This window comes from Streptomyces sp. SAS_270 (genome assembly GCF_052543295.1).
Window position 1 is genome coordinate 1 of sequence record NZ_JBMNDS010000054.1, and the last position, 57,671, is coordinate 57,671.

The following is a 57,671-nucleotide window of genomic DNA, read 5'->3' on the forward strand; positions in this document are numbered from 1 at the left end:
CGTTGACCTCGGCACTCAACGGACCCAGAACCTGAATCCTCACACCATCCCCCAAACAGTCGTCGAGCCCTCGCACGTTCCCTTCCATGGCCAAAAACCCGCGCCACACCACACGCTAGCCCCGCCCACCCCCCACCAACGCCTCCCTCAACCCACCCTCAAGCAGACCTCCAACTGCCCACCCCAGAGCCCTTGATCCGCTGATTGGCTCGTGGCGGTGAGGCTGCTGACCGCCCCCGCTTCGGGATGGCAGCGGGGGCGGCTGACGGTGGTCCTGGATTCACGTCGCTGGCTGAAATCGGGCCGGTTTCGCGGTCTGAACGACTCCGGTGCGACGAGTCGGGCCGTTCGGGCAGGCCACCGCCCCGCCAAGAGTTGGCACCCCCCGGCCCCCGGGGTGACGATAGTGAGAGGCCCTCGACTCGACCGGTCGCGAACCGCACGCGCCGACGAGCTCGCAAGCTCTGGCCACAGCGTGACAACACACGTGACGCAGAGCGTAGTTGCGTCACTCGCTTTCCGGGATTCGATTGCCGGATCTCCGCACAGCGAGCAGTGTTTCGGGTGGAGGTTCACCGCATCCTCATCTGGGGGCGTTATGACCATCTCCGATGAACAGCTGGCGCGGGCGAAGAACATCAGGATCGAGCAGGTGCCGCTGCTGCGCAGAAGCCGTGGCGCGACAAACGGGACTCTCCTGGGACTGTCGGACGCGGCGATACGTCGGGCCCTGCGTCGTCTGAACTACCCTGATCTGCCCAACGCGCGACGGCAGTTCAGGCTCGAACAGGACCGCGGTGACGACGGCACCGTCCCGGCACACGCCCAGGGAGTCGCCCTCGACCGGTTGCGCTCGCGGATGGACGACAGCGTGGCCCCCGCTGCACAGACCGCGGGTGTGCCCACCGGTCTGACCAGCGAGAATCTCGCGGGCGGCCCGACGCCGACGGCCGGGATGCAGCTCACCCAGTGGGAGTGGCTCGGCCCCGGCAACATTGGCGGCCGTACTCGCGGCATCGCGATCCACCCTGAGGAGCCCCTGAAGATGTGGGCCGCAAGCTCCGGCGGCGGAGTGTGGCACACCCAGGACGGCGGAGGGCAGTGGGCACCCGTCGACGACTTCCTCGGCAACCTGGCGTGCTCCTGCCTGACCATGGACCCGACGGACCCGACGACCATCTACGCAGGCACCGGCGAGGGTTTCTCCAACTCCGACGCGCTGCGTGGCAACGGCGTGTTCCAGACCACCGACGGCGTCAACTGGGCACCGATCACCACGACACAGACCACGGACTTCCGCGCCGTGACCCGGATCGCGCTCTCTCCCAACGGCGAGGTGGTCCTCGCGGCCACCGCTACCGGCCTTTTCCGCTGCGCCGACGCAGAGCGCAAGACGTGGACACAGGTCCTGGACGTCCCGCTCGGCGTCGTCCTTTTCGACCCCACCGACGGCAGCCGCGCCGTCGCGGGAGCGCTGGGCGCCGGCGCGGCCTTCGCCAGCACCGACGGCGGACAGACCTGGCAGTCGGCGACGCACGGCCCGTGGTCGGGCCGGGTGGAGCTCGCCTACGCGGCCAAGGACCCCCGCATCGTCTACGCCTCGGTCCAGATGACCAGCGGCCGTATCTGGCGCTCGACGGACGGCGGCCTGACCTACCAGTCGCGCAAGACCCTCGACCTCAGCGGCCACGTGGCCGACTATCTGGGCGACCAGGGCTGGTACGGCAACGCGGTGTGGGCCGGCGACCCGACGAACGAGAAACTCGTCGTGCTCGGCGGCGTCGATCTGTGGCGCAGCACGGACGGCGGTGACCACATCACCGAGATCAGCACCTGGTGGGACGGGCAGTCGGTGCACGCCGACCACCACGCCATCGTCTCGCACCCTTCCTACGACGGGACCACCAACCGGACGGTCTTCTTCGGCAACGACGGCGGAGTGTTCAAGGCGGACGACTTGGCGCAGACCGGTACTGAGCCGGAGGCACCGTTCGTCCATGGCTGGACCGAGCTGGACAACAACTACGGCGTCACCCAGTTCTACTCCGGAGCCGGCAACCGGCTCAGCGGAAAGATCATCGGGGGTGCCCAGGACAACGGCACCATCTGCTTCGACCCCGCGCAGGGCACCGACGGCTGGCAGCAGATCTTCGGCGGTGACGGTGGCTGGTGCGCGGCTGACCCGGACGATCCCGAGGTGTTCTACGGCGAGTACGTCTTCCTGAACATCCACCGCAACATCGACGGCGGCACCAGCGACGACACCGGTGGCGACCGCTACATCAGCGGCCAGTTCTGGAACGACGACATCAGGGACTGGGACTGGAAGCCGGTACCCTTCCTCATTCCGGACGCGAAGAACAACAAGGCGCTCTTCATCGCCCCGTTCACGCTGGATCCCAACAACTCCGACCGGCTGCTCGCCGGCGGCCTGTCGCTATGGCGGACGAACAACGCCAACGAGACCAACACGCCCACGTCCGGGCCTGCTTGGCGGTCCGTCAAACCCAGCGCCGGTGCGAACATCAGCGCGCTGACGGTGGCACACGGCAACTCGGACCTGATCTGGGTAGGGCACGTCAACGGCATGCTGTTCCGCACCGCCAACGGCACGGCGGCGACTCCGACTTGGGAGCGTGTCGGGGTGACCGGGCCCAGTCCGTTGCGGCCGAGTCGCTACTGCACCTCCATCACCGTCGATCCGGCGGCCCCGGACACCGTCTTCGTAGCCTTCGGCGGGTTCGAGGCGGACAACCTCTGGGTGACCCATGACGGCGGCGCCCGGTGGACGCAGCTCGCGCAGACGCTGCCGGACGTGCCGATCCGGGCGGTCGCCATCCATCCTCGCCGTACCGAATTGCTCTACTGCGGTACGGAGGTCGGGCTCTTCGCCAGTGACGACGGCGGGGTGACCTGGTCGGCGACCAACGAAGGCCCGACCAACTGCTCTGTCGACCAGCTGTTCTGGATGGACGAGACGCTGATCAGCGCCACGCACGGCCGCGGCATGTTCCGAATCGACCTGTCGACGGTCTGAACCCATCCTCGACTCGGCACTCATCGAAGGTGACGGCGATGACACGAAACATGCGTTTGCGGGGTCGGATCGAGGCAGTGGCCGCCGCTGTGTGCGGGCTGCTCTTCCTGGTGACTCTCATCTGGCCCGACTGGATCGAGGAAGTCTTCGGAGTCGACCCCGACCAGCACAGTGGCGCCCTGGAGTGGGCGATCGTCGCCGTGGCACTGCTCGCCACGGTGACGTTCTCCCTGCTCGCACGCGGCGAATACCGCAGGGCCCGGACCCTGTCCACGGGATGAGCCCGGTGGGCCGATGAGGCGGTGTCACGCCGTGGGCGAGAGGTCGCATCACTCGACGGCGGTCCCCTCGAGCTCGATCATCTGGCCGGGGATGGCCAGCCGTGTTACCCCGAGCATCGTGGTGGTCGGTGCCACCCCGGCGGCGCCCAACCGCGACGCCAGCACGCCATAGTGCGGGAACAGCAGATCGACGTCGGTGGTGTAGACGTTGAGCCGGACGAGGTTGGCGAGGGACATGCCGGCCGCACCGAGCACGGCCTCCAGGTTGTCGAGGCTCAGCGCCAACTGTGCGGCCATGTCACCTTCGTGCTGTGGCTTGCCGTCGGCGCTCATCGCGGTCTGACCGGAGCAGTACAGGGTCCGGGTGTGCCCGGAGACGATCTCACCCTGGTTGAAGCCCATCTCCACCGACCACGTCGCCGGGTTGACTGCCGTTCGTTCCACTGCCACATCAGCTCCATTGGATTCATCGGGAGTGCGTACGCGCATCGGCGCGACAACCGCCATCGTGTTGACGTCGGTGCTCACGAGCCTTCCAACAAATCACGACACCCTTGGTCATGTATTCGATAGGGTTTTCGCATGCGCGCCGATCGGTTGGTCTCGCTGGTGCTGCTGCTGCGTCAGCGTGGTCGGCTGACTGCCGAAACGCTGGCCCGCGAGCTGGAGGTATCCACCCGTACCGTGCTGCGCGACATCGAGGCGCTGTCCGCAGCCGGCGTCCCGGTCTATGCCGAACGCGGCCGGCACGGCGGGTTCGCGTTGTTGCCCGGTTTTAGGACCGAGCTCACCGGACTGAACCATGACGAGGCCCTTGCCTTGCTGACCGCCGGATCGGGGCACGGCGAGCGGGTGTTCGGCCTCGGCTCGGCGCTCGCTTCGGCCATGCGCAAGGTGGTTGACGCGCTGCCGGAAAGCAATCGGGCCACGGCGAGCGACGCCGCCCAGCGTTTTCTCGTCGAACCGGAGACCGACCTGCTTTCACGCCGGCCCCCGCCTGAGGAGGTGCCCGGCACGGCAATGATCGAGATCCGGCGCGCGGTGCTGGCCGGGCACAAACTCCGTATCCATTACTCGGCCACGGACCAGACACCACAGTGGCGCACGGTGGACCCGATCGGCCTGGTCACCGTACGCGACCGGGGCTACCTGCTGGCCACGAGATCTGGCGCGGACCGCACCTATCGGCTGTCACGTGTGGTGGCCGCCGAGGAACTCCCCGAGCCGGCACAGCGACCGAACCGAGTCGATCTGGACCTGCTGTGGCGGGAACGCTGCGCGCAGTTTCTCTCCAGCGACCATATCTCCGTGCTGATACGGGTGAACCCGGAGCGCCGCGAAGACCTGCTGAGCACCGCAGTGGCCGTCCGCGCCGCAGCACCCGACGCAGACGGCCGACTGCGGCTGGAGGTGACGTTCCAGGACTTACGACACGCCGAGTGGGCGCTGTGGCAACTCGGCACAGACGCTGAGGCTTTGGCCCCGGGGTCGTTGCGCACCTCACTGCGCAATCGCGCCGTCGCGATTGCCACCCTCTACGAAGACTCACCCTGAGAGTTGGCCAGGGCGCGCAACGAGGGCGCCATCGACCAGCACCTCGGCAATGGATCGCGCGCACCCGGCGGTGTGCGTGCTGTTGACCGCGGTGCCGCGTGCCGCCGCGCCGTCGAAGAGCAGCGCCAGTTGCTCGCCGAGGACTTCCGGATCGGCGGCCCCGCCGTCCCGCGCGATGTCCGCAAGCCGACTGGCGAACTCCCTCTTGTACGCCGTGGGCAGTTGATGGGCGGGGTGCCCCGGGTCGGGCACTTCGTCGCTGACGTTCAGGAACGGACACCCTCGGAACGGATCGATGGTTTCCGGGCGCGCCCAGTCGAAGACGGCGAGGAGCCGGTCCCGCGGGCTCGGTGTCGGATCGTCAGGCGACTGAGGGACAGGCAGCAGATCGTCCATCAGTGACTTCAGGTACGCCCCGATGAGCTCGTCCTTGGTGGGAGAGTCGCCATGCGGTGCGGACCATCCTGGATGTCGGAGTTCGGCCGGAACGCTTCGCGGCGATGTCCGGGCCCCTTGGCAGTCGGAGGTCACGGGACCGATCCGAGTGCCAAGGGGCCCGGCGCCGTTCGCTACATGTTGATCATGTGGCCCGCGAGGCCGTGGACCGCTTCCTTGACCGCTTCTCCCAGGGTGGGGTGGGCGTGGACGTTGCGGGCGACCTCGTGGACGGTGAGGTCCCACTGCTGGGCCAGTGTCAGCTCCGGCAGCAGTTCGGTGACGTCGGGGCCGATGAGGTGCCCGCCGATCAGCTCTCCGTGCGTGGCATCGCTGATCAGCTTCACGAAACCGGTCGCATCGCCCAGGCCGTGGGCCTTGGCGTTGGCGGTGAACGGGAACTTGGCGACCTGGACGTCGAATCCCTTCTCCCTCGCCTGCTCCTCGGTGTAGCCGAAGCTGGCGATCTGGGGCTGGCAGAAGGTGGACCGCGGGATCATCACATAGTCCAGCTCCATGGTCTCCGCGCCCGCGAGCGTCTCGGCGGCGATGACGCCCATCGCCTCGGCGGCATGCGCGAGCATCAGCTTCGCGGTGACGTCACCGATGGCGTAGATGTGCGGGACGGAGGTACGGCAGCGGCCGTCGACGTCGATCGCGCCGCGCTCGGTGACCTTGACGCCCGTGTTCTCCAGGCCGTAGCCGGTCACGTTCGGCGCGAAGCCGATGGCCTGCAGGACCTTGTCGGCCTCCAGGACCTGCTGGGCGCCGTCCTTGCCGGTGACCGTGACGCGGACCTGCGCGCCCGACTCGTCGATCGACTCGACGCGGGTGGAGGTGAGCACATCGATGCCCGACTTCCGGTACTGCTTGGCCAGTTCGGCGGAGACCTCGGCGTCCTCCAGCGGGGCGACCCGGTCCAGGAACTCGACGATCGTGACCTTCACACCGTAGTTGTGCAGGACGTACGCGAACTCGATGCCGATCGCGCCGGCGCCCGCGATGACGATGGACTGCGGAAGATCCTCGGCGAGGATCTGCTCCTCGAACGTCACCACCCGGGAGGTGCGGCGGGTGCCGGGCAGCAGCTTGGGAGTCGCGCCGGTGGCGATGATGCACTGGTCGAAGCCGATGGCCCGGGTGTTGCCGTCGTAGTCGGCCACCTGGATCGTGTGCGGGTCGAGGAACGTGCCGCGACCGCTGATTTCCGTGATCTTGTTCTTCTTCATCAGGTAGTGGACGCCCTTGACCCGGCCGTCCGCGACCTTGCGACTGCGGCGGAACGCCTCGCCGTAGTCGAAGGAGACCTCGCCGTCGACCTTGATGCCGAAGGTCTTCGCCTCGCGCGTGAAGATGTGTGCCAGTTCGGCATTGCGCAGCAGGGCCTTGGTGGGGATACAGCCCACGTTCAGACAGACACCGCCCCAGTACTTCTCCTCGACCACCGCGACACGCTTGCCCAGCTGGGCGGCCCGGATGGCGGCAACATATCCGCCGGGGCCCGCGCCGAGTACGACGACGTCGAAGCGCTCACCCTGCTCGTCCATGGACGGTTCCTTTCCGCTGGGGCGACCGGTCCCCCCGCGAGGGGCGGCTCGCTCCCGATCGAACAACCTGTCATCAACTCAACAACGGTGGCTTGCGCTACCGCCCGCCGCAAGCGACCGCCCCAGGCGAGGGAGGCGACCGCACGGTCGACCGCCTCGGCGGCAGTCTCCCGGGGCCTCCGCTTCAGCGTCCCGATGGCGTGATCTATGCCCGTACGGCAGTCATCGACGGCGGGCCGACGCGGCGTCGACCTCGTGCACCCCGGCCTCCATGGCACCGAGCCTGAGGGTGTCGAGCCCGAAGGCCGCGACCGGGCCGTGCGCGCCGGGCTTGAGGACGGCATCCGGCGCCGCCGCGTGGACGGCGCCCCAGGCCAGGAGGGATCCCGTCATCTCGTACGGATCCGGACCGGTCAGGGCCGTCGTCGCCAGGGGCCTGCCGCCGCTGTCGCGGGCGACGGCGATCACCAGGGAACGGCCGTCGGGGTCCGGTTCGCGGTCCGATCCCGGGAGCCGCTCGGACCACCGCGCCAGCGCTGCCCGGACCTTCGCCGAACGCAGCAGCGGCGCCTGGAGCGTGGCGGCGATCTGTACCGGTCGCGTCCATCGACCGAACCAGCCCAGCCCCACCTCGACACTCTCCAACTGCGGGAAGATCTCCGGCAGTCCGAGATGCTCCGTACCCGGGACGGTCATGGCGACGCGCTTCACACCGCCGTAGTGGAAGGTACGCACTCGTTTGGCGGGGCGCTCGTCGACCACGCGGGCGGACATCCCGGGGCGCGGGCTGCGATAGGCGAACCCGTCCTCGGCCGCCGCGCCGACCAGCGTCTGTCGCGTGCCCCCCGTGGTAAGGGTGAAGGCGTCGCGCAGAGTGCTGCGGTAGCGCAGGTCGTCCCCGCGCCCGGGACGGGTGATGAAGTAGCCGGTCTCCACGTGGCGGGCCCGCTCGCCCGCCCGCGTCAGGGCGAGCGCTCCGGCGAGGTTGCCCGGCACGTAGTCGTAGCCGAACGCGGGCACGAGGGTCGCTCCCCGGTCCGCCGCGACGGAGTCCAGCTCCAGGAGGACGCGGCGGGCGAAGGTCCCCTCCCCCGTGGAGTCGAAGTAGTGCGCACCGGCTCGCGCGGCTGCCGTGACCGTGGCCATCCCGAGCTGCATGAACGGCCCGATCGTGGAGACGACCACGTCACTGGGCTCCAGGAGGCGCGCGAGTTCGGTTGTCGAGGTGACGTCGACCTCGGCCACGGCCAGGTCCACCTCGAAGCGCTCGGCCAGGGTCAGCATCCTGGCTCGGCTGCGCCCGACCAGGGTCGGCTTCTCACCTCTGGCCAGCAGCTCCCGGAGCACCCGTTGCCCGGTGTATCCGGTTGCGCCCAGCAACACGATCCTGCGCTTCTCCACGGCTCCGCCTGCCTTCCGGAGGACGTCGTCCCGACCGCCATCGACTGACCAAGAGTCATTCACTGACCTCAGGTCATCGAATATACGATGGTGGGCATGAGAGGGCCAAACCGACGGCAGATGTACGCGGAGCAGACCCGGGCAGACCTGGTGGCGGCCGCCCGCAAGCTGTTCGTCGACAATGGATTCGCCGACACGTCCGTCGAGGCCGTCACCGGGGCCGCGCTGGTGAGCAAGGGCACCTTCTACCACCACTTCCCGGACAAGAAGGCGATGTTCGCCGAGCTCTACACGGAGCTGCTTGAGCAGGTCGGGGCCCTGAGCGACGCGACGTCGGAAGCGGTCCGCGCCTCGCCGGACGGTTCCGCGATGACCGCCGTGTCCAACCTGACGCACGCCTTCCTGCGGCGGACCATCGACGACCCTCTGCACCGTGAGCTGATGGTCCAGGCGCCCTCGGTCCTGGGAGAGCGGTACCGGCAGATCAACGACGCCGTCGCCCAGCCGCCGATCGAACGACTGCTGACCGCTCTGGCCGAACGCGGCGATCTGAAGCCGGACGTACCCGTCGCCACCACCGCACGCCTACTGCTGGCCGGCCTGTGCGAGGGCAACCAGATCATCGCCGCCGCGACGGACCGGGAGTCCGCCCTGACCAGGACGTTCCGGGCGATCGCCTTGCTGATGTCCGGCCTGGCGGCCGAAGACGTCAGCGCCACGGTTGACCTGAACCAGAGCCTCCCGGACAGCGCCGACGCATAGCGGTCCTCCTCGGCGGCGTGATCCGCGCCTACCGTGCCGCCCCGACCTCGATGTCCCGGACCAGCTCGATGGCCCGGCCCAGGGTGGCGAGTCGGGCTTCGAGGGTGTCGCCGGCGGGGTAGAAGCGGACGGTGTCGACACCTGCGTCGCGCCACACGCGCAGTCGCTCGCGCACCATGTCCTCGGTCCCGATGAGCGTGGTCGCCAGCACCATCTCGTCGGTGACGAGGGCGGCCGCGCCGTCCCGGTCCCCGGCCTGCCAGCGGCTGCGGACGTCGGCCGCGACCTCGGCCCAGCCCTGGCGGCTGTAGGCGTTGTTGTAGAAGTTCGTGGTCGCGGATCCCATGCCGCCGAGGCTGAAGGCCAGCTCCTTCTTGCGTCCGGCCACCATCACGCGAAGCGTGCCCTCGTCATCCGCGAAGGCGACCTCGGCACCCTGGCAGATGTCGAGGTCCGAGCGGCTTCGACCGGCTGCGGTCAGTCCCTCGTCCAAGTGGTCGAAGTACGCCGCCTTGGCGCCCTCGGGCACGAAGCTGGTACCCAGCCAGCCGTCCGCGATCTCACCGGTCAGGTGCAGCATTTTCGGCGAGAGCGTCGCGAGGTAGACGGGGATGTCGTGCTCGGCTCGCATCGACAGACGCATGGGTTTCGCCTCGCCCGGCAGCGGGATCCGGAATTCGCGCCCGACGTAGGAGATCTTGTCGCCCGAGGCGGCCTGCCGCACGATCTCGACGGTCTCGCGCATCCGGGAAAGCGGCCGGTCGAAGGGCACGCCGTGCAGCCCTTCGACCACCTGCGGTCCCGAGGGGCCCAGTCCGAGGAGGAAGCGCCCCTGGGAGATCTGCGACAACGTGATCGCGGCGCGGGCGATGGCCATCGGGGTGCGGGTGCCGAGTTGGATGATGCCCGAACCGAGAAGCAGGCGTTCGGTCTTGGCGGCAAGGTAGCCCAACGGCGAGGGTGCCTCCGAGCCCCACGCCTCGGCCACCCAGCAGATGTCCAGACCGAGCTTCTCCGCTTCGGTGACGTAGTCGACGATCTCCCGCCAGTCGCCCCCGGACGCTTCGATCGTGGTGGAGGTACGCATCACAGGCCCGCCTTGTCCGAGGCCTGGGCGCTGCTCTCGGCCAGCTTCTTGATCTCTTCGATGGTGACGGCCATGTTGGCCTCGAACTCCCGCATGCGCACGAAGACGATCTTCTGCTCCTTCTCCGGCATGCGATCGATGGCGAAGGAGAGGCCCGAGCGGGCGGGACCCATCTGCATCCATTCCCGCAGCAGAGTGCCGCCGTTCTGCGGCTCCAGCGTGAACCGCCATAGCGCGGTGGGGTGTTGGGGATCCTCGACCGCCCAGGCGAGCACTCCGGGCGGCTCGTACTCGACGATGTGGGAGGTGGTGGTCCAGTCCCCCAGCGCCTCGTGCTTGCTCCGGCCGATGAATCGGGCTCCCAGCGCGGGGCCGCTCCGGCCGTCCAGCCATTGCACCGACTGCAGCTCGGAGCTGTTCCGCGGCATCAGCTCGATGTCGCACACCAGCGACCACACCCGTGTCGGCGGGGCGGCGATCCAGGTGTGGACCTCCGCTGTCGGCTTGTCCGCATAGCGCGCACCCGTCCACTCCATGACTCCGCGGCCTCCAGTCACCGAGAACTCTCAGGTAAGTAACTGACCAGCAAAGTTGCGTAGATAGACTTACTTGTCAAGGGGAGGCGCCCGCTCCGCGCCATGACACGTCAGCCCGCGAAACGCTCCCGCACATCCGGCCGCTCGGCCAGATGCGGCGGGTAGCCGGGCCCCATCCGGGGGTGAGTGTTGTCCGCCGTCATCGGATCCCCGCATGCCGCGCACACCACCTCGGCGTGCGTCTCCTGGCCGCACGCATCGTGATGCATGGACACCGGCGGGCCCGCCTCGCCGGCCAGCCAACGGTCCCCCCACCGGTTCATCACCAGCAGCACGCCGTAGAAATCGCGGCCCTTCTCGGTAAGCACGTAGTCGTAACGAACGGGCTCCGTCTGGTAGGGCCGCTTCTCCAGCAGCCCCTCCTCCACCAGACGGCGCAGCCGGTCCGCGAGCGTGTTGCGGGCGATCCCCAGCGAATCCTGGAAAGCGTCGAACCGCCCGATCCCGTAGAACGCCTCCCGCAGCACCAAGGGCGTCCACCAGTCCCCCAGCAGGTCCATGGTCCGGGCGATCGAGCAGGGCCACTGCGCAAAGGATGTCCGCCTCATGACAGCCAGCATAGGTTCGTCCGGTCAGGAGACCCAGCAGGTCAGCACGGCGCTGATGTGAACGACGTCTTGCGCTCTATCAATAACGAAGTTATGTTGCCGCCATGAAACGTGACTTGCTGGGCAGAAAACTGGTTGTCACCGGAGCAGCACGCGGCATCGGCGAGAAAGTGGCCCGCCTCGCCGCCGTCCGAGGGGCCCAAGTGACCGTGATCGGCCTGGAGCCCGATCGGTTGCGCGCCCTCGCTGACGACCTGGGCCCCACCGCGTCCTGGCGGGAGGCCGACGTACGCGACGGCGCCGCTCTACGGTCGGCGATCGACGAGGCAGCGGAGGTCATGGGCGGCATCGACCTCGTGGTCGCCAACGCCGGCGTGGTGGCGTACGGAACGGTGCGACAGACGGACGAGGCGTCGTTCGAGCGGGTCCTGGACATCAATCTGAACGGCGTCTTCCGCACCCTCAAGTACGCGACGCCGCACCTGGAGCGCAGCCGCGGCCATGTGCTGGTCGTGGCATCCGCGCTGTCCTTCATGCCGCTCGCCGCGATGGCCTCCTACGGCGCGAGCAAGGCCGCGGCTGAACTCCTCGCCCTCACCTACCGCCAGGAGGTGGCGCACCTCGGGGTCACGGTCGGCCTTGTGCACCCCTCCTGGATCGACACGGACCTCGTCCGCGGCGCCGAGGCGGACCTCCCGTCGTTCCAGAGCCTGCGCCAACGGCTGCCCTACCCGGGCAACGTCACCACGAGCGCCGACCGGGCGGCTGCCGCGATCGTCGACGGGCTCGTGCGCCGACGCAGCCGTGTGTACGTCCCGCGCGCGGTCGTCGTGGCCAACTGGGCGAAGGCGGCGCTGAACTCGCCGTTGGCGTGGCCCTGGGCGAGGCGCTTCGCGGCCCGGTCGGTTCCCTCCCTCGAACGGGAGGTCGCGGCGCTGGGGAGGCATGACCAGCTCACACCGGGCAGCGATGCCCGCGCTGCGGAGACCAAGCCGTCCTAGTCACGCTCGGGGCACCCTGAACACCCTGCCCTCAATCGAGCTTCAACACCTTCAACGACCTTCAACGAGCGAGTCGTAGAGGAGCGAGCCGGCCTGGTGCGAGGCCTCGGCACGTTCCCGCGAGTCGCCCAGGCCGACGGAGAAGTTCACGCCCAGCGGCAGCAGGACCTGCACCACCGCGTCCTCGAACTCGACGAAGTGATCGGCCAACTCAAGGGTGATGTAACCGTGGACCAGGCTCCACAACTGCGCGGCCACGACCTCGGGTTCCTGCCGCTCGACCCGGCCGGAGTCCACAAGCCGTTCGCACGCAGCGGTGACGTGAGCGTAGGCCTCCCGAAAAGCCGGCGAGCGCCCACTCAGGCGAAGGTCCGCATCCGACAGGGGCCGGTACGTCGCACGAGTGGACAGCCCGAACATCAGGTCGTAGAGGTGAGGGTTCTCGCGAGCCAGCCGACGACAGGACAAGGCCATGACAAAGAGATCCGCGATCGGGTCCTCCGTCACCGGCACCCGGACAAACGCTCTGCCGAGTTCCTTGAACCCATGGTCGACAACGGCGCCCATCAGTTCGGGGATCCCACCGAAGTGGCTGTAGACCACCATCGTCGACAGCCCGCTCGCGGAAGCCACCGCACGCGCCTTGACAGCCGACGGTCCCTGCTCGGCCAACAGACCGATGGCCGCCTGCACAAGCCGCTCCGGTGCGTCATCGAGCCTCGCCCGCCCTGCCATATCTCGCACGCCTCCACCATTGACACGCCTGAAATAACTTGGTTATCTGATTCTTCAGGGCAATAGTACACATCACACGCGACATGCCGACCCGTATACAGGCGCGCGCCCCTGGACACGTCATCACGCACTGTCCCAGACGCTGCCGCCGGTGCGGACACGGCCCGCTGGGACCGCCCGATCCCCCTCGCCGGGAACGCGTCCGCGAATGTCCCGACGCATTTTCACCCTCATGGACTCAGCACGGGAGCAGAATTCATGCCGTACAAAGACAAGGGCCAACTGGAGATCGAGGACCGGGGAGCCGTCCTGGTCGTCCGGGTCGACGGTGGCCCGCACCAGGTATTCGGCCTCGACATCGCCAATCAGCTGGACAGGCTGGTGAACCGGGTCGACCGCGATCCGGGCATCCGTGCCGTCGTCTTCACCGGCGCGCATCCGGAGCGGTTCGTCAGTCACGCCGCGGTCCAGTGGCTTCAGGAAGAGGGCGCCGCGAGCCCCACGGTCGGCCGGCGCGGTGCCGCCGCCGTCGTACGCATGGCGAAGCGCGTGGACCGCTCACGTCTCCTCCGGTCCGTGATGCGCAGGACCCCGATGCGGGGAGCCCTCCAACTGGAACGCCTGCACAGGACCTTCCTCCGGATGAACAGCAGCGGCGTCCTCTTCGTCGCCGCACTCAACGGTTCCGCCCTCGGCCTCGGCGCGGAGTTCGCCTGGGCGTGCGACCTGCGGGTCATGGCCGACACGGACTGTTTCATCGGCCAGCCGGAAATCCTCCTCGGCATCATCCCGGGCGGGGGCGGCACCCAGCGGCTGACCCGTCTGATCGGCACCCACCGCTCGTTGGCCGCGATTCTCGAGGGCAAGCCGTTCACGTCCGCGGAAGCTCTCGCCAACGGGGCGGTGGACAAGGTCGTTCCGCAGGACAAGGTCGTCGCGCAGGCGGTCGAACTCGCGGAGCACTTCGGCAAGCGGACGAAGGGCTCGGTCGCGGCCGCCAAGAGGTCGGTGTACTTCGGCGGATCGATGTCGCTGGAGGACGGCCTGCATGTCGAACGCGCCGAGTTCTTCACCAGGGTCATGTCGAAGGAAGGCCAGGAACTGATGCTCAACTACATGGCGACGACGGACGTCACCGGCGAACTCCCGCTCTACAAGCCGGGCACCTACGCGCAGGCACTCGCCTCGGGCAGTGTGTCCGGGCGCCCCTCGGCGAACGGACGGTGAGCCGACGATGACCACTCCGCACTCCTTCACCCGCCGCGACATCACATTCCCCTCCGGCGACAGCAGATGTGCCGGCTGGCTCTACCTCCCCACAGGCGTCACCTCCCCGCCCGTCGTCGTCCTCGGCCACGGCCTCGGCGCCACCCGCGAAATGCGCCTGGACGCCTTCGCGGAGCGTTTCGCACAGGCTGGAATCGCGGCCGTGGCCTTCACCTATCGGCACTTCGGCGACAGCGGCGGCCACCCCCGCCAGCTCCTGTCGATCAAGCGGCAACTCGCCGACTGGGATGCCGCCCTCGCCTACGTCAAGGCCCGCCCCGACGTCGACCGCTCCCGTGTCGCGGTCTGGGGCAGCTCCTTCGGCGGCGGCCACGCCATCACCGTCGCCTCACGCCATCCCGAACTGCGCGCGGCCGTGGCCCAGTGCCCGTTCACCGACGGTCTCGCCTCCGCACTCGCACTGGGCCCCCTCGCCTCGCTCAGGATCACTCCAGTGCTCGCCCGAGATCTGGCGACACGGATCCGCGGGAAGGCACCCGTGATGGTGCCCATCGCCGGCGCCCCCGGTTCGCCGGCCCTCATGAACGCCCCCGACGCCCTGCCCGGATACCAGGCGCTCCAGCCCACGGGGACGACGTTCCGCAACGAGGTGGCAGCAAGGGTCATCCCGACCATCGCCACCTACCGGCCGGGGCGTGCGGCCAAGAAGGTCGCCATGCCGATCCTCTTCTGCGTCAGCGACACCGACTCCGTCACCCCTCCCGCCCAGACCCTCCGGTATGCGCGCACCGCGCCCAAGGGAGAGATCAGAAGGTACGAAGCCGGCCACTTCGACTTCTACACCGGCGAGACCTTCGAGGAACTGGTGCGCGACCAGGTCGAGTTCCTCAGCCGTCAGCTGGCCCCGGCAACCGCCGCGTCGGCTCCGTGACCGGATCGCATCACACCGAGACAGGTACGCTCGCCATGAATTTCGCTTCTCTGCCCGACCGCCGCGCGGCTTACGACCCAGAGGGGGCCGCGGTCTCGGACGGCCGCCAAGCCCTCACCAACGCTCAGTTGCTGCGTTGCGTCCGAGCGGCGGCTTCTCACCTCCGGGACCTCGGGGTCGGTCCCGGTGACGTCGTGGCCCTCAAGCTGACGAATCGCGTCGAGTTCGTGCTCCTGCTGTTCGCCGCCTGGCGGCTGGGCGCCACCATCACGCCGGTCAACCCGAGCATGACCGACGTCGAGGTCACCCGCCAGATCGCCGACTCCAGCGCACGCCTGCTCGTGGTCGAGGACGGCGGCACCGGTGTCGGGGACGGTGTCGCCACACTCGCCGTCGGCGAACTGTACGAAGAGGAACCCGCGGATGAGGATCAGCCGCCGGGTGCGGACCCGTCCGCGCTGGCCCTCCTCATCTACACCAGCGGCACCACAGGGGTACCCAAGGGCGTGATGCTCGACCACGCCAACATCGACGCCATGGTGGAGATGGGGCGTCAGTCCCTCCAGGTCGGACCGGACGACCGGTGCCTGCTGATCCTGCCGCTCTTCCACGTCAACGGCATCGTGGTCAGCATCCTCACGCCGTTGCTCGCGATGGCGAGCGTCGTCATCGCCGACAGGTTCAATCCGAAGTCCTTCTTCGACGTCGTCGAGCGTGAGCGCCCGACATTCTTCAGCGCCGTCCCGACGATCTACAGCATGCTCGCGGCGCTCCCGGACGACGTCCGGCCCGACACCTCGTCCCTGCGCTTCGGAGTCTGCGGCGCGGCACCTGCCTCCGCCGAGTTGCTGACCCGGTTCGAGGCCCGGTACGGCTTTCCGCTCATCGAAGGTTACGGACTCTCCGAGGGGACCTGCGGCTCCACCATCAACCCCGTCGCCGGCCCTCGACGCGCCGGAACCGTGGGACTCCCCTTCCCCGGGCAGGAGATCCGGATCCTTGACGCCGACGGTACGGAGCTGGCCCAGGGCATGGACGGTGAGGTCGTGGTGAGGGGCCCCAACGTCATGCGTGGCTACCTCGGCCGCCCGGACGAAACGGCCAAGGTCATCGTCGACGGCTGGTTGCACACGGGCGACGTGGGCCATCTCGACGCCGAGGGCTATCTGAGCCTGGTCGGGCGCTCGAAGGACATGATCATCCGTGGCGGGGAGAACATCTACCCCAAGGAGATCGAAGACGTGCTCGCCGGCGACTCGTCGGTGCTCGAGGCCGCCGTGATCGGCGTAGCCGACGAGAAGTGGGGAGAGGTGGTCGTCGCCTACGTCCAGCCTCGACCGGGTTCGACCGTCGATCCGTCGGCGCTCAACGACCTCTGCACACGCAGCCTCACCGGCTACAAGCGCCCGACCGCGTTCTTCGTGGTGGAGGCGATCGCGAAGAACGCGGTCGGAAAGATCGACAAAGCTTCACTGCGGGCTGCCCACGCCGCCGCGGTCTCTGCCGGGTCCTGATGTACCCCGACGTCGTTGTGGGCCGTCGCGGTGGCGGCCCACAATCCCGTCAGAGGGGCGAGTTCCGTTGCGGGGCGGCCCGTGGCTGCGCAGACTTCACCGTGCGGTAATCGACGGGATCGCTCGTTGCCTGATCACGCGTCACCCGAACCGCAGTTCTTGACGATTGCTCAATGCAACAGCGCCGACGGAGCTACGCTTCTGTGTCGTGCAGGAGACGCGCCTCGACACTGCTCGGATCCGGGCTGCTCGCCGGGTGATCGACCCGATCTTTCTCGACACTCCGCTGTACCGCTGCGAGGCGATGGAGCCCGACCTCGGGTGCGCCGTGAGCATCAAGCTCGAAACGGCGAACCCTGTCCGCAGCTTCAAGGCCCGCGGCACCGAGGTAGTCGCCTGCCTGCTCGCCGACAAAGGTCCACGAGCCGTGGTGTGCGCCAGCGCGGGCAACCTCGGCCAAGCCCTCGCTTGGTCCGCTCGCGACCGGGGGCTCGACGTGACCGTCGTGGCATCCCGCTTTGCGACTGCGGCCAAGCTCGATCGCATCCGCGCGTTGGGCGCCAGGCTGGAACTGGTGGACGGCGACCACGAGATGGCACGCGAGCGGGCGGCAACCATCGCGCGGTACGACGGCATCCGACTGCTCGAAGACAGCCTGGACATCGAGACCTGCGAGGGTGCGGCGACCATCGGCCTGGAACTGGTGGACACCGCGCCGTCGTTCGACACCGTCCTGATTGCCCTCGGCGGCGGGGCACTGGCCACCGGCGTGGGTCATGTCATGAAGTCCTTGGCACCCGAAGTCGAGGTGATCTGCGTCCAGCCGCTGGGCGCACCGGCGCTGACACACTCGTGGCGCAGCCGTCGTGTCATCACCACCGACTCGACCGACACCATCGCTGACGGCGTCGCAGGCCGGCGTCCCATCCCGGCCGTCCTGGACGATCTCCTCCTGGTCGCCGACGACGCCGTCCTGGTCCAGGAGGCGTCGATCATCGCCGGTATGCGGATGCTCTTCGACCATGCCGGCCTCGTCGTCGAACCCTCGGCCGCGCTCGGCATCGCGGCGATCCTCGAAGACCGTGACCGCTTCGCCGGCCGACACGTAGTCACCATCGTGTGCGGCAGCAACGTCGACGTGGACGCCTATCACCGCTGGGTAAGTGCGTCCGGGTCCTGAGCCGGCTGCCGGGTCCTGGGGGCGTCCGCGTCTGCGTCGGGTCGTGTCGTGTCGTGTCGTGTCGTGCCATGTCGTGAGATTTGGAGGAGTGCGGGCGCACCGTCCGGCACGTGCCGTCCCCTTGATGAAGGGCTGACGCCCCCGGCAGCACTTCATACGATGATGGCGGCGCCCCCGCCTGGGGAGCGCCGCCATCATCATGTGACCGGGAAGGAGTTCGCGCCCATCGCCTGACGCCACCTCCCGAAGCTCACCCGGGGTGCTTCATGCGAAAGGCAGGGCCGGGGAGGCTCTCGATGTCCTCCGCCTTCACTGAATGACCCTGTTCGCAGCGCAACTGCACGTCGACATGCGCGCCGCATTCGCGGTGCCGCGACAGAACAGCGGGCCCCTCCGGGTCGGCACGGTATCGGTCGCCCCACTGCAGGAGTCCCATCACGGCCGGGACGAGATCCGCGCCCTTGGGCGTGATCACGTACTTCGGCCGACTCCGCGCGCCGGGCTCCTTGTAGGTCTCGGTGGCGAGAATCCCTTCCTCCACGAGCATGCGAAGCCGCGTCGCGAGGAGGTTGCGAGGGCAGCCGAGGACGCGCTCGAACTCACTGAAGCGGGACGAGCCGTACCAGACCTCGCGGAGGATCAGGATCGTCCACTTCTCGCCCACGATCTCAAGGGTCCGTGCGATCGAGCAGTTCGACACGTCCCGGTCGAGACGGGCGTCCATGCCGGTGTCCTGGAGAACTTCGGTCCACGCATCCATGCGGGTGATTCTAACCTCACCTGAGTTTACTTTTCCATACTCAGACAGTAGCGTCATGACCGCGGATCAAACCGGCCGCACGCGCGCTGCTTGCCTTGCGGGTTTCCCGCGTCATCTCCCCGGTCCATGCCGGCGTAGCGGTTGCATCGACCGCCAAAAACATACCGAGCACAGCACAGAGAAGGGTGGCTGACATGAAGGCATTCGTCGTCGAGAAGTACGGCAAGGACGGCGCGCGCGCCGCGGAGGTAGCCGAGCCCACCGTCGGGGACCGCGACGTCCTGGTCAAGGTGAGCGCCGCCAGCATCAACCCGCTGGACAAGATGGTCCGCAACGGGGAGTTCAAGCAACTCCTCAAGTACAAGCGCCCGTTCGTACTCGGCCACGATCTGGCCGGCGTCGTGACGCGGGTCGGCTCCGCCGTACGCGGCCTCGAAGTCGGCGACGAGGTCTACGCCCGCCCGCGCGACCTGCGGATCGGAGGCTTCGCCGAGTTCATCGCGATCGACCAGGACGATGTAGCGCCCAAGCCGTCCTCGCTCTCGCCGCAGGAGGCAGCCGCGGTGCCGCTGGTGGCCCTGGCCGCCTGGCAGATCCTTGTCGACCATGGCCGCGTGAAGCCGGGGCAGAAGGTGCTCGTCCACGCCGGCGCCGGTGGCCTCGGCTCGACGGTCATCCAGCTCGCCAAGCACCTCGGCGCCACCGTGGCGACAACCACGAACACCGATACCGAGAAGCTGGTCAGGAGCCTCGGCGCCGACGTCGTCGTCGACTACACCAAGGAGGACTTCTCGAAGGTGCTGTCCGGCTACGACCTGGTGCTGGACTCCCTGGGCGGGTCCAACCTCGAGAAATCGCTGACCGTACTGAAGCCCGGCGGCCTGGCCATCGGCGTCGCCGGCCCGCCGGACTCCGGTTTCGCCAAGCAGCTCGGCGCCCCCTCGTTCATGGGTCTCGTCATGAACACCCTCAGTCGCAAGGTCCGTAAGCAGGCCAAGGCCCTGGGCGTGCGCTACCAGTTCTTCTTCATGCAGGCCAACGGCTCGCAGCTGCGCAAGCTCGGCGCCCTTTACGACAGCGGGAAGCTCCGCCCCGTCATCGACCGGGTCTTCCCGTTCGACGAGACGCTCGACGCAATGGCGTACGTCGAGCAGGGACGCACCAAGGCCGGCAAGGTCGTTGTCTCGATGGTGCCCGACAGCAACTGAGATCAGGCCGGCCGCGGAGCTTGCGTCCGGCACGGCCACCGGAGGACGCGAGGACCGGCGGAGATCCCATGGCAGCCAGTCGCACGGAGGGCCGCGCCGTCGGCACCTCCGTCGCGTCCACGGGGGATCACGCCTCCGCGTTCAGCAGGTCCGCCAGGACCTCGGGCCTTTCCACGGCGATGAAGTGGCCCGCTCCCGGCACCTGCGTGAACTCGGCGGCGGGCAGGAGCTTCTTGTTGGCTTCGCGGTCCGAGGGCCGGGACCAGTCCTTCTCGCCGTAGACGAGGTGGACGGGGGCCTTGACCTCGGGGTAGCGCGAGCGGGCGGCGATGAGGCTGGGCAGGGCCTGGTACACGCCCCGGGCGACGGCCGGGTAGCCGGGTCGGCTGCCCACCCGGAGGAGCTCGTCCAGGTAGTCCTCCTGCAGTGCGCTCTTGTCGCCCAGGCCACCCTGCAGGACCCTGCGGAGGGCGGGCTTGGGCTCGACCCGGGCGACCACCGGGCCCACCCCCGGCGCGAGAACACCGCCGACCACCACACGGGCGAGGAGGCTGGAGCGGGCGATGCCGTCGCGGAAGTCGTAGGTGTTGACCGCGACGACGCGCCGTACCCGCTCCGGCAGATCGGCCGCGGTGGTCAGGGCGAGCACCGCCCCCATGGACTCCCCGACCAACGTGACGTCGTGCAGGTCGAGTTCGGTGAGGAGCCGCTCGACGCCCGCGCGCATCGCCGGCTCGTCGTAGGACGCACCGGGCACGATCTCGGAGTAGCCCATCCCCGGCAGGTCGAGGGCGTACACGGTGTACCGGTCCGAGATCAGCGGGATGAGGGAGCGGAAGTGCTCGGCCTGCGTGCGCACGGTGTGCAGCAGGACCACGGGAGCACCGGTACCCGCTCTGAGGTAGCGCAGTGTGCCTTCGTGGTTGTGACGTCCTGCGCGCGGGGCGATCGTGTGACTGGTGGCCCCGGGAATGTGAATCGCAGGACGGGTCTCGTGGTTGGGCATCTCGCCGACTCCTTGTTTGTGCACTACGGAAAGGTGACTCAGGTTCGGTCCGGTAGGGCGGACTATGCGCCGACGACGCCCGATCCGCCCGTTCACTCTGGTCTGCGCCTACTGCGCCGGCTGGGCGTACTGTCCTGCCAGATCGCCGGCCAGGCCGGCCTTGACCTGCCGAGAGATGTCGTCGGCGAGACCCTCGTACGCGCCCGTCTCGACCCCGTCGAGGGGACGAACACGCGTGCGCCATTGAGCGCGGTCATGATTGCCTCCACGGCGAGAAACCGATCGGTTTCCATCAACCGTAAACCGATCGGTTTCCATGCGCAAGCCCAAGAGGTGGACTACCCCGAACCATCGGCTGGCACGGCGAGAGGCGCTGGTCTTCGGTCCCAGCATGGCGAGGGCTGCGAGTAGCGCAGCCGGTCGCGCGTCGAGACGGTACCGGCAGCCGGCGCAGGCTTGGGTGTTACGGGCCACTCCTCCGTCGTAGACGATCCGTTCACTTGCGCTCGGGAAACCGATCTGTTTTCCTATGTGGAAACAGATCGGTTTCCGACTGGTGTCCAGCCTACGACCAGCAACTAAGGGGAAAAGTGAGTACCACCTTCGACCGCGAGGCGCCCGCCTCCGGGAAAACAGACTCGGGCCGCCGCGGCTCACATGCCATGCGCTGGTGGGTGCTTGTCGTCCTGGGCACGGCTCAGCTCATGGTCACGCTGGATGCGACCGTCGTGAACATCGCGCTGCCCGCGGCGCAACACGACCTCGGCTTCAGTGATGGCAGTCGGCAGTGGGTCATCACGGGCTATGCCCTGGCATTCGGCAGCCTGCTGCTGCTCGGCGGCCGACTCGGTGACCTGTTCGGCCGACGCACCACCTTCGTGACCGGCCTGGTCGGTTTCGCGGGCGCGTCCGTCGTCGGCGGAGCGGCCGGCAGCTTCGAAGTCCTCGTCGGGGCACGCGTGGCACAGGGCCTGTTCGCCGCGCTGCTGGCACCCGCGGCCCTCTCACTGCTCAGCGTGACCTTCACCCAGCCGTCCGAGAGGCCGAAGGCGTTCGGCATCTTCAGCGCGCTGGCCGGTGCGGGTGCCGCGGTCGGGCTGCTGCTCGGCGGCATGCTCACCGAATGGACGTCGTGGCGCTGGGTGATGTACGTGAACGTCATCTTCGCGGGCGTCGCGCTCCTCGGCGCGCTGCTGCTGCTGGCCAAGCCCGCGGTCACCGAACGGCCCCGCATCGACATCCCGGGCACCATCACGGTCAGCGCCGCGCTGTTCGCCATCGTCTACGGTTTCGCGCACGTCGAATCCACCAGCTGGACCAACCCCGTCACCCTCGGGTCCCTGGCGGGCGGCGTGGTGCTGCTCGCGGTGTTCGTGTGGCTGGAGACCCGGGTCGCGCATCCGCTGCTGCCGCTGCGACTCGTGCTGGACCGGACCCGCGGTGGCGCGTTCCTGGCGGTGTTCGTCCTGGGCATGGGAATGTTCTCGATCTTCCTGTTCCTGACCTACTACCTGGAGGCCAGCATCGGCTACTCGCCGATCGAGGCCGGTCTGGCGTTCCTGCCGATGGTCGTCGGCATCGTCGCTTCGTCGACCACGGCGCCGTCGCTGCTGCTGCCCAGGGTCGGCCCCAAGATCGTGATCACCGCCGGGTTCCTGGTCTCCGCATCCGGCATGGCCCTGCTGACCCAGCTCACCCTGGACAGCACCTACGTCGCCCACATCATGCCCGGCATGATCCTGCTGGGTCTCGGCATCGGTGCGGTGATGACCACCGCGTTCCAGGGTGCGACCTCAGGCGTGCACCACGAGGACACGGGCGTCGCCTCAGCACTGATCAACACCAGCCAGCAGGTCGGCGGCTCGATCAGCACGGCGCTGCTGACCACCGTCGCCTCCTCGGCCACAACCGACTACCTGACCTCCCACAAGCCCAGCGCGCTGACCATGGCGCAGGCCGGGGTCGAGGGCTACACGGCCACCCTGGCCTGGGGCGCCGGCATCTTCGTGATCGGCGCCGTACTCTCGGCGTTCCTGATCCCGAACCGGGCTCTGACGCCGTCGGAGGGCGAGCCTGTGATGGCCCACTGAGCCTGACTCCACCGAGACAGGGCGTATCCGAGATGGCGCCCGCTACCACCCACGCGATCCGTCTTCGGCAAGACCGGTCATCGCGGGTAGCGGGCGCCCCCGGCGTGGGCTGAACTTCCGAGACCGATGGGCACGCCGACCATCAGGGGCGCGGTCACCTGCGGCTGCTGTGACTGCGCCCGGTGTACGCCCGAGAAGACCGTCACCCCGGCGCAGCGGGAGCCGTATTCATACGCCCGCGCGGCCGGGGGTCGGCATCGAAGCGCCGAAGAGCCGAAGATCGCCCCGACGAACGCTGTAAACCGATCGGTTTTCAATTGGTCGGAATCGAGTTAGCCTCGCAGTATGAGAACCGAGACGAAGCCAAGTCCCCGAGAGCGGCTGCTGGAGGCAGCGGCCACGCTCACCTACCGAGACGGTGTCGGCATCGGCGTCGACGCGCTGTGCAAGGCAGCAGGAGTGTCGAAGCGCTCCATGTACCAGCTGTTCGACACCAAAGGCGAATTGCTGGCTGCGAGCCTGGAGGAGCGCGCCTCCGCCTTCGTAGCGACGCTCCTGCCCACGGCGGACGACAACCGTTCCCCCCGCGAACGCATCCTGCACGTCTTCGAACAGCTGGCATCACAGACGGAGGAGCCCGACTTCCAGGGCTGTCGATACCTGGCTGTGCAGATCGAACTCAAGGACCAGAACCACCCTGCGAGCCGGGTGGCCCACCAGGTCAAGGAGAACCTGACAACCTTCTTCCGCGCCGAGGCCGAACAGGGCGGCGCGAGCGACCCTGACCTGCTGGCCCGGCAGTTGATCCTGGTCTTCGACGGCGCCAGCGCCCGCGCGGGAATCAAAGCCGACACATCGACAGGACTCATCGCTCCCACTGTGGCCGTCCTGCTCGATGCGGCGGACATGCACTGACGCATCCCGGCCGGGTGTCAGGCGTAGATCCGAGTGTAGAGATCATGGATTTCGTCCGCGGTGGGCACGACTGGGTTGTTCCTGGTGGATCCGGACGCGAGCGCCTGCTCGGCCATGACGGGCGCCAGGCGGAACCAGTGTCGTTCTTGTCGATGCCGTGCGTCCGAGGAGTGGGCACCTCCCCGTCCGTGGCGGCCCCGAGCGCGCGGGCGCAGTCGGTGTACCGGCTCTTGGCGCCCGCGCACGGAACGCCGTCACCGCGGGGAAGCATCGCGTTCGACAAGCCGCGGGCGACGTGGAAGTGAGCGCCGATCGGGGCGGCTCACCCAGTGCACGAGCGGCTGGATACCACGGGGGCCTCTTTCTGTAGGAACGGCGGGCTGAGCAGCGCCCGCTGCCTGGACTGTGCGGTCCCGAGGTGCCCGACTCCGCCCCTCGGCCGTGCATCTACGCCACAGTTGCGTTGTCGTGAAGCCGAAGTGCCGGTCTGGGTGCGGAAGTTCGGGCACGCGTAAGCCATGGCGCGCGCGACCTGCTTCACGCGCAAAGGCAGTGTGGGTTTCGGCGCTTCAGAGCGGCACTGTCAGGTGACATGTCGCACACAGTTCACAGGCTGTTGACAGGTCATCACGGAGTCAGCGATTCTCCTGATCGCGACTGGCGCATCACCGGCCACAGCGGCCCGTGAGCATGCGCTCGCTTTTGCGAGGTCGAGTTGGGGCTTGGCTATCTGTGCCTGGTCCAGCTTCCTCGTTCGTTCGCCCGCCACCCGACACAGCACCCTGTACATCGAGTGGCGACCGTTGCGAGCAGCGCGTGCTGTGCCGCGCGCCTTGCTTCCGCTGGGGCCTCACCCTCTCTTCGGCCCTTGCTCATCATCGTTCTTCCGTCGTAGGCCGGACCCCCGCCCTGGCCGTCGGAACGCCGCGCGCTGCGCCGTCACCCACCCTCACCGCCTGGAGATTCCGTGCACCCTCACGTCCCCCCAAATCTTCCTGATCGCCCACTGGCATCGAGCCCCGCATGCGATGCCGCGCAACTGCGGGGCATCGCGGCCCTTCGCGAGAGCGTGCATCGCGCACAGCGCGCCTTCCTTGTCGTCAACGGGGTTCCGTTCATCATCGGCAGCGCGCTGTCCTGCTTCACCGACGTCCCGGCCGTGCAGGTGTCCGGGAAACTCACGCTGGGCATCGTGTGGGGCATCCTGCAATGCGCGCTCTTCGTGGCCACTGCCTGGTGGTTCGAGAACCGAAGTACCCGGTCGTCCGACTCCCTCGAACAGGCACTGCCGTCCAGTGCAGCGCACACCGGGATGTCCGTTGCTGCTTCCGTCAACCGGTCCGGGTGGTGAAGCGGTGACCCTGGACATCCTGAGCTCTGGTGCGTTCGACCCCATCGGGTCGGACGCCAGACGCCCCGTGATCATTGCCTTCCTCGCCTTCATCGGCGTGTCCCTGCTGTGGCTCTTCACGCTCGCCACAGCGGAGGAGGAAAACCCGGAGGGGCTGTATGTCGCCGACCGGTCCCTGTCTCCGCTGTTCAACGGATTCGCCATGGCCGGCGAGCAGATCTCGGTCGTCACGCTGCTGGCCGTCTCCGGTGGCATCGCCCTGTTCGGTTACGACGGGTTCACGTACGCACTCGACAGTCTGATCATGCTCGGTGTGCTGCTTCTCCTCGCGCAGAAGATACGCAACAGCGGTCGCTACACGCTCGGCGACCTCTTTTCGTTGCGGGCGTCAGGTTCGGGACCGCGCATCGCCGCGACCGCGGTGACACTGGCCATCACGATTCCGATCCTGGTGATCCAACTGCGGGCCGCCGGAGTCAGCGCGGCCCTTCTCATCGGAATACCCACCGATGGGGCCCAGGTGGTGTGCACGATATTGATGGGCTGCCTGGTCGCCTGCTTGGCCGCGGTCGCGGGGCTGAGAGGCAATAGTTTCATGCACGTCGCAAAGGTCCCGCTCACCTTGATGGCGCTTGGGGTGATCACGCTGCTGGCCCTCAGGAAATTCGACTGGAATCCCGGATCCCTGTTCTCGGCCGCGGTGAACAAGAGCTTGGCGCCGGACGACTACCTGAGGCCCGGATTCTGGCCGTACACAGCGAGCCTCGGGTCGCTCAACACCTTCGGTAATCACATTGTCTTCATCCTCGGTACCGCCGTGATGCCTCACCTGCTTCTGCGAATCGGCGCCTCACGGAGCGGGCGTACGGCGCGGCGATCCATGAGCATCGCCACGGGGCTGCATGGCGTCTTCGTCCTCCTTCTGATCACCACCGGCTTCGCTTCAGCTGCCGTGGTGGGTGCGGCGGGCATCGGCGCGGTCGACGACGCCGGGCAGTCGTCACCGATCCAGCTGGCCGCAGACGTACTCCGTGACGGCTCGACAGGACGCGTCGTGCTCATCACCGTCATAGCGTGCGCCGTCTTCCTCACCGTGCTCACCACCGTGACGAGCGTGACCTTCGCCGCCGCGGTCTCCCTCGCCCATGACGTGTTCGCGGGAGGCAGGCGCGGCCGCACCGACGCCGCAGAGGTGCGGGCACTTCGGGTGGCCGCCGTCATCGTGTGCGTGGTGGGCCTGTCGCTGGCCGCCGCCATCCATCGGTATCCGACTGAATTCCTGGTCGCTTTCTCGATAAGCGTTGCCGCTTCGTGCATCTTCCCCGCATTGATCTATTCGTTCTTCTGGTATCGGTTCAACGACAGAGGACTGCTGTGGTCCGTCTACGGCGGACTGCTGCTCTGCGCCGCGCTCACGCTCTTCTCGCCGATCGTTTCAGGAACCGAGTTCGCGCTGTGGCCGGAATCGAGTTTCAACTGGTATCCGTTCCAGACCCCAGGCCTGGTTTCTGTTCCCGCGGCATTCGTCCTTGGGTGGCTCGGCAGCATTACCTCGCCCAGAGAACCTGAGCTCGATTTTCGTCACGTGCAGTACAAAATCCTGACGGGCAAGGCTCGTGAGTGAACTGGCGGGACATTCGGCGCCGGCGCCGTCGGCGCAGGAGCGAGCTTCCAGCCGCCTGCCGCTCGCCTGCCGACCGGGTCACGACAGACTCCGGTCCGCATCCACGGCGTGAAGCCCATCTGAGTTTACTTTTCTATACTCAGCTACTAGCGTCATGCCCAGCACACCCACCCGGCCGCCCACGAAGCGACCGGCACCGGCTCGTGAAGGAGCGCCACCATGGGAGTAAGTCCAGAGGCCAAGCAGTTCGCGGAGTTCCTCGCGAGCGTGAGCGCGAAGTCGTCGGCTCCGGGTCTCGACCTCGCCGTCATCCGCGACATCGTCGACTCGAACCACAAGGCGTCGACGGAACCGGAAGGCGTCACCTACGCCGAGGTGGACGCGAACGGAGTCCCCGCGCTCTGGTGCATTCCCGAGGGGGCACGCCCCGACCAGGCGCTGCTCCACTTCCACTTCGGCGGGTCGGTCACCGCCTCGATGCACTCCGACCGCAAGGCGGCCGGTCACATCGCTAAGGCGGCCGGCGTCCGCTCCCTCGTCGTGGACTTCCGACTGGCGCCCGAACACCCCTACCCGGCCCAGCTCGACGACGCCGAGGCGGCCTACAGGTGGCTGCTCTCCCAGGGCTACGAGCCCCAGAACATCGGCAGCACCGGCCACTCGATCGGCGGCACCCTCGCAGTGCTGCTGCCTCTGCGTCTGCTCGCCAAGGGTGAGGCGACCCCCGGCGCGATCGTCAGCGTGTCGCCCTGGACCGACCTCACCATCCAGCACGCATCGGTCGACGCGAACGAGGACAACGACAAGATGCTCAGCAGGGCGACCCTCGAACTCTTCCGAGGTGCCTGGCTGCAGGACCCCGCGGTGGACTTCGCCGACCCGCAAGTCAGCATCGCCAACGCCGATCTGACGGGCCTGCCGCCCACGATCGTCTACTACGGCGAGTACGAGACCCTCGCCGACGACGGCGCCCAGCTCGGCCATCGGCTTGCCGAGTTCAAGATCACGTCCGAGGTCCACTCGGTACCGGAGGGCCAGCACTCGTTCATCCTGGGCGCGGGCCGGGTACCCGAGGTGGACGAAGCGATCGGGCAGATGGGTCAGTGGCTGCGCGCGCACCTCGGCGCCTGAACAGCAAGAACTCTCATTGACACAGGGCTTCGGCGAACACGGCCGCAGCCCTGGCCCACTGCTGCCGACCGGGCCGCCGAAGCCACCGCGAGGCCGGTGACCGGCGGCCGGCCGCAGGTGTTGTGCTGCACACCGAAGGCGACACGCGGTATACGTGTCCCACACCGCTCTGTACGCCGCCGCCGTAGCCCGGCCTCGATGCGGCGGAACCCGAAGCCACAAAGGAGTGCGCGATGGGAACGTACGAGGATGTCTTCCGCGCCAGCATCGAAGCCCCGGAGAGCTTCTGGTTGAAGGCGGCCGAAAGCATCGACTGGGATGTCACTCCGCGACGCGCCCTGGACTCCTCGGGCGCCCCCTTCTACCGCTGGTTTCCCGACGGACGCCTCAACGTCTGCTTCAACGCACTCGACCGTCACGTCGAAGCCGGCCGCGGCGAACAGCGCGCGCTCGTCTACGACTCGCCCGTGACCGGCACCCGTCGTACCTACACATACACGCAGCTGAGGGACGAGGTCGCGGCCTTCGCCGGCGCGCTGGCGGGGCTCGGCGTGGGACACGGCGACCGGGTGGTCATCTACATGCCGATGGTGCCCGAGGCCGCCGTCGCGATGCTGGCCTGTGCGCGCATCGGTGCCGTCCACTCGGTCGTCTTCGGGGGCTTCGCCCCACGCGAACTCGCCCTCCGCATCGACGACGCGGCCCCCAAGGTGATCGTCTCCGCCTCCTGCGGCATCGAGGGCAAGCGTGTCATCGCTTACAAACCGCTCCTCGACCGGGCGATCGAACTCGCGGCCCACAAGCCCGAGAGGAGCGTGATCCTGCAACGCGCGCAGCAGCCCGCCGAGTTGGGCCAGGACGATCTCGACTGGCATGACCTGGTCGCCGCGGCCCCGCCGGCCGACTGTGTTCCCGTGCCCGCCACCGACCCGCTCTACATCCTCTACACGTCCGGAACGACGGGAAAGCCCAAAGGAGTCGTCCGTGACTGCGGCGGCTACGCGGTCGCCCTGCGTTGGTCGATGGAAGCCGTCTACGACGTCGGCCCGGGCGAAACCATGTTCACCGGCTCCGACGTCGGTTGGGTCGTCGGGCACTCATACATCGTCTACGCGCCTCTGCTGGCCGGCGCCACGACCGTTCTGTACGAAGGAAAGCCGGTCGGCACCCCGGACGCTGGCCAGTTCTGGCGTGTCGCAGCCGAGCACCGGGTCAAGACCATGTTCACGGCTCCGACCGCTTTCCGGGCCATCCGCAAGGAGGACCCGAAGGGAACACTCACGGCCGACTACGACCTCACCGGCCTGCGTCACCTCTTCCTCGCCGGCGAGCGCCTCGACCCCGAGACCTATCACTGGGCGAAGAACCTCCTGGGCATCCCGGTGATCGACCACTGGTGGCAGACCGAGACCGGCTGGCCCATCGTCGCCAACCCGATGGGCATCGAGCCCGCGCCCCTCAAACCCGGATCCCCCACCCGCCCGCTGCCGGGCTGGGACGTCCGCGTCCTCGACGCTGCGGGCCGGCCGGTGCCTTCGGGCGTGGACGGCGCGATCGTCGTGCGGCTCCCGCTGCCGCCCGGCGCGCTCCCCACCCTCTGGAAAGACGACGAACGCTACATCGCCTCCTATCTCTCCGCCTACGACGGTTACTACCTCACGGGCGACAGCGGCCACATCGACGACGACGGCTACGTCTTCGTCATGGGCCGCACCGACGATGTCATCAACGTCGCCGGACACCGGCTGTCCACCGGCAGCATGGAAGAGGCCCTGGCCGCCCATCCCGATGTCGCCGAATGCGCCGTCATCGGCGTCGCCGACGCCATGAAGGGGCAGATCCCGCGCGGTTTCGTCGTCCTGAAGGCCGGTGTCGACCGCGAACCGGGCGAGGTCGAGGCCGAACTCGTCCAGCTGGTCCGGGAGCGCATCGGCGCCGTCGCGTCACTGAAGGATGTCTCGGTCGTGGCCGCCCTGCCCAAGACCCGCTCGGGAAAGATCCTGCGCAAGACAATGCGCGGCATCGCCGACGGCCACGACGAACCCATCCCCTCCACCGTGGACGACCCCGACGTCATCGAAGCCCTGCGCCCTGTTCTCCGCCGCACGCGGCACACCCCGTGATCGCACTGCCCGTCCGGAACCATCGATGGGCAGGCGTGACCACCGGACGCCCGCTCCGTACGGCCCGTCGAACAGGGTGCGAGTACATTTTGACTATGGGAACCGACGCCCATGTCTTCCTCAGCGATCTCGCCCGGAGCCTCACACCCCGAGCGGACCAGTTGGTAGAGGTGATGCTGCGGCACCTGCGCGACGAGCTCCCCGAGGTGTGGAACCACGACGACATCGCCGCCGTGGCACCCGTGGCGCTGGCCGAACATATCGCCGCCGGTCTCGACTTCCTCGAGCGCGACCGGGACATGGCCGAAGCCAGCACACCACCTGGCGCCATCGAGTTCGCCCGCCGACTCGCCGAGCACGGGGTGCCGATCAGCCAGCTCCTTCGCGTCTACCGGCTCGTCCACGCGGATCTGCTCCAGCAGCTCTACGCGGAAACGGCCCGCGTCGCCGATTCCCAGGAACTGATCAACGCCACGACGACCAAGCTGAGCGAGATGGCCTTCGCTTACGTCGATCGCACGGCGGAACAGAGCGTCGCGGCGTACCAGCGGGAACGAGACCGCCGGCTCCAGCGGCGGCTGATCACGATCAACGACGCCGGGACACGCATCGGGACCACTCTGAACATCACCCGCACCGCACAGGAACTGGCGGACGTCGGCGCCGACCATCTCGCTGACCTCGTCACCGTCGACATCCTGTCCTCTGCCCTGCAACACGACAGGACGTACCCAGTGGCCGGTTCCGCGACGCTCCACCGTGTCGCTCAGGCGCTCTCGGCCGGGTGCCCGGACCCGTCCGTCGACACAGGGCAGACGCACGCCTACCAGGAAGGGTCGGCGCCTGCTCGCGTACTGGCGACCGGAAAGCCCGTCCGGCTCCCCCTTTCCGCGGACAACGTCCCACCGTGGCTTGCCATATCAGCGGAACAGGCGCTCGCCCTGGGCGCGTTGGGCCTGCACTCCATGCTCCTGGTCCCGTTGTGGGCCCGCGGAAAGCCGCTGGGACTCGCGCAGTTCGTCCGCCGTCACACCGCGGACGCCTTCGACGACGACGAACTGCTGTTGGCCCAGGAGATCGCGTCCAGAGCTGCGGTGAACATCGACAACGCCCGTCGCTACACCCGGGAGCGTTCCACCGCACTCGCCCTCCAGCGCAGCCTGCTGCCGCAAACCGTGCCGGAGGAGTCCGTCGTCGAGACGGCTTCGCGCTATCTGCCCAGCGGATCGCGAGCGGGCGTGGGAGGCGACTGGTTCGACGTGATACCGCTCTCCGGAGCCCGCGTCGCACTCGTCGTGGGCGACGTGATCGGCCACGGTCTGCATGCCGCGGCCACCATGGGACAGCTGCGCACGGCCGTTCGCACTCTCGCGGACATCGACCTGACTCCCGACGAACTGCTGACCCACCTCGACGACGTCGTCATCCGCCTGCAACGCCAAGCAGAACCGGGCACGGACGAGATGAGCGCGACCTGCTTGTACGCGGTCTACGACCCTGTCTCCCGCACCTGCTCGCTGGCCAGCGCAGGACACCTTCCGCCGGCAGTGGTGACCTCCTCGACCGCAGACGACGAGGCCACCACGTCCCGCACGGTCGACTTCCCGAAGCTGCCGATCGGCCCGCCCCTTGGCCTTGGCGGACTGCCCTTCGAGACCGCCGAGTTCGAGCTGCCACCGGGCAGTCGACTCGTGCTGTACACCGACGGCCTCGTACAGAGCCGCTCGCGTGACATCGAGACCGCCCTCGGATTGCTGCGCGAGGTGCTCGCCCGAGCACCGGCGTCGCTCGAGGAGACCTGCGACGAACTGCTGGCCACGCTGCTTCCCAGCCACCCTGCAGATGACGTAGCTCTTCTTGTGGCACGAACCGGGGCTCTCGACGCCGGTCACGTCGCCACATGGGACATCCCCTGCGACCCTGCGGTCGTCTCCAAGGCCCGCGCCCACGTATCCGATCAGCTGGCCGCCTGGGGCCTGGAGGAGATGGCTTTCACCACCGAGCTGGTCGTCAGTGAACTGGTGACGAACGCCATCCGCTACGGCAAGGGCCCCATCCAACTGCGCATGATCCTTCAATCCGCTCTGACATGCGAGGTCTCCGACGCCAGCAGCACCGCCCCGCACCTGCGCCGTGCCCGGGCCTTCGACGAGGGCGGCCGCGGTCTGCTCCTGGTCGCCCAACTCACCGAAAACTGGGGCACACGGCACAACCGCGAGGGCAAGGTCATCTGGGCGGAGCAACTGATTCCCACCGCACTCACCGAAGCCGCACCAGCTCTGACGTGAAGTCCTGGGCGCGCCACGGCGTGGCCCACCGCCACGTTCGAGCTACTTGCGACAGCTCGCCACCAAGCCTGTGGACATCACCCGCAGCCGAGCCACCCCGGACGGGGGTGTCGCGGTCAGGAGAGTTCACGCTTGAGGATCTTGCCGGTGGACGTCAGGGGCAGTGCGTCGACGAACTGGACGATGCGCGGGTACTTGTACGCGGCGAGCCGCTCCTTCGCCCAGGCGGCGAGCTCTTCCTCGGTCGTGTCACTCCCGGCCGTCCTCACCACGACGGCCTTGATCTCCTCGCCGTGGGATTCGTGCGGTACGCCGATGACGGCGACGAGCGAGACCGCGGGGTGCTCGATGAGCACCTCTTCCAACTCGCGTGGGTAGACGTTGAATCCGCCGCGGATGATCATGTCCTTGGAGCGGTCGACGATGTAGTAGAAGCCGTCCTCGTCCCTGCGGGCGAGGTCGCCGGAGCGGAACCAGCCCTCCCTGATGGCCTCGGCCGTGGCTTCGGGCCGCTTGTAGTAGCCCTTCATGACGTTGTGTCCCTTGATCGCGATCTCCCCGATTTCGTCGGGGCCCCCTTTGACCTCGGACCAGTCGTCGTGGATGAGTTTCATCTCCACGCCCGGAACGGGCACCCCGATCGACCCGACCCGGGGTGCCTCGCCGAACCGGGAGAAGGATGCGATCGGGGAGGTCTCGGACAGTCCGTATCCCTCGAGGATCGTGACCCCGAAGCGGCTTTCGAACTGCTTGTGGATCTCGGCGGGCAGCGCTGAACCACCGGCCACCGCCACGCGCAGGCTCGCGGACAGTCGGGCGACGTCGACCGTGTCGTCGAGTGCCGCGAGAAGACCCCAGTACATCGTCGGGACCCCGGCGAAGAACGTCACCTCGTGGGCGAGCATGAGACGCAGGGCTGCCTGCGCTTCGAACCTCGGCTGCATCACGATCGTCCCGCCGAAGGCGAAGGCGCCGTTTTGGATGACGGTCTGGCCGAACGCATGGAACAGCGGCAGCACACACAGGTAGGTGTCGGGGCGCTCCGGATCGGAGGCGAACAGGTCGATGCCGGCGCGTGCGTTGTCGTACACGTTGCGGTGACGCAGTTCCGCGCCCTTGGGGTGGCCGGTCGTGCCGGATGTGTAGAGGACCACCGCGGTGTCGTCCTCGTCGCGTTCGACCGTCCGGAACGTCTCGGGCTGCTCGGCCACGACCGTGGTGTACGACTCCGGCGTCCCGCCGCCGGACCAGGGCGCGCCACCGCTCTCGATCAGGAAGAACTCGGTGCAGCCCGCGCCCGCCCGGAACCCCTCCCACGCGGCCTCTCCGATCGGCAGCTCCGGCGTGCCCTGGAAGGCGAAGTACGCCTTCGCGTCGGAGTCGGCGAGGTGGTAGGCGACCTCGCGGGCCTTCAGCAACACGTTCAGCGGTACGACCGCGGCCCCGGCCTTGAGGATGCCGAAGTAGATGCTGGAGAAGTGGGGCAGGTTGGGGCAGGACAGTGCGACTTTGTCCCCCGGCTGGATCCCGCGCGAGACGAGCAGGTTCGCGACGCGGTTGGCAGCGGCGTCGAGGTCGGCGTAGGAGATCTGGTCATCGCCGAAGACGATTGCGGTGCGCTCCGGGTAGCGGGACACGGAGTCCGTCAGCAGTCGTGACGCGTTGCGGCTGGGGTTGTGCATCGTCGTTTTCCTGCTTCTCGCGGCGGACGGTCGGGGCTGAGGGTCCGGGACTGGCGGTCGGAGTCAGGCGGTCCGGGACTGGACGAAGGCCGGAGGCGGCACGAAGCCGTCCACTTCCCGGCCCAGCAGGGCGGCGAACTCGATGGTGGTCAGATCGCCTCCGCTCGGGCCCATGGCCTGCAGGCCGATGGGCAGTCCGCTGCTGCTTCTGCGCACCGGGATGGTCGTCGCCGGCCCGCCGGAGACGTTGGCAACGGCGCTCCACTTGACCTGGTCCCAGTAGGGGCGGCGCACACCGTCGACCTCGAAGGGCCGACCGAACCAGTCGATCGGCTTGTTGTGGTGGGCGGGGGCGGCCGTCGGGGTGATCGGCATGAGCACGATGTCGTAGTCCTGGAAGAACGAAAACCACCGCTGCCGGATCTCGTTGCGCAGCATGTGGGCCTGCAGCCAGTGGTAGTGGGACTGGAAGGTTCCGAGCAGGGCGGGACCGGCGTCGCCGCGCGGATGCTGGACGAACCGGGCCAGCGTCGCGGCGCTGGAGGCAGGAGCGAGGCCGGTGCGGTCTCCCGCGCCGTAGAGCAGGGGCAGAAAGGCCTTACGGTGATTTGTCGCGATGTCGATGGGGAGACTCGCGGGCTGGACGGTGACCTTCGCACCGGCCGCGCTCAGCACGGCGACCACGTCGTCCATGGCTGTCGCGATGTCACTGTCGACCGGACACGCGGGATCCTCACTCCATACGGCGACCCGGAAGTCGGCGAGCCTGGTCGCGCGCGCCGGTGCGAGTGTGTAGCTGAAACCGCCGTCGTAGTCGGCTGTCCCGACCGTTCCCCGCAGGATCGGGACGAGGTCTCGGGCGTCGCGGACCTGCGCGCCGCCGCAACCCATGTCGGCGTCCGTCCACCGTCCCGGACCCGGGCCGTAGGGCACATGCCCGATGAGGGGTATCGACCGCCAGGTCGACTTGTGGCCGTACAGGCCGTTGAAATGAGACGGGATCCTGGTCGACCCGCCGATCTCCGAGCCGAAGTCGAACGACGTCAGGCCCGCGGCGGTCGCGACGGCACCGCCTCCCGCGGACCCGCCCGACGTGCGGGTCGTGTCCCACGGATTCGACGAAGGACCGAACACCGGGTTGTCGGCCTGAACGTCCTGGTTGCCCGGAGGCATGTTGCTCTTCCCCATGATCACGGTGCCGGCCGCACGCAGCCGCTTGACCGCCTCGGCGTCCTGGTCGGGCACGTAGTCCTTGAGATCCGTGCGCCCGCAGACGGTGCGCATCCCGGCCGTCTCGAAGCTGTCCTTCACCGTGATCGGTACGCCGTGCAGCGGACCGAGGTCCTGCCCCGCCGCCCGCGCGGCGTCCGCTTCCGCGGCCTCGCGGCGGGCCCGCTCGGGGTCGAGCGTCACCACCGCGTTCAACACGGGATTGTGGGTGGCGATTCGCTCGAGGTAGAGCTCGACGAGCTCCTCGCTCGAGATCTCGCCTGCCGCCAGCGCACGTGACTGATCCACGACGGATCGGAAGGGAACATCAGTCACGGCGTGCCTCATCTCTTCTGACAGCGACAGACCAGCCGCACAGTTATCTGCCGATCGTAATATTACGTGCGTCAGACCATAGATTAAGATGGGGCGCGAGGCAATGGATCCACGGAGTGAACGGAGGAAGCCAGTGGTGCGCTACACCAAGGAGCACAAGCAGGTGACGCGGCAACGGATCATCGAGAAGGCCGGTCATCGGTTCAAGCAGGACGGGCTGGACGGCTCCGGCATCTCCACTCTGATGTCGGACGCCGGGCTCACCAACGGAGCTTTCTACGCCCACTTCGAGTCCAAGGACGACCTCGTCGCCCATGTCGTCACCGACCAGCTGCGCACGCAGATCGCGAGTTACGGCACTCTGCGACCGGGCCGCCCGGGGCTCGAGGACCTTGTGCGCCAGTATCTGTCGCCCGAGCATCGGGACGATCCCGGCGATGGATGCCCCTCCGCCGCCCTGCTCGACGAGATCGGCCGCTGTGGGGACGGGACCAAGCAGGCCTACACCGACGGTGCGCGGGCCATCCTGGAAGAGATCGCCGCCCGTCTGTCACCCGGGGATCCGCAGTCCGCTCGCGGAACCGCCATCGGGCTCTACACGATGATGGTGGGAACGCTGCAGTTGTCCCGCGCGCTCTCCGAGCGCAAGTTCGCCGACGAGGTGCTTGAGCAGGGAATTGAGAACGGCCTCACGTTCATCCGCTGACGGGGCGGTCAATCCCGGGCCGGGGCTGCCCACCTCCGCCGCGCTCTGCTTCTGCACGCCGAGGCCGGAGCAGCGACGCCCCGGACGCCCCGGGGCGAGGTTCGCGGCTGTACACGCAGTTCGTGGGGGCTTCCGCGACCTCGCCCGAATCATCGCGGACTCCGATCTCGTCATCGAGCACCGTCGCGAACCCGGCCGGACCGAACTGCCGACGCGAAGGAAAGGAACACAACCGCCGACACCACATGGCGCTCCTCGTGCCGAGACGCCGTCGCCCTGCTGACGAGCTGGAAGATCCACCCTCTGCAGCCAGGAACAAGCAGGTCGGCCACTCCGAACAGGTGGCTCGAGCCGCTCACCCAAAGGGCAGTACGGTTCTGAGGCCAATACCCTGCCGTTCGAGGAACTCGAGAGCCGTCTCCACGAACTGCCGGTGGAACTGGAAGATGCCGCCGTGGCCGGCGTCGGGGTAGATCACCAGCTCACCGTTCGGCACTCGCCGCGCCAGGTCAACCGAGTTCGGGGTCGGAACCATCCTGTCGTCGTCGCCGTTGGCAACGAGCACCGGCTGGTGGATCACGGAGAGATCCTGGGGCCGCTCCAGCCCCCATCGGTGGATGACCTTGAGCTGGGCACCGTACGCCGCGAGGGAGATCGCCTTGTCCCGGTCCTGGGTGCGCTCCTTCAGGCTGGCCAAGAACTCCTTCCCGGCCCGACGCCCGTTGGCGGTGCGGGTGAAGAAGAGGAACTGCTTCGGGTCCTGGAGGGTGAGCAGCGCCCGGACGGTGTCGAGATGGGACAACCGGGTCACGTTCTTGATGCCTTCACCACCCGCAGGACCGGTGCCCGTGAGGATCAGCCTGCGGACGAGGTCCGGGACGGTCTCCGCGATCACCTGGGCGATCATGCCGCCCATCGAAAAGCCGTGGATGTCCACGTGCTCGAGCCCAAGCGCCCGGATGAAGGTGACGGCGTCCTTCGCCATCTCCTGAATGCTCTTCGGCGTCGAGCCGCTGGACGCGCCGACGCCCCGGTTGTCGAACGTGATCACCCGGCGCTTGGCGGCAATACCGTCGACGCCCCGGGGATCCCAGTTGTCGAGCACCGCGGCAAGGTGCGTGATGAAGACAACCGGCCTACCGGACCTGGGACCCAGCCCGCGGTAGGCGAAGGTCACTCCCCCGGCGGTGAGGGCGCGAGTCGGGGCGTTCTTGTACGGAGGCCGGTACGTCTCTCGCCACTGGGCCAGGGAGACGGCGTCGACGGCTCGACGTGCACAGCGGCCCGAAGCGGGCCTGACAGCCAGGCCCTTCCAGGAAGTCATGCAACGGCCCACAGCGCAGACTGCCGGCCAGCGCTCTCGATGGTGACGCCGGACAAACGCACAGGCGCCGCCTCACGGTCACGCAAGGCGGCGCCTGTGCGACACGCCACCGCCCCTCCATCGGCCAGGAGCGGCGGCGCGGTCGGCGAGTTCAGGAGGCGAGGAAGTCGGTCACCTGCTTGGTGAAGGCCTTGGCGTATTGGAAGAGGCGGGGATCATCACGTCGTCCAGGCCGTTGGCGTAGAGGACGGGCTGCTTGATCGCCTCCAGCTCCGCCTGCACCTCGCTGAAGGGGGCTGCCGGCAGAGCGCCCGCTGCGGTGAGCATGCCCTGCGCCGCCGTCTCGGAGACCGCGGGAGCGCCGTCGGCGAGCCGGGCCGAGACATGGGGCGGAGTGCCCGGAGCACGGGCCGCCTCCGTCTCGGGGCAGAACAGGAGCAGCATGCCTTCCAGATCGGCGTCGGGCTTGGCCATGACACCTATGACCTTCTCACTGAAGGGCCGAGCGTCGGGCGCCCAGCCGGCCATGCATCCCCACCGGCGGGTACACCCAGACAACCCCGAGTCGAGTCCACTTGCGGTCTTCCGACCAAGGACATACAATTATGACCGTAATTTAATACGGTTGGCCATCGACCCGCTTCGGGGCCTGCCCCCCCCCACGAATCGCTGCCGCCCCCGAGGGAAAGCCCGGTAGCGCACCACCCTCGTCCCCCGGCGGACGAGGTAAGGAGACGACCATGAGGGCCTTCACGGTAGAACGCTACGGAGACAAGGCCGGCCTGCGTGCCGGCGACGTCCCGGACCCGACGGTGGGCTCGCACGACGTCCTGGTCCACATCCAGGCCGCGAGCATCAATCCGCTCGACCGCATGATCAGGGACGGGGAGATGAAGACGATTCTGCCGTACCGCGTCCCGTTCATCCTGGGCAACGACCTCGCCGGCGTAGTGGTCAAGGTGGGGACGGCCGTCACACGTTTCGCTGTGGGCGACGAGGTTTTCGCGCGGCCCGACAAGGACCGGATCGGTACGTTCGCCGAACTCATCGCGGTCCACCAGGACGACATTGCGGTCAAGCCTGCCACGCTGACCATGGAGGAGTCGGCGTCCCTTCCCCTGGTCGCCCTGACTTCGTGGCAGGTGCTCGTCGAGCGCGCGGACATTCAGCCGGGCCAGAAGGTCCTCGTCCACGCGGGTTCCGGCGGTCTGGGCACCATCGCCATCCAACTGGCGAAGCAGCTGGGCGCGCACGTGGCGACCACCGCAAGCACGGCCAACGTCGACCTGGTGAAGCGCCTGGGCGCGGACGTCGTCGTCGACTACAAGAAGCAAGCTTTCGAGACGGTGCTGCACGACTACGACGTCGTCCTGGACTCACTCGGCGGCGAAACGCTTCTGAAGTCCCTGGACGTACTCAAGCCCGGCGGCAAGGTCATCAGTGTCGCGGGCCCGCCGGACGCTGCTTTCGCGAGGGAGCTGGGAGCGAATCCGGTCGTCCGACTGGTGATGTCCGCGCTGAGTTTCCGGATCCGCCGACGCGCCCGACGCCGCAACGTGACGTATTCGTTCCTCTTCATGAAGGCCAGCGGCGACCAGCTGCGCGAGCTCACCCATCTCATCGAGGCGGGCAAGATCCGGCCCGTGGTCGACACGGTGTTCCCCTTCGAGTCGGCCCGAGAAGCGCTGGAGTACGTCGAAGCGGGCCGCGCGAAGGCCGGCAAGGTCGTCATCAAGATGAGCTGAGCAACAGTCCTGGTCCGGCGATCGAGATCCGCCACGAACGCCGGGACCAGCAACGCCTGGGACGACGAGAAGTGCCCTGACACCCCTGCTGCCAGAAGGACCCGACATGTCCGCTCCGCGGAATCTCCCCTCCCCCTCGGCATCGTCGTACAAGAACGCGCCGACCGGCTCCGTGTCCGTTCGCGGTGAGGACTTCGTCTACCGGGAACTCGGCCCCGATGACGGCGTACCGCTGATCCTGCTGGTTCACCTGGCCGGCGTCCTGGACAACTGGGATCCACGTGTCGTCGACGGACTCGCCGCACGGCGGCGGGTCATCGCGTTCGACAACCGTGGGGTGGGCGGGTCGAGCGGCTCCACGCCGAACACGATCGAGACTATGGCGCGCGACGCGGTGCTGTTCATCCGAGCTCTCGGGTTCGACCAGGTCGATCTGCTCGGCCTGTCGATGGGCGGGTTCATCGCGCAGGTCATCGCGGAGGAAGAACCGGGCCTCGTGCGCAAGGTCATCCTCGCGGGCACGGGCCCCGCCGGAGGGCAGGGCATCGACAAGGTCCCGGCCCTCACCGTCCAAGCCACGCTCAAGGGCACTCTGACCCGCCAGGATCCCAAACTCTCCCTCTTCTTCACCGGGACCGCGGGCGGCAGACAGGCCGGGCGTGCCTTCCTGGAACGACTGCAGGAGCGCACCCACAACCGCGACAAGGACATCTCACTGCCGTCCTTCCGCGCTCAGCTGAAGGCCATCAAGCAATGGGGTCGCCGGACACCGTCCGATCTGGCGCGGATTCGCCAACCGGTCCTCGTGGCCAACGGTGAGAACGACCGGATGGTACCCAGCCACAACACAATCGACCTGGCTGCCCGCCTGCCCCGAAGCGAACTGGTCCCCCTCTACCCCGATGCCGGACACGCTGGAATCTTCCAGTACCACGATGAATTCGTGACAAGGGCACTTGAGTTCCTCGAGTCCTGAGCCGCGCGAAGCGCTATACCCGCGGGTCGCTTGGCGTTGCCGTCCTGACGAGGCTGGGCGCCGACACCCGCTTCCAGACGGAGGCAGGGCCACAGCCCGGGGACTGATCTGAGCCGCCAGCCCCGACTCAAGAACCGTGAGCACGTCAACTCGCCTGCAGCGGCCTCGCGAAGGACTTGCGCAGTGATGCAGGTGCGGCGAGGGGAAGGAGGGCGGCGAGCATCTTGCCCTTGACCGTGCTCGGCTGCCGCGTCAGCTCGACGTCGACCCGCGTGCCTTCGCCCTCGGGCGTCATCCGGAAGACCCAGCCACCGCCGGCTCCGAAGAGCTTCGAGTCGAGCGTGGTGATGGTGACCGTGTCACCGGCCGGCTCCCACTCGTAGCGAGCGCGCTCCCAGGCCGCAGGGGTCCCCTCGGTGACCTCGGCCCAGGTGTCGCCGAGTTCGTGAACCTCGAAGTGCTCGGCGTCGATCGTGGGCCAGGCCTCGGCGCGAGCGGGGCTGAAGTCGGTCAGCACCTCCAGGACATCCTTCGGACCGAGCTGGGAGACGAGATGGAACCGTACGACTGCCATGGGATATCCTCACGAGAAGTAACCGTTCTGACCGGTGACGAAACATTCCCACGTGGTCTCGTCACCTGTCAAGGCGGTGACCGAAGAGGGGTGTGACTCCTGGTTCGTCGAGGCCGGGTTTGCTCGACGAGAGGCTCGGATCCGACCAGGCGGACCTTCGCGCTGCGAGGAAGCTGCGAGCAACAGTCCGTCTTGACGGCCGTGCCGTGCCGTGTCAGTCCAGTACCCGCAGCGCCGAGGTGACGGCGCCTTCGAGGAACGCCCAACTCCCCCGACACCGGGCCCGTTCCAGGGCCTCGGTCGCGACCTCAGCCCGGTGTTCCGTTTTGCGAGGCCGAGGAGTGCCGGCCCGTAGGCCTCGGCTACGCGTCCGGGGTGATCACGAGCCGGCCGCAGGCCCTGCGGCCGGAGGCGCAGGTCGAACGGCTCCTGCGTCATGTTCTGTGTACGCGGTCTCGGTCGGTCATTTGCCGAGATTGGTGGTGAAGTAATCGGTGAGCTTGTCGATGGCGGGGTCGATGTATTCCCGCTTGTCGTAGAGGTCGACGTGGCTGGCGCCGGGGATGCGGTGGAGTTCTTTCGGGCCGGTGGCGGCCTGGTGGGCCTCGACGGCCATCCACGCGGTGACGGCGCGTTCGCCGATGACCTGCAGAATGGGGCGAGGGGCGATGAGAGGGACGGCGCGGAAGACGTCGCTGGAGGCCATCTTCTCGATGCTGTCCCAGGCGAGGTATTTCGCGGAGCGCTCGTGGTGGCCGCGGGGACCGCAGTAGTACTCCCAGCCCTCGACGCCGTGTTCACCCCCGAGGGCGCCCGCTTGTTCGGCCGTGTCGGGGAACATCGTCATCACACCGGGGTCCTCGCCGCGGGCGGCGCGGGTGCGGGCCTGGGCGGCGGCGCCCAGGAGAGTCTGGAAGACGGCCGGGTCCTGGGAGCCGTCAGCGCCGTAACGGAACTGGCGGGCAGGTTCGGCGGTGGACACGGTGGCGACGGCCCTGACACGGTGGTCGCCGCCGGTGGCGGCCAGCGAGTAGCCGCCGGAGGCACAGATACCGAGCAGGCCGATGCGGTCGGGGTCGACCTCGTCGCGGGTGATGAGATACGAGACGGCTGCCTTGAAGTCCTCCACGCGCTGGGCAGGGTCTTCCAGTCCGCGGGGCAGGCCGCCGGACTCGCCCTGGTAGGCGGCGTCGAAGGCGAGGCTGACGAACCCGCGCTCGGCCATCAACTGCGCGTAGGTACCGGAGGTCTGTTCCTTCACCCCGATCCCGGGGTGTCCGACCACCAGCGCCGGACGGCGCCCGGCGACAGGGCTGTCGGGGGTGTAGAGGTGCGCAGCGATCTCGATGCCGGCGCTGTCGAAACTGACACGGGTCCTGGCCATGGAAACAACACTTCCTGAGAGACGGTGACGGAGGATGTCTTGGAGCACCCGGTCCGTGCCGGGCACACATCCACCATCCGTCACCGGTCTCGTCCGCGGGAGAGTCAGGTTTCTGCCTGGGAAAGAACCTGCCCCCTCACACCTGAACCGCGCCCAGCCCGGCCGGACGACGCCGGAGAACGTGAAGCGCATATCCCAACCCCACCCCGGCGCCTTCTCTGGGCTCGTCAGGCGCGGCTGACACCACATGAGTGCGACCTGCCCGGGTCCGACTCCGCACGAACGGGTCAAGGGACTGCGCCACGAGGAGGTCGCCCGGGGCCGGCCTCGGGCGACAGGCGCCGGTGTCGAGTACCGGTTCGTCGTCGTACACCTTGGTCACCTCGACGTTCAGCACGGTGGCGATGCGTCCGAACGACCAGTAGTGGCCTGCCACTTGTAGCACCTCGACCAGTTCGCGGTCGCTGAGGAACCGGCGAGCCTCGGCGAAGACCTCGTCGCAGACATGTGGGTGCCGGACCACCTCAGCGGTGAAGCGAATGAGGGAATGGTCCGCCTCGAACAGCTCTGGGCTGTCGGTCTCCGCTCAAGCGTGAGCGGGCCGGCAGTTCGAGCGCGGTGAAGTGTGTCCTGGCGAAAACCTGACGAATGGACCTATCCGCGAACGGCGGGGTTTGGACTCCGCTAGGTGGTGTTTTGAAAGTCCCACACAGCAGCCACGGCGCCATTCACCCGCCGCAGCCAATTGACTTACGTCACCTTCCGCGCAGCGCGTTCGACGCCTCCCGGAGCCGCTCCTCGGTCGCCTGGATGCCGCCAGACCCCCTCGCGGGCGACGTCGTTTGACCGTCAAGTGACCGATGTGTGGGTTCTGTTCGCGGCGAAGACTTGTAGGCGCAGACTTCGTCCGACGGAGGGGAACTCCTGTCATGCACCGCGATCAGTCACCCCTGCAGGCGCGTTCGGCGCCCGAGCTTGTGCCTTCGTTGTTCCTGGACCTCGACCAAATGCTCGACGAGTTCACCCCGTTGCCGATACGTGCGGAGTTCCGTTTCGACCCGGACATGCCCGCCGTGATCACGGTCGAGTTCCTGTCGGAGCGAGGACCGAGCCTCATCTGGCGCGTCGGTCGCGAACTCCTGCATCACGGACTGACGTCGATGAGCGGCTGCGGCGACGTACGGATGTGGCCGGCGCTGCCGAGGGAACGGCCCTCTTCCTGGCTGCTTCTCGAATCACAGGAGGTTGAAGCCCTGTTCGAGGTGCCGGCGGCACCGCTGGCGCTGTGGCTCGACGCGACGTACCGGATCACCTCGGCCGAGGCGGAGATGGAGAGCCTGAACTGGGACGACTTCCTCACAGAGCTGCTCGACCGTCCGGGAGCAGCGTCCGAATGACCCCTTACCCGGTGCACGCACGGATGACTTGCTTCGCATCGCGTCACCTGTCAGAGTGGTGACGCACGGGGTTGCCGTCGTCGGCCCGGTGCACGGCCAGGGGCACACGTGTGCCACCCCCGGCACCCCGACGGCAACGCTTTGCCGCAGGCCGCGAGTGTGCGGCGAACAAGGAGGAATGACATGAGATCCAGCAACCCGATCTTTTCCCGCTGGGGTGCCGCCCGTGACGCCGGGCCGGCAGACACCTACACGCGCCGACCTGTAGCTGCCGCGGTCGGAGGCCTGCCGACGGACGACCAGGCGACCAATCCCTACGCCCCCGGCGCCGACACGTCACCGCGGACCGACGGGACCGCGGTGACAATGGACGACGTCATCGTCCGCACCGGGACGACGCTCGGCACCGTGGCCCTGACAGCGGTGCTGTCCTGGCTCCTGCTGCCCGTCGACGAGACGAACATCGGCCGGTCCTACGGCATCGCAGTGGGCGCTGCTCTCGTCGCCTTCGTCCTGTCGCTGGTCCAGGCATTCAGGCGGACACCGTCCCCGGCACTGATCCTCGGGTACGCAGCGTTCGAGGGTGTCTTCCTCGGCGTCCTCTCCAGCACGATCTCCACCTACGTCGCGCCGGGTGTGGTCGTACAAGCGGTGCTCGGCACCTTCGCGGTGTCCGCGGGTGTGCTCGTCGCGTACCGGAGGCGCTGGATCCGGGTGACCCAGAGGTTCACCGGGTTCGTCGCCGCCGCCGCGACCGGCTTCCTTCTGCTGCTGGTCGCCGACCTCCTGTTCTCCGCCTTCGGCGCGGGCAACGGTCTCGGCTTCCACAGCGGCGGCCTCGGCATCCTCTTCGGCGTCATCGGCGTCCTGCTCGGCGCGGCCTTCCTCGCAATGGACTTCAAGCAGGTCGAGGACGCCGTCGCCTACGGTGCCCCGCGCGAGGAGGCGTGGCTGGCCGCCTTCGGCCTCACCACGACGCTGGTGTGGATCTATCTCGAAGTGCTGCGCGTGCTGACCATCTTCAACAGTGACAACTGAGTCCTTTCGACGTCTGAGGGGCATGCGCACCGCGCATGCCCCTCAGACGTGTCCGGCTCCGCACCCGTCGCCTGAACCTGCGCGGAGACCGGCTCGTTCTCATGCAGCGCGGCGACCTGCGGACAAGGACGACCTGCCCGCACCGTCCCGCCCCGGACGTATCAGGACCGCCAGAAGGGAAGAGACGCACCATGAGCCCGCATCAGAAGTGCCCCTATCAGGACGGCAGGGTGGTCATCGACCCCGCCTTCAAAGCGGACGCCCCCGCGCGGTACGCCCTGCTTCGGGAGTTCGGGCCCATCCATCCGGCCGAGTTCCACCTGGGCCTGAAGGGATGGGTGATCGTGGGCCACGAGCTGGCCCGGGAGGCGCTGACTCACCCCGCCCTGCTCAAGGACGCCACGCCCGCCGCCGAGGCCCTGGCCGCCGCCGGCTACGTCCTCAACAAGCCCTCGGTCGGGCTCGGTGCGCAGATGATGGAGGCCGACCCGCCCGAGCACACCCGGCTGCGCCGGCTGGCCGCGGCCGCCTTCACCCCACGTCGTACGGCCGAACTGGCGCCGCGCATCGAGCAGATCGCCCATGACCTGATCGACGCACTGCCCCTGGCGGGCGAGGCCGACCTCGTCGAGGCGTTCAACGCCCCGCTGCCGGGCACCGTCATCGCCGAACTCCTCGGCATCCCCGAGGAGCACCACCTCGACTTCCGCCGCTGGTCGGGACAGGCCCTGCGGGTGGCCTCGCCCGAACACCGCCCGGCGCTGGCCGGTCTGCACACGCTGCTGGCCGACCTCATCGAGGACAAACGCCGCCGCCCCCACGACGACCTGCTGTCCGCCCTGGTCGCCGTGCACGACGAGGAGGACGGCCGACTGACCGAGGAGGAGCTCGTGGGCACTGCCATGATGCTGGTCGTCGCCGGTCACGAGAGCACCGTGAACCTGTTGGGCAACGCCGTGCTGGCCCTGCTGCAACACCCCGATCAGCTACGGCTGTTGCGCGCACGGCCCGAGCTGATGCCGGGCGCGGTGGAGGAGTTCCTGCGCTACGACACCTCCGTCGAGCGCTCCACCAGTCGCTACGCGGCGCAGGACATCGAACTGGGCGGCGTGCCGATCCCGCGGGGCAGCATGGTCGTCGTAGCTCTCGGTGCGGCAGGGCGCGACGCCCCGCAGGCCGAGGACGACGACGCGACCGCTCTCGATGTGACCCGGCCGGGCGCCCGTCATCTGGCCTTCGGGCACGGCATCCACTACTGCCTGGGCGCCCCGCTCGCCCGCCTGGAGACGACCATCGCTCTGCGCACCCTGCTCTCCCGCGTCCCCGACCTGGAACTCGCCGCCCCGGCGGACTCCTTGGAGTGGATCAGCTCCGGCATCATTCGCGGCGTGCTGTCTCTACCGGTGCGCTACCGCGTCGGCTGACGACACTGCGCAATGGCGCACCGAGCAGGACGAGCCCGCACGGCAGACGTCCCGACCCGCGCCGTGAGAGCGCGGGCCGGGACGGAACAGAAGGGATACGGCGTCAGACGGTCCGCGTGCGCAGCAGGACACCGCGGCCCAGGTGCAGCCTCGGCAGAGAGGAGCGTTCGTCCGTGGCGGCTGCCGGATGCACCGGCGTCGATGTCTGCGTGCTCATGTGGGTTCGGCCCTTCTCAGGTCAGGGAGTCGTCCTCGGCCCCGGTCAGCGCCGGGACGGGGAGACGCAGCGGAAGCTGGAGGCGAGGGCCGGGTCGCCGTGGCCGTTGTAGCGGGACACCTGCGGGTAGCTGCACAGGTCACGTGTGACCTTCTGCTGGGATGCGTTGATCAGGGTGGCGGGCAGCGTCCTGGGCGCCTTGCCGTGCTCGACCCAGGCGGTCAGCGCGGCGAGACCGTCGGCCGAGCCGTCAGCGCCGTTGAGACCGCAGTGGTTGGTGCCCGGGGCGAGGAAGAGACGGTAGAAGTCGTCGACCCGCTTGGCTCCGCCCATCTCGCGCTCGACCCGCTCGCGGTACTTCACGGTGCCCTGGGTGGGGATGTACTGGTCGGCCTGGCCGTGCCAGCTCAGCAGCTTGCCGCCGGACTTGCGGAATCCGGACAGGTCCGGGTCGTCCGTGCCGATGACCTTGTCGTACTCGGCCTGGGACTGCTTGAACAACTGCGCGAACCGGTCGTAGGTGATCTTCGAGATGTCGAGGGCCGGGTCCTTCGCCACCCAGAGCTTGACCCAGGCGGCGGGCACCGGGAACGGCGCTCCCGTGACGCTACCGTCGGACGCGGGCGGAGCGAGGCCGGCCAGAGCCGTCAGGTCGGCCCCGATGGGGACGCCGGACCACAGCTTCTTGCCGGAGGCGGTGCGCGGACCGTCCCAGATCTTGCCCACGACGGTAGCGTCGGCCGCCGTGATGGTCAGCTCCTTGCCCTCGCACACGACCTTGGTGCCGATCAGCCGGCGCGGCTCGAAGTCGCAGCGGGACGGGTCGTCGACCAGGCCGTCCTTGACGCCGTCCAGGGAGTCGCAGGCCTTGACCGCGGCGTTGGTGAAGGCGTCGAACTCACACGTGGACGGGTAGGTCTTCTCGTTGTTCATGACCACCTGCGGCCACAGGGTGGCGACCTCGAACTCATCCCAGTTGACGGCGGGAGCATCGGCGAGGATGCCGTCGTAGTCGTCGGGGTAGCGCTGGGCCTCCATATAGCCCTGGCGTCCGCCGGTGGAGCAGCCGGTGAAGTAGGAGTAGGCGGGAGCCTTGCCGTAGACCCCGTCGACGACCTCCTTGCCGACGACCGCCCCCTCGTGCTGGGAACGGGAGGCGAAGTTCTTCAGCAGTGCCGTGTTGACCCGGCCTTCGCTGTTCAGCGCCCAGCTGGTGTCCAGGGCGTCGCCGACACCGGCGTCGGTGCTGACGGCGGCGTAGCCGTTCTTGACGGCGGTGCCCAGAGCGACGCCGTTGTCGCCTGCCAGGTAGGCGGCGCCGCCGAGCCCCTGGAAACGGCCGTTCCAACCGCTGACGGGCAGCCAGGTCCGCACCTTGGCGTGGTCGCCGGCGCCCGGGTGAGTGAGGGTGACCGTCACCTCGCAGTACGCGGGGACGCCCGAGACGGTACCGCCCAGGGCGCCGGTACCGGTGATGGTGCCGCCCGTCTGGCTGACCGCGGTCACGGCCTCCACCCTGGTCCCGGCCGGCGCTTTCACGGACGGCGCCGAGCAGACGAACGGCGTGGAGGCGGATCCGTCCTGGGACTCCGCCGAGGCGGTCGGCAGATACACCGCCGCGGCCAGCGGCACACCGGCCGCAAGGACAGTCAGAAGTCGTCTCATTGGTTTCCCATCGAAGAAGAAGGTGTGGGCCTGGCCCACGGCAACACATATGTACGTCACATGTGGCGGAGGCCCGACCCGAACGCTATCACCGGCTAAACAGGTGACGGAAGAGGTGGGTCGAACTCCGGTGAACGAGCGGGCCGGTCACTCTCGCCCGGTCCCACTCTGGCTATGCATCACACATCCCGACAACAGTCACTTGACGGTTCACACCCAGGAACACCGACCGGGCCGGGCAGACAGGGGTGTTAGGTCATTCGACGGTCCGCCGCTCGGACAGGTCGCTGACCTGCTCCTCCCGCAGCCACCGCGAGTGATGCCGCTGAGCCCAGGACCGGCTGACGTATCCGGTACGCATCCCCAGCCTCGCCTCGGGGTCCTCGAACGCCTTGCGCATGTGGCCGAGCAGGACAAACGTGATCGCCCAGGCCAGGATGTCGTGGACGAAGATCGCGCTGGTACGGGAGATGAAGGGCAGCAGCCCCATGAACCACATCAACAGGCCGGTGAACATCATCACCGGCACGGCGCCGGCGATCCAGCCTGCGTAGAGCTTCTGGCCCGCGTTGAACTTGCCGGCCGGGCGGGCCTCGGGAGACTTCCGGCGCCTGCGGACGGCACGCAGCCACTGACGGTCGTACACCGCGGAGCGGTTGAGCCTGCGCAGGTCCGCGCGGAAGGCGGGAGAGAGGAGCCCCAGCAGGGTGGGCAGCGGAAGCGCGATGCCGGACCACTCATGGACCGTGACCATCAGATGCCGTCGTCCGACGAGCTGGGCCACCGGCGCGAGGTAGAGGCAGGCGGCAGAGACCAGGCACAGCAGCAGCAGATGGCCCGTGGCCCGGTGGATCAGGCGCTCGGCGGTGCTGAACCGGCGGACCCTGCCGCCTCGTTCAGGCCGCGTGCCGGTCGGCGTCGTCGAGCCAGCCGTCGACCGCATAGCCGCGCTCCTCCCAGTAGCCGGGAACGACCTTGTCGGTGACCGAGATACCGGAGAGCCACTTGGCCGACTTGTAGAAGTACATGGGGGCCACGTAGAGGGGGACCGGTCCGCCGTGCTCGTGCGTGATGGGTTTGTCCTGCATGTTCAGCGCGACCAGGACGTCCGAACGCCGCGCCTGCTCCAGAGTGAGGCTTTCGCTGTAGGCGCCGTCGAAGCAGGTGAACCGGATCGCCGCACCCGGAGAGCGCACCCCTGCGTCGTCGAGGATGTCCGCCAGCTTCACACCCTCGAACGGCGTCTTCTCCACGCGCCATCCGTCGGTACACAGGACGTCGTGGACGACCCGGGTCTGCGGCATAGCGCGCAACGCGTCGAGCGTGTAGGTCTTCGGCCGCTCCACCAGTCCGCCGACCGTGAGTTCGTAGTCCTTCTCGTTCTTGTGCGGCACCGAGCCGACGACGCTGTAGTACCGGAAGCCGCCCGGATTGGGCAGCAGACCGGTCAGCCCCGTGGCATCGATCTGCGAGGCCGCGCCGAGAAACCCCTCCCAGCCACGCTGGAGGTAGGGCGCGGTGGCGAGTCCTGCCGCGCCCGCGCCGAGCATGCCCAGCATCGTCCGCCGGCCCACGGGTGCGCCCCCGATCCTCGGTCTTTCCGCCATGGTGTGCGCCCCTTCCGACATGTGTGAACTCTGCCGAGCCATCCCGACGCCGTCACCGATTTAACAGGTGACGATGCTGACATGGCGTTCTCCGGGTTGTCAACAGGGAGCCACTGGCGCACACGTATGTGGCAGGGTGCGGCCCAGACATCCGGCCCAGCAGGACGACGGCTGTTAGGCTGTGCGAGACGTTGAACGTGTATCGAGGAGGCACAGACGTGGTGGGTGAAGACGACATCTCCGGATGAGATCCGGATCTGACGGCCACCGGCCGGCGCTCAGCAGCGCCGCCGACGTGGCACGTCTCGTCGTACCCCCTTTTCCATGTCTGCCCAGGGCAGAGCTCTGATTCCTGCCCTCAAACCGCCCGAGGTCATCCCCATGTCCGACGCGTCCGTCGTCTGCTCGAACCTCTCCTTCGCCTGGTCCGACGACACCCCGGTCCTTCAGGACCTGTCCTTCACCGTGACCGCCGGCCGCACCGGCCTGGTCGCCCCCAACGGCTCCGGCAAGAGCACCCTGCTCAAACTGATCGCCGGCGAACTCAAGCCCGTCACCGGCACGTTGACCGTCGACGGCACCCTGGGCCACCTCCCGCAGAGCCTGCCCCTGGCCGGGAACCTCACGGTCGCCGAGGTGCTCGGCATCGCCGCCGTGATCCGCGCTCTGGACGCCGTCGAGTCCGGCGACGTCGACGAGGAACACTTCACCACCATCGGCGACGACTGGGACATCGAGGAACGCACCCGCGCCCAGCTCGACCGGCTGGGCCTCGCCGACCTCGCCCTGGACCGCAGCCTGAGCACGCTCAGCGGCGGCCAGGCCGTCTCGCTCGGCCTGGCCGCCCAGCTCCTCCGGCGCCCTGACGTGCTGCTGCTCGACGAGCCCACCAACAACCTCGACCTCCAGGCCCGGCACAAGCTGTACGACGTGCTGGGGGACTTCACCGGCACCCTGCTCCTGGTCAGCCACGACCGCGCCCTGCTCGACCGCATGGAACGCATCGCCGAGCTGAGCAGCGACGAACTGCGCCTCTACGGCGGCAACTTCACCGCGTACGAGGAGGCCGTGCGCGCCGAGCAGGAGACGGCCGAGAAGAACGTCCGCAACGCCGAGCAGGAACTGAAGCGCGAGAAGCGGGAGATGCAGCAGGCCCGCGAACGCGCTGAGCGCCGCGCGAGCAACGCCGCCCGCAACCTCAAGAACGCCGGCCTGCCCAAGATCTTCGCCGGCAACATGAAGCGAGGCGCGCAGGAGTCCGCAGGCCGGGCCGGCCAGATGCACGCCTCACGGATCGGCGAAGCCAAGGCCCGCCTCGACGAGGCCGGCCGCGCGCTGCGCGACGAGCAGCGCATCACCCTGGACCTGCCCGGCACCCAGGTGCCCGCCGGACGCAACCTGTTCCTCGGCGAGGGACTGCGGGTCCGCCTCGGGGACCAGGACGTGTTCGCCACGGGCGGTGTCGACCTGACCGTCCGCGGCCCCGAACGCATCGCGCTGACCGGGCCCAACGGCGCCGGAAAGACCACCCTGATGCGACTTGTCACAGGCGAACTCGCCCCGGACGGAGGGGAGATCAAGCGTAACGACGGCCGCATCGCCTACCTCTCGCAGCGCCTGGACCTACTGGACCTGGACCGCACGGTGGCGGAGAACTTCGCCGCGTTCGCACCCGACCGGCCCGAGGCGGAGCGCATGAACCTGCTCGCCCACTTCCTCTTCCGGGGCGCGCGGGCGCACCTGCCGGTCGGAGTGCTCTCCGGCGGAGAACGACTGCGCGCCACCCTGGCCTGCGTGTTGTGCGCCGAACCGGCCCCGCAGCTGCTCCTGCTCGACGAGCCGACCAACAACCTCGATCTGGTCAGTGCAGGCCAGCTGGAGAGCGCGCTCAACTCCTATCAGGGCGCGTTCATGGTGGTCAGCCACGACGAGCGGTTCCTCGCCGAGATCGGTGTGAACCGCTGGCTGCGACTGGCCGACGGCACACTCAAGGAAACGGGAGCCCCCGCGGTGTGACCCGCCGACGTGTGAAGCAGCCCGCGTCCGAGGCGACACGCCCCGCGGGCCGAACACCTACACGTCGGAAGGTTCCCCATGCCCCAGCCAGCCCTGCTCGCCCACGACCTCGTCCGCCACCTCGGCGGACGACGCGTCCTCGACGGCATCTCCCTGACCGCCTCCCCCGGCCACCGCATCGGCCTGATCGGGGAGAACGGCGTCGGCAAGTCCACCCTGCTGCGTGTGCTCGCCGGCGTTGACCGGCCCGACGCGGGAAGCGTCACCCGCCCCGCCGACCTGGGCTTCCTCCACCAGGAGATGCCGTACGACGCTGACGCCACCATCGCCGTAGTGCTGGACGAGGCACTGCGCGAGGCCCGCGAGGACCTCGCCGAGCTGGACCGGCTCGGCGAGGAACTCGCCCGGGTCCCCGAGGACGCCCCCGGCCACCAGGAACTCCTCGACTCCTACGGCAGGTGCCTGGAGCAGGCCCAGGACCGGGAATCCTGGGACGCCGACCGCCGTGCGGCCCTGGTCCTGGACGGCCTGGGCCTCGGCGCTTTCGGGCACGACCGCACGCTCGACTCGCTCTCCGGCGGGCAGCGCGGTCGTCTCGCCCTGGCCGCCCTGCTCGTACGGCGGCCGTCGGCGCTGCTACTGGACGAGCCGACGAACCACCTCGACGACAGCGCCGCCGTCTTCCTGGAGGAGCAGATCCGCGGCCTGCCCGGAACCGTGGTCGTCGCCGGCCATGACCGGGCGTTCCTCGACGCCGTCTGCACGGACATCGTGGACCTCGACGCGGCGGTCGACGGCCCCGTCCGCCACGGCGGCAACTACAGCGCCTACCTCGCCGAAAAGCGCGCCGAACGGGAGCGGTGGGAGCGGCGGTACGCCGAGGAACAGGAGGAACTTGCGGAGCTGCGGCAGACGGCGGGCGTGACCGCTCATCGGGTCGCGCCGGACCGCGGCCGCACCGACAACGAGAAGATGGGTTACGGCCATCGGGCGGGCCGGGTGCAGAACCAGATCTCCCGTCGGGTTCGCAATGCCACCCGGCGACTGGAGGATCTGGAGCGCACGCAGGTCGGCGAACCGCCGCGCGCGCTGCGGTTCGCGGCCGGAGAACTGGCCGCGCGCGCCGAGGAGGGCCCGCTGCCCCTGGTGTCCCTGCACGAGGTGCGGGTGCCCGACCGGCTCGCACCGGTCGGCTTGGAGGTTTCGGCGACGGACCGCCTCCTGATCACGGGCGGCAACGGGACGGGCAAGTCGACACTGCTCGCCGTACTCGCCGGACGCCTCCCGGCCGAGGGGGAGGTGCACCGACGCCACCGGGTGACGGTCGGGCTGCTCACCCAGGACACCGTGTTCGCTCGGCCCGACCGCACGGTCCGGGACACCTACGACCTGTCGCTGGGTACGGCACGGGCCGCGAAAGTGCCGCTGGGCTCGCTCGGTCTGATGCACCGGGCGGACCTGGACAAACCGGTCGGGCAGGTGTCTGTCGGCCAGCGCCGGCGCCTGGCACTGGCCCTGCTGGTGGCCCACCCACCCCAGCTGTTGCTGCTCGACGAGCCGACCAACCACCTCTCCCCTGTGCTGTGCGACGAACTGGAGGCCGCACTGGGCCCCGGCCCCGGCGCGATCGTGGTGGCGAGCCACGACCGCTGGTTGCGCCGACGCTGGCAGGGCCGCGAGCACCGCTTGGAGGGGTGACACTGCTTGCGTCCGACAGGAGTCACCTGTCAAGATGGTGATGTGAATCTTGACCATGTATTCGTATGCGGACACCCGGCCCTCGACTTCGCCGCCACGCTCCGAGCTCGGCGCTCCACCCGGTTCGAGATGTTCGTGACGCCGGAGCGGCTGAACGCCTGGTACGTGGAGTCCGGGCTGGTGGACACGATCACTCCCGGCGAGGAAAGCGACGTCCGGCAGGCGACGGCCGTACGCGAGGCCCTCTACCGCCTCGTCACCGACCGCCGGCTAGGCGAGGAGTTCGACCGGGAGGCGCTCGCCGTGGTCAACGCCGCCGCGCGCAAGACCCCCGTGACGCCCCAGCTCACACTCACGGGCCGGCACACCGAGGCGACGCCCGAGCAGGCGCTGGCGACCGTCGCCCGGCAGGCCGTTGAACTGCTCAGCGGCCCGGACGTCCCCCTGATCAAGGAATGCGGCAACCCCGAGTGCACGCGCGTCTACATCGACCGCTCCCGGGGCATGCGGCGCCAGTGGTGCGGCATGGAGTCCTGCGGCAACAAGATCAAGGCCGCCGCCTACCGCGCACGCAAGAAGACCACGCCGGCCATGACCGCACACTGACCCACTCGCCTGGGCGGCGCGCGGTCCCGGCGGAACACGGGGTTCAGCCGTCGGCGGGTGTCGAACGCGACTCCAAGTTGGTCGGCTTTTTCGCAGACCAACGGACGTGAAAAGGCGGCCTTCGTCTGATCCTGTACCCCGGCACAGGATCAGCGCGAAGGCCGTGGTCGTGAGTTTGGTGCGTCACGGCGTCCTGCGGGATGCGGCCGGCGATTGCGACTTTGGTCGACGATTCCGCTACCTCAGGACGACTGCGCTCCATCGCGTGCTGCCCCAGGGTGGAACTCCGTCCATCGAGGAGGCAGCATGGCGATCTTCCGTACACGGACAAGGGCCGGCGCCGTGACGCAGGCGGCGGTGGCGATCGGGCTCGCGGTGGCGGCCGTACCGTCCCCGACGTCGGCCTTACCGGGCCCAACGGCGACTCCCACGCAGCTGTACGTTGCTCCCTGGGGCAAGGACTTCTGGCCCGGCACCCTCGACCGACCCTTCGCCACACCGGCACGCGCGCAACAGGCCGTACGCGCCCAAACGCCGCGGATGACGTCGGACCTGGTGGTGAACCTGCGCGGGGGGACGTACCAACTCAAGGCGCCGTTGCGTCTGTCGGAGGCCGCGGGGGACTCCGGCCGGGGCGGCCACCGGGTGATCTACCAGGCCTACGGCCACGGGACGCCGCGGCAGGAGCGGGTGACGATCAGTGGCGGCCGTCAGATCTCCGCGTGGCGGCCGGACCAGCAACTAAGGGGATCCTGGCGCGCGGACGTGGGCGGGCTCGAGACCCGCCAGCTCTACGTCGAGGGCCGGCGCGCCACGCGGCTCACTCGCGACGGTGCGGGCTTCCCGGGCACGCTGAAGGCAACCAGGACCGGTTACGTCACCACCAGTACCGTCCCGCGAACCTGGCGGAACCCCGGCGACATCGAGTACGTGTACCGATCCGGCTATGTCGAGGGCCGCTGCGGAGTCGCAGGGGTCTCCGGAAGCGCCCACCGGACCACCATCACCATGGACCAGCCGTGCTGGGATCTGGCCCAAGAGCTGTACGGGGGCACGGAGTTGCTCGAAGCGCCTAACAGTGTGGAGAACTCCCCCGGCTTCACGCGCAAGCCCGGCAGCTGGTATCTCGACCGCTCCCGGCCCGGACACCACGAGTTGCTCTACTTCCCGCGGCCCGGGGAGGACATGCGCCAGGTCAGGGCAGTCGCCCCGGTCCTGGAGACCCTGGTCACCGGCACCGGCCGGCCCGGCCGCCCCCTCCACGACATCGGCTTCCGCGGCCTGACGTTCGCGTACGCCACCTGGCTGGCGCCCAGCGAACCCGCCGGGTTTCCCTCCGCATGGAGCATGTACCTGCGGCCGGGGAAGGGCAAAGACGCGAGGTTGCTCACCGTGCCAGGCACGATCGCCTTCCACACCGCCGAGCGGATCACCTTTGAGGGAAACCGTTTCACCCACCTGGGCGGCCAGGCACTGGAGTTGTCCGACAACAGCTCGTACAACGTCGTCGACGGCAACGTCATCAGTGACGTCTCCGACGGCGGCATCCTGATGGGTGTGGTCCCGCCCGACCAGAAGGGGACCAACCGCGGCAACCGGATCACCAACAACTGGATCCACCACATCGGCGCGGAGTACCACGCGGCCTCCGGCATCTGGGACACCGCGACCCAGGAGACCACCATCGCCCACAACCAGGTCGACAACGTGCCCTACACAGGCATCCTCTCCGGGCCCGGTGACGACCTGCGGGGCATCATGCGCCGCAACCGCATCCTCGACAATCGCGTCTTCGCGACGAACAGGCTCCTCCAGGACGGAGGGGGCATCTACCTGCGTGGCGAACAGGGCAGCTCCTTCGCCGACGGGGCCGTCATCAGCGGCAACGCGGTCACCGACAGCAAGTACGGCGACTGGAACGTCGGGATCTACACCGACGACAGCACAAACTGGGTCACCGTGGACCGCAACACGGTCTACAACTACGTTGCCTCCATCGGCGGTTGCAGCGAGGAATGGGGCAACCGCCCTGTTCAGAACGTGCGTTACCGAGGCAACTTCTGGGACGACGCCATGCCCGCCTGGCTCGAACGACGGGAGTTCCCCGGAGCCTGGCCCCCGGCCGACAAGCAGAACCCGGAGGAGGGCTGCGGAGACCCCCACCGCCTCGCATTCACCGACAACACCCTGCTGCCTCCCCGCGACCCCGGCCCGGCCTGCGCCACCAACACCGCCTGCGCCGCCGTCCTGGCGAACGCCGGTCCTCTCCCGTCCTACCACCGGCGCTTGAACATGCCCTGACGGAACGGCGAGTCGAGTGCGTGCTGCTGCCTGTGCCGCTGTCGCCGGCGGGCCTTACCGGGGTGGGACAGTCGGGCATCGCGAACGTCGCGTCTGCCGCTGCCACTTGCTCGGCCAAGGGTGGGATGGGGGCGGAGGCGGCAGCAACCATCCGACGTCCATCGCCTGCATCGGCCGGCTCGAAGCGGAGAGTCTTCGAGTCGGCATCTCTCCCAGGTAGCGCTCACCCAGCCGCAGTCGACGTCACCCAAGCCGCTTCAGGCGGCCTCGGGCCGCACGGCGCTCCGCAGCTTGCGCTGGGCGTTGCGGTGACGGCTCTTGAGTCCGTGGTCGCCCAGCATCTTCCCGGCATACGAGACAAGGCCGCTCCCGTGTTCCCTCATGTTGGTGCCGGGCAGATCGGACCGGGACATTGCCGTGAGGAGCGTAGCCAGGGCGTTCTGAACCATCCTGGTTCTGTGTCGTGCGGCGACCGGGGACCGGGCTGTAGGTATCCCCCCGCGTTCACACTTTGGGCAACGAAGGTGTCGGAATCATGCTGCACTTGTGCCGCCGTGGCATCGCGACCTTCAATCAGCGAACACACGTGCTCACGAGGTGGTCGTCCGACGCCGGAACACGCCATCGCACCAGGGGCTTTCCGGGCCGTTCACTTCGCTGATCTCCGATTTGAACCACCCGGCACGGAGCCCGCGCCGAGATACATGGTGCGCGGGTCACACGCTCCGCTCGTAGCCGCCCCGCGCGATGTGCGACTCGTGCAGTGTCACGACCACCTCGCGGATCCCCCGGGCACCCTCCCCCAGGGTGCCCGCGCGGAGCCACTCCGGGCGATCTCCAGCGCGACGGCAAGCAGGAAGGACTCCCCTCACCGCGCGACCGGCACCGCCTCAAGGGACCGGCGCCGCGAGGACCAGAAACAACCACGCCGACGCATCTGCCTGAGGGCGGCCACCTCGACTTCCTCGACCAGGTGTCCGTCCCGCACTCGTCCCTGGAGGAGTGCAACACCGCCCGACACATACAACGCGTACCCAGGGTAGTCAGCGCGGTGGTTCTACGACACACTTACCGGGCAGTATGTCCAGAGGGAACCTCGTACGAGTGATGTTGTCGCCTCCTCAGGAGGTCAAAAAGGTCCACACTTCCGACATGCGCAGGCACATCAGCGCCTATCGTGAACAGTGGGCATGCCGGACGAACCATCTGGCGCTGACACTTTTCCGCACGGACCCCTCGGCGTGGGTACCATGCGCAACGTCATTCATATCGAGGGAGTGAACGGTGTGACCAGCCAATCAGCCTCCACGCTCCGATCGCGGTACGTAGCACAAACCGCATCGGATCTGGAGGAGAACCGCCGGAAACAGCAGGAGCTGGCGGAGAGGATCACGGTGTTGAAACAGGAGGAAGGCCTCCTGGCGGACATCCTCA

49 protein-coding genes and 1 pseudogene (1 of these 50 running past the window's edge) are annotated in these 57,671 nt (G+C 68.3%); 28 read left to right on the plus strand and 22 right to left on the minus strand.

All coding sequences use genetic code 11. From position 1 onward, the window contains the following. Positions 1–598: 598 nt before the first annotated feature. Positions 599–3,037, plus strand: a complete 2,439-nt coding sequence (locus ACN6LB_RS29710) for a WD40/YVTN/BNR-like repeat-containing protein (protein WP_445028548.1) — start codon at positions 599–601, stop codon at positions 3,035–3,037. A 38-nt stretch (positions 3,038–3,075) separates the two neighbouring features. Next, entirely contained in the window at positions 3,076–3,318 is a 243-nt protein-coding gene (locus tag ACN6LB_RS29715; RefSeq protein ID WP_356139124.1) for an ABC transporter permease, read from the plus strand. A gap of 48 nt (positions 3,319–3,366) precedes the next feature. Here ACN6LB_RS29715 and ACN6LB_RS29720 read toward each other — a convergent pair whose 3' ends face one another. Then, positions 3,367–3,762, minus strand: a complete 396-nt coding sequence (locus ACN6LB_RS29720; RefSeq protein ID WP_445028605.1) for a RidA family protein — start codon at positions 3,760–3,762, stop codon at positions 3,367–3,369. 138 nt (positions 3,763–3,900) lie between these two features. Between ACN6LB_RS29720 and ACN6LB_RS29725 the strand changes: the two genes are divergently transcribed. Beyond that, positions 3,901–4,872, plus strand: a complete 972-nt coding sequence (locus tag ACN6LB_RS29725; RefSeq protein ID WP_445028549.1) for a helix-turn-helix transcriptional regulator — start codon at positions 3,901–3,903, stop codon at positions 4,870–4,872. On the opposite strand, the gene ACN6LB_RS29730 is transcribed toward ACN6LB_RS29725, so the two are convergent. From ACN6LB_RS29730 to ACN6LB_RS29740, 3 genes are all read right to left on the minus strand, one after another. Then, entirely contained in the window at positions 4,864–5,268 is a 405-nt protein-coding gene (locus ACN6LB_RS29730; protein WP_445028550.1) for a hypothetical protein, read from the minus strand. The two genes, ACN6LB_RS29725 and ACN6LB_RS29730, sit on opposite strands and share 9 nt — an antisense overlap. Before the next feature lie 173 nt (positions 5,269–5,441). Continuing rightward, complete coding sequence (lpdA, locus tag ACN6LB_RS29735; RefSeq protein ID WP_445028551.1) at positions 5,442–6,854, minus strand: dihydrolipoyl dehydrogenase; 1,413 nt, start codon at positions 6,852–6,854, stop codon at positions 5,442–5,444. A 222-nt stretch (positions 6,855–7,076) separates the two neighbouring features. Beyond that, positions 7,077–8,255, minus strand: a complete 1,179-nt coding sequence (locus tag ACN6LB_RS29740) for a saccharopine dehydrogenase NADP-binding domain-containing protein (protein WP_445028552.1) — start codon at positions 8,253–8,255, stop codon at positions 7,077–7,079. Positions 8,256–8,351: 96 nt separating this feature from the next. Here ACN6LB_RS29740 and ACN6LB_RS29745 point away from each other — a divergent pair, with 96 nt between their 5' ends. Next, entirely contained in the window at positions 8,352–9,017 is a 666-nt protein-coding gene (locus tag ACN6LB_RS29745; RefSeq protein WP_445028553.1) for a TetR/AcrR family transcriptional regulator, read from the plus strand. Positions 9,018–9,045: 28 nt separating this feature from the next. Here ACN6LB_RS29745 and ACN6LB_RS29750 read toward each other — a convergent pair whose 3' ends face one another. The 3 genes from ACN6LB_RS29750 to ACN6LB_RS29760 form a co-directional block, all read right to left on the minus strand. After that, entirely contained in the window at positions 9,046–10,104 is a 1,059-nt protein-coding gene (locus ACN6LB_RS29750) for an LLM class flavin-dependent oxidoreductase (protein WP_445028554.1), read from the minus strand. Beyond that, positions 10,104–10,640, minus strand: a complete 537-nt coding sequence (locus ACN6LB_RS29755; protein ID WP_445028555.1) for an SRPBCC family protein — start codon at positions 10,638–10,640, stop codon at positions 10,104–10,106. Before ACN6LB_RS29755 ends, ACN6LB_RS29750 begins: the two co-directional genes overlap by 1 nt. Before the next feature lie 110 nt (positions 10,641–10,750). After that, on the minus strand, positions 10,751–11,248 hold the full coding sequence (locus ACN6LB_RS29760) for a winged helix-turn-helix transcriptional regulator (protein WP_445028556.1): 498 nt from the start codon (positions 11,246–11,248) through the stop codon (positions 10,751–10,753). Between the two features lie 104 nt (positions 11,249–11,352). Here ACN6LB_RS29760 and ACN6LB_RS29765 point away from each other — a divergent pair, with 104 nt between their 5' ends. Continuing rightward, entirely contained in the window at positions 11,353–12,249 is an 897-nt protein-coding gene (locus ACN6LB_RS29765) for an SDR family oxidoreductase (RefSeq protein WP_445028557.1), read from the plus strand. A 51-nt stretch (positions 12,250–12,300) separates the two neighbouring features. Here the strand turns inward: ACN6LB_RS29765 and ACN6LB_RS29770 are convergent, their stop codons facing one another. Beyond that, positions 12,301–12,984, minus strand: coding sequence for a TetR/AcrR family transcriptional regulator (locus ACN6LB_RS29770; RefSeq protein ID WP_445028558.1), 684 nt, complete (start codon positions 12,982–12,984; stop codon positions 12,301–12,303). Between the two features lie 258 nt (positions 12,985–13,242). On the opposite strand from ACN6LB_RS29770, the gene ACN6LB_RS29775 reads away from it, so the two are divergent. The 4 genes from ACN6LB_RS29775 (at position 13,243) to ACN6LB_RS29790 (ending at position 17,836) form a co-directional block, all read left to right on the plus strand. Beyond that, positions 13,243–14,211, plus strand: a complete 969-nt coding sequence (locus ACN6LB_RS29775; protein ID WP_445028559.1) for an enoyl-CoA hydratase/isomerase family protein — start codon at positions 13,243–13,245, stop codon at positions 14,209–14,211. A 7-nt stretch (positions 14,212–14,218) separates the two neighbouring features. Further along, on the plus strand, positions 14,219–15,142 hold the full coding sequence (locus tag ACN6LB_RS29780) for an alpha/beta hydrolase (RefSeq protein WP_445028560.1): 924 nt from the start codon (positions 14,219–14,221) through the stop codon (positions 15,140–15,142). A 35-nt stretch (positions 15,143–15,177) separates the two neighbouring features. Beyond that, positions 15,178–16,656, plus strand: a complete 1,479-nt coding sequence (locus ACN6LB_RS29785; protein WP_445028561.1) for a class I adenylate-forming enzyme family protein — start codon at positions 15,178–15,180, stop codon at positions 16,654–16,656. Between the two features lie 208 nt (positions 16,657–16,864). After that, on the plus strand, positions 16,865–17,836 hold the full coding sequence (locus ACN6LB_RS29790; RefSeq protein WP_445028562.1) for a threonine ammonia-lyase: 972 nt from the start codon (positions 16,865–16,867) through the stop codon (positions 17,834–17,836). Positions 17,837–18,086: 250 nt separating this feature from the next. On the opposite strand, the gene ACN6LB_RS29795 is transcribed toward ACN6LB_RS29790, so the two are convergent. Beyond that, the gene (locus ACN6LB_RS29795) at positions 18,087–18,560 is read right to left on the minus strand and encodes a winged helix-turn-helix transcriptional regulator (protein ID WP_445028606.1); all 474 of its coding nucleotides are present in this window, start codon (positions 18,558–18,560) and stop codon (positions 18,087–18,089) included. 230 nt (positions 18,561–18,790) lie between these two features. Here ACN6LB_RS29795 and ACN6LB_RS29800 point away from each other — a divergent pair, with 230 nt between their 5' ends. Next, positions 18,791–19,804, plus strand: a complete 1,014-nt coding sequence (locus ACN6LB_RS29800; protein ID WP_445028563.1) for an NADP-dependent oxidoreductase — start codon at positions 18,791–18,793, stop codon at positions 19,802–19,804. A 127-nt stretch (positions 19,805–19,931) separates the two neighbouring features. On the opposite strand, the gene ACN6LB_RS29805 is transcribed toward ACN6LB_RS29800, so the two are convergent. Together ACN6LB_RS29805 and ACN6LB_RS29810 are read right to left on the minus strand one after the other, a co-directional pair. Continuing rightward, complete coding sequence (locus tag ACN6LB_RS29805) at positions 19,932–20,810, minus strand: alpha/beta fold hydrolase (protein WP_445028564.1); 879 nt, start codon at positions 20,808–20,810, stop codon at positions 19,932–19,934. Between the two features lie 108 nt (positions 20,811–20,918). Next, a pseudogene (locus tag ACN6LB_RS29810) lies at positions 20,919–21,032 on the minus strand (short-chain dehydrogenase); the annotation flags it as partial. 368 nt (positions 21,033–21,400) lie between these two features. Between ACN6LB_RS29810 and ACN6LB_RS29815 the strand changes: the two are divergent. The 7 genes from ACN6LB_RS29815 (at position 21,401) to ACN6LB_RS29845 (ending at position 32,332) form a co-directional block, all read left to right on the plus strand. Next, a complete protein-coding gene (locus ACN6LB_RS29815) occupies positions 21,401–22,900 on the plus strand; it encodes an MFS transporter (protein ID WP_445028566.1) in 1,500 nt (499 codons plus the stop codon). Positions 22,901–23,245: 345 nt separating this feature from the next. Beyond that, entirely contained in the window at positions 23,246–23,815 is a 570-nt protein-coding gene (locus ACN6LB_RS29820; protein ID WP_445028567.1) for a TetR/AcrR family transcriptional regulator, read from the plus strand. 967 nt (positions 23,816–24,782) lie between these two features. Further along, complete coding sequence (locus ACN6LB_RS29825) at positions 24,783–25,166, plus strand: hypothetical protein (RefSeq protein WP_445028568.1); 384 nt, start codon at positions 24,783–24,785, stop codon at positions 25,164–25,166. Between the two features lie 4 nt (positions 25,167–25,170). Next, complete coding sequence (locus ACN6LB_RS29830; RefSeq protein ID WP_445028569.1) at positions 25,171–26,790, plus strand: sodium:solute symporter family transporter; 1,620 nt, start codon at positions 25,171–25,173, stop codon at positions 26,788–26,790. Positions 26,791–27,009: 219 nt separating this feature from the next. After that, positions 27,010–27,921 carry an alpha/beta hydrolase fold domain-containing protein gene (locus ACN6LB_RS29835; protein ID WP_445028570.1) on the plus strand — a complete coding sequence of 304 codons (912 nt, stop codon included), beginning with the start codon at positions 27,010–27,012 and terminating at the stop codon, positions 27,919–27,921. 233 nt (positions 27,922–28,154) lie between these two features. Further along, positions 28,155–30,044 (plus strand): AMP-binding protein, encoded by a 1,890-nt coding sequence (locus tag ACN6LB_RS29840; protein ID WP_445028571.1) that lies wholly within the window; start codon positions 28,155–28,157, stop codon positions 30,042–30,044. Positions 30,045–30,139: 95 nt separating this feature from the next. Continuing rightward, positions 30,140–32,332 carry an ATP-binding SpoIIE family protein phosphatase gene (locus ACN6LB_RS29845; protein WP_445028572.1) on the plus strand — a complete coding sequence of 731 codons (2,193 nt, stop codon included), beginning with the start codon at positions 30,140–30,142 and terminating at the stop codon, positions 32,330–32,332. 116 nt (positions 32,333–32,448) lie between these two features. On the opposite strand, the gene ACN6LB_RS29850 is transcribed toward ACN6LB_RS29845, so the two are convergent. Together ACN6LB_RS29850 and ACN6LB_RS29855 are read right to left on the minus strand one after the other, a co-directional pair. Beyond that, positions 32,449–34,014: a long-chain-fatty-acid--CoA ligase gene (locus ACN6LB_RS29850; protein ID WP_445028573.1), complete on the minus strand. Its 1,566-nt coding sequence runs from the start codon at positions 34,012–34,014 to the stop codon at positions 32,449–32,451. Between the two features lie 63 nt (positions 34,015–34,077). Then, positions 34,078–35,571, minus strand: coding sequence for an amidase (locus tag ACN6LB_RS29855; protein WP_445028574.1), 1,494 nt, complete (start codon positions 35,569–35,571; stop codon positions 34,078–34,080). 121 nt (positions 35,572–35,692) lie between these two features. Between ACN6LB_RS29855 and ACN6LB_RS29860 the strand changes: the two genes are divergently transcribed. Beyond that, on the plus strand, positions 35,693–36,265 hold the full coding sequence (locus ACN6LB_RS29860; protein WP_445028575.1) for a TetR/AcrR family transcriptional regulator: 573 nt from the start codon (positions 35,693–35,695) through the stop codon (positions 36,263–36,265). Between the two features lie 355 nt (positions 36,266–36,620). Here the strand turns inward: ACN6LB_RS29860 and ACN6LB_RS29865 are convergent, their stop codons facing one another. Further along, on the minus strand, positions 36,621–37,589 hold the full coding sequence (locus tag ACN6LB_RS29865; RefSeq protein WP_445028576.1) for an alpha/beta fold hydrolase: 969 nt from the start codon (positions 37,587–37,589) through the stop codon (positions 36,621–36,623). A 171-nt stretch (positions 37,590–37,760) separates the two neighbouring features. Continuing rightward, positions 37,761–38,063 carry a hypothetical protein gene (locus ACN6LB_RS29870; RefSeq protein WP_445028577.1) on the minus strand — a complete coding sequence of 101 codons (303 nt, stop codon included), beginning with the start codon at positions 38,061–38,063 and terminating at the stop codon, positions 37,761–37,763. 266 nt (positions 38,064–38,329) lie between these two features. Here ACN6LB_RS29870 and ACN6LB_RS29875 point away from each other — a divergent pair, with 266 nt between their 5' ends. Both ACN6LB_RS29875 and ACN6LB_RS29880 read left to right on the plus strand, forming a co-directional pair. Then, entirely contained in the window at positions 38,330–39,334 is a 1,005-nt protein-coding gene (locus ACN6LB_RS29875; protein WP_445028578.1) for an NADP-dependent oxidoreductase, read from the plus strand. Between the two features lie 106 nt (positions 39,335–39,440). Then, a complete protein-coding gene (locus tag ACN6LB_RS29880) occupies positions 39,441–40,310 on the plus strand; it encodes an alpha/beta fold hydrolase (protein ID WP_445028579.1) in 870 nt (289 codons plus the stop codon). A gap of 145 nt (positions 40,311–40,455) precedes the next feature. Here ACN6LB_RS29880 and ACN6LB_RS29885 read toward each other — a convergent pair whose 3' ends face one another. From ACN6LB_RS29885 to ACN6LB_RS29895, 3 genes are all read right to left on the minus strand, one after another. After that, a complete protein-coding gene (locus ACN6LB_RS29885; protein ID WP_445028580.1) occupies positions 40,456–40,884 on the minus strand; it encodes a hypothetical protein in 429 nt (142 codons plus the stop codon). 463 nt (positions 40,885–41,347) lie between these two features. Continuing rightward, positions 41,348–42,268, minus strand: a complete 921-nt coding sequence (locus tag ACN6LB_RS29890; protein ID WP_445028581.1) for an alpha/beta hydrolase — start codon at positions 42,266–42,268, stop codon at positions 41,348–41,350. A gap of 136 nt (positions 42,269–42,404) precedes the next feature. Continuing rightward, positions 42,405–42,704: a hypothetical protein gene (locus ACN6LB_RS29895; protein ID WP_445028582.1), complete on the minus strand. Its 300-nt coding sequence runs from the start codon at positions 42,702–42,704 to the stop codon at positions 42,405–42,407. 493 nt (positions 42,705–43,197) lie between these two features. On the opposite strand from ACN6LB_RS29895, the gene ACN6LB_RS29900 reads away from it, so the two are divergent. From ACN6LB_RS29900 to ACN6LB_RS29910, 3 genes are all read left to right on the plus strand, one after another. Next, complete coding sequence (locus ACN6LB_RS29900; protein WP_445028583.1) at positions 43,198–43,665, plus strand: SsgA family sporulation/cell division regulator; 468 nt, start codon at positions 43,198–43,200, stop codon at positions 43,663–43,665. A gap of 183 nt (positions 43,666–43,848) precedes the next feature. Beyond that, positions 43,849–44,703, plus strand: a complete 855-nt coding sequence (locus ACN6LB_RS29905) for a Bax inhibitor-1/YccA family protein (RefSeq protein WP_445028584.1) — start codon at positions 43,849–43,851, stop codon at positions 44,701–44,703. 191 nt (positions 44,704–44,894) lie between these two features. Next, the gene (locus tag ACN6LB_RS29910; protein ID WP_445028585.1) at positions 44,895–46,127 is read left to right on the plus strand and encodes a cytochrome P450 family protein; all 1,233 of its coding nucleotides are present in this window, start codon (positions 44,895–44,897) and stop codon (positions 46,125–46,127) included. A 262-nt stretch (positions 46,128–46,389) separates the two neighbouring features. On the opposite strand, the gene ACN6LB_RS29915 is transcribed toward ACN6LB_RS29910, so the two are convergent. The 3 genes from ACN6LB_RS29915 to ACN6LB_RS29925 form a co-directional block, all read right to left on the minus strand. Continuing rightward, positions 46,390–48,009 (minus strand): tannase/feruloyl esterase family alpha/beta hydrolase, encoded by a 1,620-nt coding sequence (locus ACN6LB_RS29915; RefSeq protein ID WP_445028586.1) that lies wholly within the window; start codon positions 48,007–48,009, stop codon positions 46,390–46,392. Positions 48,010–48,265: 256 nt separating this feature from the next. After that, complete coding sequence (locus ACN6LB_RS29920) at positions 48,266–48,952, minus strand: cytochrome b/b6 domain-containing protein (RefSeq protein WP_445028587.1); 687 nt, start codon at positions 48,950–48,952, stop codon at positions 48,266–48,268. Then, entirely contained in the window at positions 48,906–49,568 is a 663-nt protein-coding gene (locus ACN6LB_RS29925) for a molybdopterin-dependent oxidoreductase (protein ID WP_445028607.1), read from the minus strand. Before ACN6LB_RS29925 ends, ACN6LB_RS29920 begins: the two co-directional genes overlap by 47 nt. 429 nt (positions 49,569–49,997) lie before the next feature. Between ACN6LB_RS29925 and abc-f the strand changes: the two genes are divergently transcribed. From abc-f to ACN6LB_RS29945, 4 genes are all read left to right on the plus strand, one after another. Continuing rightward, the gene (abc-f, locus tag ACN6LB_RS29930) at positions 49,998–51,632 is read left to right on the plus strand and encodes a ribosomal protection-like ABC-F family protein (RefSeq protein WP_445028588.1); all 1,635 of its coding nucleotides are present in this window, start codon (positions 49,998–50,000) and stop codon (positions 51,630–51,632) included. 78 nt (positions 51,633–51,710) lie between these two features. Then, positions 51,711–53,330 carry an ABC-F family ATP-binding cassette domain-containing protein gene (locus ACN6LB_RS29935; protein WP_445028589.1) on the plus strand — a complete coding sequence of 540 codons (1,620 nt, stop codon included), beginning with the start codon at positions 51,711–51,713 and terminating at the stop codon, positions 53,328–53,330. 42 nt (positions 53,331–53,372) lie between these two features. Further along, positions 53,373–53,936, plus strand: a complete 564-nt coding sequence (locus ACN6LB_RS29940) for a CGNR zinc finger domain-containing protein (protein ID WP_445028590.1) — start codon at positions 53,373–53,375, stop codon at positions 53,934–53,936. 306 nt (positions 53,937–54,242) lie between these two features. Then, positions 54,243–56,237: a right-handed parallel beta-helix repeat-containing protein gene (locus tag ACN6LB_RS29945; protein ID WP_445028591.1), complete on the plus strand. Its 1,995-nt coding sequence runs from the start codon at positions 54,243–54,245 to the stop codon at positions 56,235–56,237. A gap of 257 nt (positions 56,238–56,494) precedes the next feature. Here ACN6LB_RS29945 and ACN6LB_RS29950 read toward each other — a convergent pair whose 3' ends face one another. Beyond that, complete coding sequence (locus ACN6LB_RS29950) at positions 56,495–56,650, minus strand: hypothetical protein (protein ID WP_445028592.1); 156 nt, start codon at positions 56,648–56,650, stop codon at positions 56,495–56,497. Positions 56,651–57,523: 873 nt separating this feature from the next. On the opposite strand from ACN6LB_RS29950, the gene ACN6LB_RS29955 reads away from it, so the two are divergent. Next, positions 57,524–57,671 carry the start of a hypothetical protein gene (locus ACN6LB_RS29955; RefSeq protein ID WP_445028593.1) on the plus strand. It continues 398 nt past the right edge of the window, so the window shows 148 of its 546 coding nt (coding positions 1–148); it begins with the start codon at positions 57,524–57,526; its stop codon lies beyond the right edge, outside the window.

Coding starts and splice junctions, on each gene's coding strand:
- ACN6LB_RS29710 (WP_445028548.1), top strand. CDS start 599: ATGACCATCTCCGATGAACAGCTGGCGCGGGCGAAGAACATCAGGATC.
- ACN6LB_RS29715 (WP_356139124.1), top strand. CDS start 3,076: ATGACACGAAACATGCGTTTGCGGGGTCGGATCGAGGCAGTGGCCGCC.
- ACN6LB_RS29725 (WP_445028549.1), top strand. CDS start 3,901: ATGCGCGCCGATCGGTTGGTCTCGCTGGTGCTGCTGCTGCGTCAGCGT.
- ACN6LB_RS29730 (WP_445028550.1), bottom strand. CDS start 5,268: ATGGACGATCTGCTGCCTGTCCCTCAGTCGCCTGACGATCCGACACCG.
- lpdA (WP_445028551.1), bottom strand. CDS start 6,854: ATGGACGAGCAGGGTGAGCGCTTCGACGTCGTCGTACTCGGCGCGGGC.
- ACN6LB_RS29745 (WP_445028553.1), top strand. CDS start 8,352: ATGAGAGGGCCAAACCGACGGCAGATGTACGCGGAGCAGACCCGGGCA.
- ACN6LB_RS29750 (WP_445028554.1), bottom strand. CDS start 10,104: ATGCGTACCTCCACCACGATCGAAGCGTCCGGGGGCGACTGGCGGGAG.
- ACN6LB_RS29755 (WP_445028555.1), bottom strand. CDS start 10,640: ATGGAGTGGACGGGTGCGCGCTATGCGGACAAGCCGACAGCGGAGGTC.
- ACN6LB_RS29760 (WP_445028556.1), bottom strand. CDS start 11,248: ATGAGGCGGACATCCTTTGCGCAGTGGCCCTGCTCGATCGCCCGGACC.
- ACN6LB_RS29765 (WP_445028557.1), top strand. CDS start 11,353: ATGAAACGTGACTTGCTGGGCAGAAAACTGGTTGTCACCGGAGCAGCA.
- ACN6LB_RS29770 (WP_445028558.1), bottom strand. CDS start 12,984: ATGGCAGGGCGGGCGAGGCTCGATGACGCACCGGAGCGGCTTGTGCAG.
- ACN6LB_RS29775 (WP_445028559.1), top strand. CDS start 13,243: ATGCCGTACAAAGACAAGGGCCAACTGGAGATCGAGGACCGGGGAGCC.
- ACN6LB_RS29780 (WP_445028560.1), top strand. CDS start 14,219: ATGACCACTCCGCACTCCTTCACCCGCCGCGACATCACATTCCCCTCC.
- ACN6LB_RS29785 (WP_445028561.1), top strand. CDS start 15,178: ATGAATTTCGCTTCTCTGCCCGACCGCCGCGCGGCTTACGACCCAGAG.
- ACN6LB_RS29795 (WP_445028606.1), bottom strand. CDS start 18,560: ATGGACGCCCGTCTCGACCGGGACGTGTCGAACTGCTCGATCGCACGG.
- ACN6LB_RS29800 (WP_445028563.1), top strand. CDS start 18,791: ATGAAGGCATTCGTCGTCGAGAAGTACGGCAAGGACGGCGCGCGCGCC.
- ACN6LB_RS29805 (WP_445028564.1), bottom strand. CDS start 20,810: ATGCCCAACCACGAGACCCGTCCTGCGATTCACATTCCCGGGGCCACC.
- ACN6LB_RS29820 (WP_445028567.1), top strand. CDS start 23,246: ATGAGAACCGAGACGAAGCCAAGTCCCCGAGAGCGGCTGCTGGAGGCA.
- ACN6LB_RS29835 (WP_445028570.1), top strand. CDS start 27,010: ATGGGAGTAAGTCCAGAGGCCAAGCAGTTCGCGGAGTTCCTCGCGAGC.
- ACN6LB_RS29840 (WP_445028571.1), top strand. CDS start 28,155: ATGGGAACGTACGAGGATGTCTTCCGCGCCAGCATCGAAGCCCCGGAG.
- ACN6LB_RS29845 (WP_445028572.1), top strand. CDS start 30,140: ATGGGAACCGACGCCCATGTCTTCCTCAGCGATCTCGCCCGGAGCCTC.
- ACN6LB_RS29850 (WP_445028573.1), bottom strand. CDS start 34,014: ATGCACAACCCCAGCCGCAACGCGTCACGACTGCTGACGGACTCCGTG.
- ACN6LB_RS29855 (WP_445028574.1), bottom strand. CDS start 35,571: ATGAGGCACGCCGTGACTGATGTTCCCTTCCGATCCGTCGTGGATCAG.
- ACN6LB_RS29865 (WP_445028576.1), bottom strand. CDS start 37,589: ATGACTTCCTGGAAGGGCCTGGCTGTCAGGCCCGCTTCGGGCCGCTGT.
- ACN6LB_RS29870 (WP_445028577.1), bottom strand. CDS start 38,063: ATGGCCAAGCCCGACGCCGATCTGGAAGGCATGCTGCTCCTGTTCTGC.
- ACN6LB_RS29875 (WP_445028578.1), top strand. CDS start 38,330: ATGAGGGCCTTCACGGTAGAACGCTACGGAGACAAGGCCGGCCTGCGT.
- ACN6LB_RS29880 (WP_445028579.1), top strand. CDS start 39,441: ATGTCCGCTCCGCGGAATCTCCCCTCCCCCTCGGCATCGTCGTACAAG.
- ACN6LB_RS29885 (WP_445028580.1), bottom strand. CDS start 40,884: ATGGCAGTCGTACGGTTCCATCTCGTCTCCCAGCTCGGTCCGAAGGAT.
- ACN6LB_RS29890 (WP_445028581.1), bottom strand. CDS start 42,268: ATGGCCAGGACCCGTGTCAGTTTCGACAGCGCCGGCATCGAGATCGCT.
- ACN6LB_RS29900 (WP_445028583.1), top strand. CDS start 43,198: ATGCACCGCGATCAGTCACCCCTGCAGGCGCGTTCGGCGCCCGAGCTT.
- ACN6LB_RS29905 (WP_445028584.1), top strand. CDS start 43,849: ATGAGATCCAGCAACCCGATCTTTTCCCGCTGGGGTGCCGCCCGTGAC.
- ACN6LB_RS29910 (WP_445028585.1), top strand. CDS start 44,895: ATGAGCCCGCATCAGAAGTGCCCCTATCAGGACGGCAGGGTGGTCATC.
- ACN6LB_RS29915 (WP_445028586.1), bottom strand. CDS start 48,009: ATGAGACGACTTCTGACTGTCCTTGCGGCCGGTGTGCCGCTGGCCGCG.
- ACN6LB_RS29920 (WP_445028587.1), bottom strand. CDS start 48,952: ATGCGGTCGACGGCTGGCTCGACGACGCCGACCGGCACGCGGCCTGAA.
- ACN6LB_RS29925 (WP_445028607.1), bottom strand. CDS start 49,568: ATGCTGGGCATGCTCGGCGCGGGCGCGGCAGGACTCGCCACCGCGCCC.
- abc-f (WP_445028588.1), top strand. CDS start 49,998: ATGTCCGACGCGTCCGTCGTCTGCTCGAACCTCTCCTTCGCCTGGTCC.
- ACN6LB_RS29935 (WP_445028589.1), top strand. CDS start 51,711: ATGCCCCAGCCAGCCCTGCTCGCCCACGACCTCGTCCGCCACCTCGGC.
- ACN6LB_RS29945 (WP_445028591.1), top strand. CDS start 54,243: ATGGCGATCTTCCGTACACGGACAAGGGCCGGCGCCGTGACGCAGGCG.
- ACN6LB_RS29950 (WP_445028592.1), bottom strand. CDS start 56,650: ATGTCCCGGTCCGATCTGCCCGGCACCAACATGAGGGAACACGGGAGC.